We start from the raw sequence: 57671 nt of genomic DNA, 5'->3' as shown, positions 1-57671 counted from the left end.
ATGTGATCAGGTATGAGCTGTCCGACATGTTTTACATGTTTAAGTTTGACGAAATCAGTGCATATACTTTTAAACTCACGCGCGATGCAGAATTGGATATTAACGAAGATGTATCGGAAAGCTACGTAAAAAAGATTTCAAAGGGGCTGGAACGGCGAAAAGAAGCCCATCCGGTGCGTTTTGTATATGACGAAATGATGCCCGAGGATATGTTGAATGTATTGTTGAAAAAACTGCGGTATACAACGGACGACTCGGTGATTAAAGGCGGTAGATACCATAACTTCAAGGACTTTATCGGCTTCCCTAAATTCGGAAACAGAAAAATGGTCTATCCCTCTTTGCCTGCTATACCGCATAAGGATATTAAACCGGAATCCTCGCTTTTTTCGGTAATTTCCAAAAAAGATATTCTGCTTCATTATCCATATCATTCCTTTCATCATTTTATCGATTATTTGCGGGAAGCTTCTATCGACCCCTTGGTGCGGGAAATAAAGATTACCATCTATCGCGTGGGATCTAACTCGGCGGTTATGAAAGCCCTTAAAAACGCTGCCCGTAATGGTAAAAAGGTAACTGCCGTAATGGAATTGCAAGCCCGTTTCGACGAAAAAGCAAACATTAAATGGGCCAATACCTTAAAAGATGCAGGGGTAAAGGTGATATTTGGTGTACCGGGATTAAAGGTACATGCCAAAATATGCCAGGTAGTGCGGAAAGAAAGAAGTCGCATGGCCAGTTATGTGTGTGTGGGGACGGGTAACTTTAATGAGGATTCGGCAGGTATTTTTGCCGATCACCTGTTGTTTACCAAACATATTGGAATTGCTAATGAAGTGGGTTCTGTGTTCGATTTTTTCAATAAAAATTATAACATACCCTTCTTTAACCATTTATTGGTTTCTCCCTTTTACCTGCGGAATTCGCTGGAAAACTTTATTGAACGGGAAATAATAAATGCAAGTCAGGGAAAAAAGTCATTTATTTACATTAAGCTAAACAACCTGGTTGATTTTGAGTTAATTCAAATGCTATACAAGGCACGAAAAGCAGGAGTTAAGATTACCCTGAATGTACGAGGTATGTTTTCTGTTTATTCTGAATTTGACAAGCCGGAGAATGCCATTGAATCCATCGGGATAATCGACAGGTTCCTGGAACATTCGCGTATTTTTGTTTTCTGTAATAATGGGGATGAAAAAATGTACATTTCTTCCGCTGATTTGATGACACGGAACCTTGACCGCCGGATTGAGGTTGCCTGCCCTATCTACGACAAAAAACTGAAGCGGGAAATAATGACCCAATTGGAAATGCAGATGAAAGACAATTGCTCCGCCCGCGTTTTAAATAATGAGATGGATAATAAAATCAGGAAAATAAAAGGAAGTAAGGAAGAATACCGTTCGCAACTTGAATTTTATAAATGGTTGGGTGAGGTGAAGGAGTAAAAGTTTATGGCGGTAGCATATAGGCTTAAGGTAATTGTGTAGTTATCGTATTTTTTCAATACCTGCCACAATTCATCAACGTTAAACGATAGAAAAGTTTTTCCATTGAGATTTGTCATTGAACAGTCTCTATCTTATCCCCACCTTTACTGCTGTAAATTACTATTGACTACAAAAGCAAATATACGATGGCAAAGATGAAGGCGCTTGTTAAGGCAAAACCTGAAAAAGGTATTTGGCTGGAAGAAATTGATGTTCCTGAAATTGGGGTTAACGACGTACTGATTAAGGTTGTGAAATCGGCCATTTGCGGCACGGATTTGCATATTTACCTCTGGGACGAATGGGCGCAAAGAACCATCCATACGCCCATGACCATCGGTCATGAATATGTTGGGTACGTCGCTAAAGTAGGATCAGAAGTAAATGAGTTTAAGGAAGGTGACCGGGTTACGGGAGAGGGTCATATTGCTTGCGGGCATTGTCGGAATTGCAGGAGAGGACGTCAGCATATATGCGAAAACACAATAGGAATTGGGGTTAACACGGATGGGGCATTTGCCGAATTTGTAAAGGTTCCGTCTTATAACGTAATGAAGGTGCACCCAAAAATATCCGATGAAATAGCTTCCATAATGGATCCTTTCGGGAACGCAACGCATACCACACTGAGTTTTCCCATTATTGGCGAGGACGTAATTGTTACAGGTAGTGGATTGATTGGAAGCATGTGCGTGGCTATCGCTAAATTTGCGGGTGCAAGATATGTTGTTGCTACCGAAACTAACGCATACAGGGCGGAACTGGCAAGGAAAATGGGGGCTACCCGTGTGGTAAACCCCATCAACGAAAACCTAAAGGATGTGGTGAAGGAGTTAAATATGAAAGGTTTTGATATCGGTTTGGAGTGTTCGGGTAATCCCACTGCGTTTAACTCCATGTTGGATAATATGTATAATTCAGGTAAAATATCATTACTGGGTATCCAACCTTCACATACACAAATCGATTGGAGCAAGGTTATTTTTAAAGGACTTACGTTGAAGGGTATATATGGAAGGGAAATGTTTGAAACGTGGTACCAAATGGAACAAATGTTACTTTCAGGTATAAATCTGGAACCCATGATTTCCCATCGATATCAGGTTGATGATTTTCAAAAAGGATTTGATATAATGGAAACCGGGAACAGTGGCAAAGTAATCCTTAATTGGGAATAGTTCCGGTTTGAAATCTTCAGTCCGCAGTTCACGGCCGGCGGTTGGAACAGCGCGACATCCCGCCACTATAAACAATTAATTGTAAGCGGGACAACAGTTCCCGGTTGGTCTGATTACCGAAAACTAATAACCAATCCGGCAAAACTGCCATATAACACACTGTTGACAGGGTTAGAGGTGATGGCACACGTACCTGAGTTACATCCTATAAAATAATAATAAGCATATCCTAGGGCTGCACCGATCATCACTCCCAAAATTATTCGGTGCGGTTTTTGTTTTTTTATTTTTTCCCAAATCTTCATATTTTCGAACGGAATTTGTAATTGTGTTTAATTCTAATTTTCTGGATCGGACTAAATGTCGGATCATGTTTGTCTGACAAAAATATTAAAATATATATAAATGTACATATTTAGAGGGGTGTTTTTTTTGTTGTTTCTCTTTTCGTCTAATACTTATGGGCAGAAAAGCTTTCAACCATATAATGAGCGGGCTAAATCTATCTCGGACAAAACAGATATTAACGAAAAAAAATATCAGTTGGCAGAGTTTGCAAAAGAGTTTAAGGATTTTCTGACTTATTATTCTTCATCTATCGATATAAACGACTCATCTTACATCAAGTATACGAAATCCAGCGATTCAAAATATGAGATACTTTATTTCAATACCTATGTGGAAGGGATGATATACCGTATTGATTGGTTTGTGTTGCATGGTGAAACAGGGCATAAAAAAGTGATACATGGTTATCACGATGAGATCGTCCTTAACGCAAAAAAAGGTAATGGGGAACTAAAGTTAAGCCTGTCCAGGTTAGTAGAAAAGGGAATGACTTTTTATCCCTTAACATTCTCGTTTGTAACAAACGGTAAAACATTTATGGAATTCAGGGATGTGGCAACCTTGTGTATATTCGAAGAAATTTTAAAACTCAATACAACCCGGGAGCGTTTGGCCCTGAATGAAGAAATTGTGGATAGGATGAATATACTTTGGAGCAATCCCGAATATTTTGCCAATGACTTCAAGGGCTTAAAACGGATTTCGAGCTTGATCTCGGAAGACGCAAGTGTGAAGGTATGTACCTGGAACCTACCGCTACCCAATGCGTCTAACAACTTTTACGGCGCTGTGATTGTTAAAACCGATAATGGGATCAAAGTATCTTCATTGCAGGATAATACCAATGATATTCGATCACCCGAACGTTCTTCACTTAGCCCTAAAAAATGGTACGGGGCTATTTATTACGAATTGATTAGGGTAAAAGATAATAAAAGGAGAGAGTATTATGTGTTGTTAGGTTACAAGCCAAATAATGAGATGACCAAGAAAAAAGTAATTGAAACAATGCAAGTGGTTGGCAATGGTCAGGTACGATTTGGTCATTCCGTTTTTCAAAAAGACAGGTATGTGCTGAAAAGATTGGTTTTTGAATATAATACGGCAAGCAACATGCTGTTACGATACGACAAAGAGGAGAAAAGGATTGTCATGGACCACCTGGCTCCACCAAGCCCGATTTACGGCGATAACAAAAGATTTTATGGACCCGATTTTTCTTACGATGCCTATGTTTTTGATAAAGGGAAATGGGTGTTTTACAAAGATGTTGACGTACGAAACCCGAAAGCGGAGGAATAACTGATCAGATGGCTTGAAGAACAGAGCACAGTGCAACGCTTTAAGCTTGAGGTAGTTTAGATTGAGTTTTATTGGCGATGTTTAAAAGCCATATCTCCACTATAATTAAGATATAAACATGGAAGTATTTGCAGAAAAGTTTGATGATATAAAAATATTGCGTTTCGAGATTCCTGGTTTCGATAAACTTAGCCTGAACAAGAAATTGCTGATTTACTATTTGTCGGAAGCCACTTTGGCGGGTAGGGATATCTTGTGGGATCAGCATGGGAAGTACAATCTGTTGTTGCGAGATGTGCTGGAAGCTATTTATTTAAAGGGCAAGGGCAACGAAGGCGAGGATTGGGAGCATTTTATAGTATACCTGAAAAAAGTTTGGTTTGCCAGTGGGCCGCATCATCATTACAGTACCGACAAATTTGTCCCTGAATTTTCAAAGGAAGCTTTTGCATCATGGCTTAGTGAATTAAGGCCTGGGATTGGAAAAATAACGGAGCGCCATCTCAAACCCGACATTTTGTCCATGATCGAAAAACTGATTTTCGATAAGGATTTTTTAGCGAAAAGGGTAAATACAAGTTCCGAAGAGGATTTAATAGAAACTTCGGCCAATAACTTTTATGAGGATGTTTCGCAAGCGGAAGCGGAAGATTATTATCGCAGGCAAAAGGAGAACGCAATTAATAAAAAGCTGTCATTTGGTTTAAATACCAAACTGGTGAAAATAAACGGTAAGGTCGGCGAACAGGTGTACCAAATAGGCGGTAAATATAGTGCAGCCCTGGAGCATATTTGTTTAAACCTGAACAAAGCGTTGAACTTTACGGAAAACGATAGGCAAGCATCGGTAATTCAATTGTTGATGGATTATTATAAAAGTGGCGATCTGGAATGGTTTGATAAGTTTTCGATTAAGTGGGTGGAGACTTTGAGTGGGGATGTGGATTTTATCAACGGTTTTATAGAAACTTATGGTGACCCAATGGGAATGAAAGCTACCTGGGAAGGTGTTGTGCAACTGGTGGATGAGGAAGAGACACGCAAGGCGGAAACGATTGCCAAAAATGCGCAATGGTTCGAAAGCAATTCGCCAACCGAAAAACGCTTTAAAAAAGATGGGATCAAAGGTATATCATTAAAAGCAATTAGTGCTGTTATGTTGGGCGGAGACTGTTATCCGGCTAGTCCGTTAGGAATAAACCTGCCCAATGCGGAGTGGATTCGCGAAGAATATGGGTCAAAGTCCGTCACCCTTACCAATATATCAAATGCACATCACAAAGCCTCGTTAACTTCCGGATTTACGGAAGAGTTTGCATTGACCACCCAAGAAGTAGAGCAGGAAAAGAAATATGGGGCAACAGCCGATAATTTGCATACCCATTTGCACGAGTGTATTGGCCATGGGTCGGGAAAAATGTTGCCAGGGGTGACATCCGAGTCGCTTAAAAATTATGGCTCGGTTATTGAAGAGGCAAGAGCCGATTTGTGCGGTTTGTATTTTATATTTGATCCTAAAATGGTAACCTTAGGGTTGTTGCCAAATTTGGATGCTGCCCGATCACATTACAACGCATATATCCGAAACGGTCTTTTAACTCAGGTTACCCGGATAAAATTGGGAGAAGATGTGCAACAGGCGCATATGCGAAATCGCCAGCTCATTGCATCCTGGGTGTTTGAGAAGGGCAAAGGGGAAGTGATTGAAAAGGTGGTGGAGAACGGCAAGACTTACTTTAAAATTAATGACTATAAGAAGCTGAGGATACTGTTTGGGGAGTTGTTGAAGGAAATTCAGCGCATAAAATCGGAAGGGGATTTTGAAGCAGCACAAAACATTGTGGAGACTTACGGTGTTAAAATAAACCAGGAACTCCACCAGGAAGTGCTGGAACGATTTAAAAAGTTAGGTGTTCCTCCTTTTACCGGATTTTTAAACCCTAAATTAACTTTGCTTAAGGTAGAGGATAAGATTGTAGATGTTGAAGTAAGTTATGACACGGCTTATGCAAGTCAAATGATGAAATATTCAGGTAAATATGGATTCTTAAAATCATGGGAGAATTAGATTCCATACTTATTTACTCGGGGTAAAAAATCAGATATGGAGGTCTGTTTTTATGGATGCTTTTTGTATTTTCTAAAAAACTCGCTTTCTTTGCATTATAATTTGAATGGAAAAAATTAAAAGTTTATACATATGGAGATTACTAGAAACAAGTTCGTAACATTGTCTTACGTGCTAAGATTACAAGGTTTTGAAGGAGAGATTGTAGAGGAAACCGCAGAGGATAAGCCATTAGAGTTTATCTACGGAACAGGACGTATGCTGCAGATGTTTGAAGAAAAGTTGGATGGCTTAAAAGCTGGCGACGCCTTTAGCTTTAAACTAACTGCCGATGAAGCTTATGGTCAGGTAAACGAAGAAGCCAAAGTAGATATTCCAAAAAATATTTTCGAGGTGGACGGAAAAATGGACGAGGAGATGATTAAAGTAGGTAACATGGTACCTATGCAAGACGCTCAGGGTAACCGTTTAAACGGCATTGTGCTGGATGTTACAGACGAAACGGTAAAAATGGATTTCAACCACCCATTGGCCGGTGACGATCTTTATTTTTCGGGTGCGGTTAAGGAAGTACGCGAAGCTAGCGATGAAGAAATGATGGCTGCTGTAGGTGGTGGCTGTGGTTCAGGTTGCGGATGTGGAGAAGGAGAACAGGCCGGATGCGATAGCGGATCTTGTGGCTCTGACGGATCAGGTTCAGGTGGTTGCGGATGTTCTTAATGTTAGATGCTTATACATTAGATAAGAGATAAGAGACACCATAGTCTCAGAAAGCCCATTTTCAGCGGAAAATGGGCTTTTCTCTTTTAGAATGGATTCACAGGATGGTCATGTTTTTTCGATCTTGTTATTCCTGCTGAATAAGGAATCTATGTTTTGTATTGGACATGATAAACAAGGTGTACATGCCCCGGTTTTATCCCTTAAACCCGGATTATGTAATGGAGGTTCGTCATGAGCATTGCAAGTACAATAAAACAAGGCATTACCGAAACGAGGCATCACTTGTCCCGATTACTTTCGGGAGCATCGTTCTGTTGAGTTGAAGCGATGCAACGAAGTGTCTTGTTTTAAAGTAATTTCAATGTGTAATAGAATTTCTAATGCATATTGCGGGTTAAATCCAGCCCAAAGAAATTCTTGCAAATCCTGTCGACATAAAACAAACCGGTACGTAATGGATGTTCTTTTGGAAAAACTTGGCGAACTTTGCGTGATTCCTTATCGTTAAGCCAATCAATTTTCTATTTTTGTGACTTAAATCAAATTCTATAGACAGTCAGATATTTTTTTACGGGCTTTAAATAATACATTTTGGTCTGTTATCACTTATCTAAAAATCTATTAATCTATTTAAAATATGGCCGGAAATTCATTTGGTAACTTTTATAAACTGACTTCCTTTGGGGAGTCGCATGGTAAAGCGGTAGGTGGTGTAATCGAAGGTGTTATGCCCGGTATAGATATTGATTTGGATTTTATCCAGAGTGAGCTAAACCGCCGTCGACCGGGACAGAGTGCCATCACAACACCCCGCGACGAGAAAGATAAGGTAGAGATTTTATCCGGTGTTTTGGACGGAAAAGCAACCGGAACCCCGATTGGTTTTTTAATTTGGAATGCCGATCAGCGCTCAAAGGATTACGGAAATATAAAAGATGTGTACCGTCCTTCCCATGCCGATTATACGTACCAACAGAAATATGGCATCCGCGATCATAGGGGAGGAGGGCGTTCATCGGCCCGCGAAACCATTGCCAGAGTGGTGGCAGGAGCCATTGCTAAGCTGATTCTAAAAAAGTATGGTGTTCAGATAAATGCATATACCTCACAGGTCGGCACAATCAAACTGGAAAAGTCCTATGCCGAAATGGATCTGGCAAAAGCCGAGGAAAATATTGTACGTTGTCCGGATGATGAGGTGGCCGGGAAGATGATTGCATATATCGACCAGGTTCGCCAGGATAAGGATTCTGTGGGAGGGGTGATCACCTGTGTGGTGAAGAATGCTCCCGTTGGATTAGGGGAGCCGGTGTTCGATAAGTTCCATGCGGAAATGGGAAAAGCCATGTTGGGAATCAATGCAGTTAAAGGTTTTGAGTATGGTATGGGCTTTAAGGCCAGTGAGATGAAAGGAACGGCCCATAACGATGAATTCTATATGGACGGAGATCGGGTACGTACTAAAACAAACCGTTCCGGGGGTGTGCAGGGAGGAATTACAAATGGTGAAGATGTTTATATGAATGTAGCCTTTAAACCCATTGCAACTATTCTTAAAGAACAAAATACGGTAAATAAACACGGTGAAGAAGTCGCCACAACCGTCAAAGGACGCCACGACCCATGTGTTCTGCCTCGCGCAGTGCCTATTGTGGAAGCGATGGCTGCTATGGTAATGGTGGATATGATTTACCTGAATAAGATGTACCGTTAAGTTAACAAAGTACGTAAAGGCAAAAGTTTATAAAGTTACCGTTCAGGTCTTAACCCTTTTGTCTTTAATCTTTATGCAACAATATGAAAAACTTCCCTCTTTATTTACAAATCATCATAGGCATCGTTTTAGGAGCCATATGGGCCGTTTTGTCAGGTTACCTGGGATGGCAGGATTTTACCGGCGACTGGATTGACCCATTCGGTAAAATCTTTCTCAACCTGCTTAAGCTGATTGCCATTCCCCTGATCCTGTTTTCTATTATCAGTGGTATTGTAAGTTTGGGTGACCCCAAAGATCTGGGAAAATTAGGGGCGAGGACGCTTGGTTTATATTTGGTGACCACGATTACTGCAGTCTCGTTGGGTTTGGTGTTGGTAAATACCTTTACCCCGGGAAAGATATTATCTGACGAGGTAAGATTGGAAAACCGAATAAGTTACGAATTGTGGGCCGATCAGAATAAGATAGATATTAAAGATGGGAAACGTTATTTGGATTTGCCCGAAAACCGGGAGATTGTCAAAGCAAAATCGGCTTTGTTAAGGGTGGCAACCGATAATGAAGTAGTAGCCAAATACAAACCTAAAGGAAAGCAGGGGCCTCTGCAACCACTTGTTGACCTGGTTCCGGAGAATGTTTTTAATGCGATAGCAGGCAATGGTTCCATGTTGCAAATTATCTTTTTCGCCATCTTTTTTGGTATCACGCTACTTTATATCCCATCGGAGAAATCAAAAGTATTGATTCAGTTTTTTGATGGTGCTTCCGAGGTTTTTATCAGGATGGTAGATATCATCATGAAAGGTGCTCCTTTTTTTGTATTTGCCTTAATGGCGGGGGTAGTGAATGATATTGCAGGCGATAACCCAGCTAAAATAATCGAGGTTTTTAAAGGTTTGGGCTGGTATTCGGCAACGGTGCTATTGGGATTGATTTTAATGGCTTTTGCAATATACCCTGGTGTTCTAAAGCTGCTTGTGCCCAAACGAAAGTTCTTTGAGTTTATTCGAGGGATCAGCCCGGCTCAAGCATTGGCATTCTCTACCAGCTCAAGCGCGGCAACCTTGCCTGTTACATTTGAGTGTGTGGAGGAGAATTTGAAGGTAGACAAAAAAACGGCCGGTTTTGTGTTGCCAATAGGTGCAACGGTGAATATGGACGGAACCAGTTTGTACCAGGCTGTGGCGGTATTGTTTCTGGCCCAGATGCATATGATCAACCTTACGTTGGGGCAGCAGATAACGGTTGTTTTAACGGCCACTTTAGCCAGTATCGGCTCTGCAGCTATTCCTAGTGCAGGTATCGTAATGTTAATGGTCGTGTTGCAGTCGGTGGGATTAAATCCGGCATGGATAGCCATTATTTTACCTGTTGATCGTATTCTGGATATGGTAAGGACAACGGTTAATGTAACCGGTGATGCAACGGTTAGCGTAATTATTGATCAGTATGCGAATGTGGAAAAGTAATGATCTATTGTATGGGTCATTGAACTGTCGGTTTTAGCTTCAGCTTTTGACTTTTCCGTTTAAATATTGATATATCTTTAATGTAGGTGCTTAACACATGTATGTTCCAAGCCTACAGATCTCGTATAATAGTTATTTATGCTTTTTATCCGTCTAATCCAAGCTGGGGGGCAATGTCTTGCATGCCCTGGATGGTTTCTGCAATCAGTTCTTCAATGGGCATTTCCAGCATCTCGGCACCTTTTGTAATGATACTTCTGTCTACTTTGGCAGCAAAACGTTTATCTTTCCATCTTTTTTTTACCGATTTTACGGTCAGGGTATGGATGCTTTTATCTGGTCTAACGAGAACTGCTGTTGTTACTAACCCTGTTAGCTCATCACAAGCGAAAAGCACTTTCTCCATTGTTTCCATAGGTTCTATATCGGTACAGATTCCCCAACCATGGCTAAGGATTGCACGGATATAGCCTTCGGGCCAGTTGGCCTCTTTTAAAATGCTTTCCGTTTTTCGGCAGTGTTCGTCGGGATACATTTCGTAATCCAAATCGTGAACCAGACCGATGATTCCCCATTTTACTTCATCTTCCCGATATTTATGGGCAAAATGTTTCATTACGGATTCTACCGCCAATCCATGACGGTAGAGACTGTCGGTTTTGTTGTATTTGCGGAAGAGTTGCAAGGCTTCTTCCCGTGTAGGGATGTTTGACATAGGCTAATAAATATTGATCAGGTCGAATACTAATCGGTATTAAAGGCTTCGTTTAATTGACAACAAGTTTTTGAGTTGCTATATTATTTCCGAAACGTAAAGTGATTAAATATAGTCCGGAAGTTATGTTGTTAATGCTTAATTGGTTTGTGCTAGCGTTTTGCAATTTAAAAATTAGCTCGCCATACAGGTTTCTAATCTGAATGTCCTTGTTCAGTATATTTGAAACTGTGAATTCTCCAGTGCTAGGGTTAGGATATATTATGAAATCTTGGTTTCCTTTGGTTTCTAAAACCGGTGTGCCATTTGTTTCTTCGATACTAAAATCATTAAAATAGACTTTTTCATCCCTGAGGTTTTCAGAATCGTTTAAGCTGCGGTAGATCCCCCATTTGGGGCGGATGAAATCAGCGTCGGTTTTCCAGGTCCTGATATTATTGGAGGAATACTGGAATATAGACTGTCCCGATTGTAGTAACGTGATGTTGATACTATACTCACCTGTTTCGCCATATGTAATCCTTTCGGTTGCTAATACCCAGTATCCTTTAAAAGGAGTTAGGTCCGCCTGGTAAATTGTTTCCTGCGATAAGGCTTCCGCATAGCGAAGTTCAAGTTTATCCGGTGTGCCCTTTCTGGCTGTTAATGTCATTAATGGCATACTTTCCTCGGAACCACCTACAGCTTTTAGTTGGTGCAAGTGTGTAAAGCTGCTGCTGGCTTTAAAATCAATATCCAGCCTAAATTTCCATTTATACACTACAGTTTCACCTTCAGTGCCTATTAAATTATCAGGCGATTTATCATACGTTTTAATTTCGGTGCGCTGTCGGTCGTAATTAATACACCGGTCAGAATCAAATTCGGTATGGATATGAAAACAAAACACATAGGTGTCTAGCTCATCGTCAAATGCCTGGTCTATATGGTCGCCAAACTCTTCATGGCCGCAATCGGGAACTTCAACGACGTTATATCCGGGAGCCAAAACCGAGTTTATTAAATCGTAGGTGTCCGTATTTCCGTCAGCACTCAATATAACCTGAGAAGAAGCGTTAATGGCTAAGCTAAATAGAATTAACGCTATAACTGTTTTGTTAATGCCGCTAAAAAAATAATTTTTAGGAATCATCTGATATTCTTTCTTAAAATTATAAAAAGGAGGGGTTCAAAATATCTAACTCAAAAATGCCATTAACATTTTTGCACTTCGTGTCCTTTCAAGTTGTACTTGCCGGACCGAGACCAAAGTGTCATCAGCTGACGACTGCAAATGCAAGATTATTTCATAACAATAAGTTTTTAATATAAATGAATAAAACAAATATAGGCAAACCAATCAATTGGTCAACCAAAAACATTGACTATTTTTAATTGATGACATCAAAAATGTTATAAAATGTTTTGTACGGGTAAAATACCATGGGCCGCCCTTCTTCCTATGTGTTCCGATGGATTGTTATTTTAGGCTTACGAGAATAGGCAGGATGGGTGGAGGCGCTTCTTTAAATTTTGGCAATACCATAACCTATGCAATTTCGGAGAGCGATACCTATTGCTAACCGACATAAATACTCGTTTTTAAGTAAACTCCATTGGAACATTCGCGTCATCATCTTTTCCTCATTATTTAAGATATACCTACATATGGCATATTCGTAACGGAAAAATTTGGTAAAATTTCCCGGATAGCAACGCAGGTCTAACAACCTTTTAAAACCAATTGCGCTATAAGACCACGGTTTAACATACTCTCAAATCCGTTCCCCTTCAAATTATCTGTTGCTTAATTCAGAAATGATGGATAAGATGGATTTATATAAGTTGCGGACAGGTGTATTATTTATTCCGGATTTTTTATACTGGAAAGAATGGCCGTAATAATTAATCCCAAACCTAATCCTCCAATAATACAGCCAACAAATACGAGCGCGGACGTTTTCAGAAAGAAAAAACCAACCCCTAAGCCGATTAGTAAGCCTCCTCCAATTGCCCAAGTGCTTTTGTCATCAGTTATTTGTTTATCATTCATTTTTCACTCCTCCAATTAAATTTAGTGTGTATGCCATAGATATACAAGTTAAGGATAAACCGGAGGTAATGTATAACAACTATGTTGCAAATAAAAAAACATGGTCGATATGCTAATTTTAAAGGTTAATTTTAATTAATGAAGGGTATTGGTAATCCGTGTTCGTAATTTCAAAAAAAGCCACTTACGAATGAACGTAAGCGGCTTTTATATGATGGGGTGGATAACTCTTAAAGTAAGCTCTTGGTTATTTCCAAAGCTTTTTCATAATCAGGGTCAGTGGTAATTTCCGGAACATGCTCTACATATTTAACAGTTCCATCCTTGTCTATGATCACTGTTCCGCGAGTCAATAACCTCAATTCTTCAATTACAAAACCATATTTTTTACCAAAATCAAGGTCTTTATGGTCGGAAAGTGTAATGATATTATCCAAGCCTTCCGCACCGCAGAAACGAGCTTGTGCAAAAGGTAAATCACAAGAAATTGACAATACAACAACATCTTCAAGGTTGTTAGCTTCAACGTTAAAACGCCTATTTTGTGCAGCACAAACACCCGTATCTATAGAAGGGTAAACAACAATGATTTTAACTTTACCGTCAAAGTCAGAAAGTTTAACCGGCTCTAATTTTCCGTTGAGTGCGGTGAAGTCAGGTGCTTTATCACCTACTTTTATTTGGTCACCAAGTATAGTTACTTTATTTCCTGCGAATGTAATTTCTAAATCTGTTTTGTTCATTTTGTTTTATTTTATCTAGTTGTAATTTTGTTATTGTTATGATGTTCTACATATCAAATAAATACATGGCCTAATATAAATACGTTACCGGATTTCCGGCAAGAGTTAAATTTACATTTAATTTATTCAAATGTTTATTTATTTGTTGAACGGTAAACAACGTGTTTATATAAAAGTTTAAGTATGATGTAAAATAATTTGAATTTAATTATAATTAACATATTTCGTCGTTTTAATCCATGAAGCCTGCTCCCCAGGTCTTCCTTCAAAGATGTTTATATAGAAGGTGCTGCCCGTTTTGCCATCCGATTCGAGATCGATTTTTCCGTTAATTTTTTGCGCCAGTTCGTTACTGATGGATAGCCCCAGACCGACACCTTCCTTTTTGTTTTTTAAATCAAGTCCGCCCTGGTTAAAACGTTGAAAGATTAATTTCTGGTTTTCGGCGGAAATTCCTTTACCGCTATCACTTACGTAAATTCTTATCCTGTCAGGATTTTGAGGATTGGGTAAGGCAAGTCCAAATTTTATAAATCCCTTGTCGGTAAATTTAATGGCGTTAGTAATAAGGTTAGTTAGAATTTGATGCAACAGTAATTCGTCCGTATATATTTCCAGGTCGTCCAGCCCAACAGGGATTTCGTAACTGAATATTAATTTTTTGTGGGCAGGTATTTGTGCTGTGAAAGAAGCATAAATCCTTTCGAAAAGAGGTTTTATTTTAGTTTGCTTCTTGTTCACCTCAATAGCACCGGATTCCAATTTTGATGCATCCATTACATTGTTAATTATACCCAACAATATATTTCCATTGTCCCTGATGATGTTTACATATTCCTCTTTGCTCTCTTTACTTAGATCCGGTTGGTTCAGCAGTTCAGAAAAACCAATGATGGCGTTCATTGGCGTCCTTATTTCGTGACTCATGTTGGCTAAAAAAGCACTTTTTATTTTTTCGGAGTTGATAGCTTTTATACTTTGTGCTATAAATTGCTTTTGAATAAAGTATAACAACGGAATGATGAAGACAAAAAAAGCAATGATTACCACAAGGATATCAATAATCCTGTTTGTGTCGTTTTTATAATTGACAATCAGTTGGGGAAAGAAAAAATCTATTGCCAACAAAACGAGGATGTTAAATCCAAACAAAGAAATAAGCAAAAGTTTCTTTTTAACTTCGCTCATGAAAATAAACATGGGAATAAAGGCCTGAAAGATCAGCAAAGTTGGTCCGTTACTCCCTCCATTTGTCAACCACAAAAAATTAATGACAAAATATTGCAATCCAATAAACAATTTCAGGGTAAAGGAATATTTGTTTCTGAATCGTGACAGGTAGTATATGCCCATCAATAAAAAAGACAGGGCAAACGTAAATTGGCTAAGGATGGGCGCTAGCCCCAATAGGGTATTACAAACTGAAGCAAGGATGCTTAATATGGTTGTGGCCAGTACAACTTGTTCAAATATTTCCTTGGAGTTAAGTTTGTCTAATTTGGTATCCATCCATTTTTCCAATGAAAAATGAAATATACTTGCGCGTTTTACTTGCTTCATTTTGTATGGGGTTAATACTACGAATATAAAAATATTAACGAATACAAATTCCTTTTATGGGATATGGATAATCAGGATTTGCTTTATTGATTTATTTTAGTGATTAATAATCAATATATAAAGGTGAATAGAGATAGATTTTTGATGGATATCGGTTTTATAGATTAATTGTTAATTTTGTGGACTTTTAATCAAAGTTTACATGTTGCTTGGTCACGGAAACCATACCTTGGGTATGGAACATAGAATAAAGGTTGATTTTAGTTCCAATATTTGGTACGGGTCGTTAAATGGAGGATTAATTTCTTATCTGGAAACATGCCTGAACCAAATAAGAGACTATCCTCCTGTAGATGCCGCTAATCTGCAAGCATCCATTGCAAGGCATCATCAGTTGCATCCGGACAATGTGTGCATCACCAGCGGTGCCACGGAAGCATTTTATTTGATCGCGCATTGTTTTCGGCAGTGTTCTTCAACCATAATATCTCCTTCGTTTTCGGAATATGAAGATGCAGCAAAAGTGCACATGCATAAGGTGAGCTACTATGAGAACACGAACCTGTCAAAAGAATCTAAATTCTCAAATCAGCTGGTCTGGTTAGGAAACCCCAATAATCCGGATGCGAAGGTTCTTTCCTTGAAAACGATCGAATACCTTTTGAAGAATAATCCTGAATCAATATTTATTATAGATGAGGCCTACGGTGAACTATGCTCGGATTTTGAATCATCGGTAGGTCTGGTGGATAAGTACGATCGTCTTATCGTTGTTAAGTCTGTTACCAAGTTCTGCTCTATACCCGGGTTACGATTGGGGTACTTGGTTGCATCAAATAAATTGCGCGACAAAATAGCCGCGTTTCGTATGCCATGGAGTGTGTCAACGTTGGCTTTGGAAGCAGGGATGTATATTTATGATCGTTATGTAGATTTTAAAATGGATTTAAAGCGGGTTACACAAGAATGTTCTGCGTTTAAAAATATGATAGAAGAAATTGATGGCATAACGGTTTATCCTTCGCGCACCAATTATTTTCTGGCTAAGCTTGAATCGTCGAACGCTCGAGAATTAAAGGGGTATTTAATCGAAAACTATGGTTTCTTGATTCGGGACTGTAGTAACTTTTATGGTTTGGACGAAAGATACTTTCGGTTGTCAGTTCAAGGAAACAATAACAATATGGCTTGTTCAAAAGCAATTTACCAATATTTAAATAGATGATAGATACCTTATATATACCCGTTTATATATTGACATTTGGATTTATTCTGGATGCTTTGATCGGTGACCCGTATTCGTGGCCACATCCTATCAAGGGTTTTGGTCATTTAATAGCGTTGGGCGAGAGGAAGCTAAATAAAGGCGACCATACAACTGTAAAAGGTGCTTTATTAACCTTGTTATTGATCGGTTCAACTTGGTTTGTTCTCTTAAAAATTGAAAGTATTTTGGCCATAAACCAATGGTTTTGGCTGGTAGGCGGGAGCGTTTTTGTTTTTTACGGATTGGCCAATAGAACTTTAATAAACGAAGGATTAAAGGTTGTTCATGCACTTGAAAAAGAGGGGCTGGAGGCGGGCCGAAGACAACTTAGTTACATTGTTGGTCGCGATACTTCTAATTTGAATGATCAGCAGATTTATACCGCGGTACTGGAAACTCTTTCCGAGAATTTGAGTGATGGTGTGATAGCTCCTTTGTTTTATTATGCACTGGGAGGATTTCCATTGATGTTTACTTATAAGATGATTAATACTTTAGACTCTATGATAGGTTATAAAAGTGATCGATACAAACAGTTTGGGAAGGTGGCCGCAAAAATTGATGATATAGCCAATTTTGTTCCGGCTCGCTTAACAGCGTTGTTAATGGTGTTGGTATCCGGCAGTTACAGGGGGGGTGTTTTTGTGTTTAAATATGGTCGCCGGCATGCCAGTCCTAATGCGGGATATCCAGAATCCGCATTGGCGGGCATTTTAAATTGCAGGTTTGGCGGGCCTAATGTTTATCACGGGATAAGAGTGGATAAGCCATATATGGGTGAAAATCCAAGGGAGATTTCAAAAGGGGATGTGATAAGGGCATGCGAGGTAAATGCTTTGGTTAGTCTGGTTATGGTTATAGGTTGTGCGGTTTTTATTTGGTACTTAAAAGATTATAATTATTTGTTTAACCAGATGGTATTATAATAAACAAAAAGGCCGTTCTGCAAACGAACGGCCCTTTGTAATTTGTATGCAGTTTAAACATTCAGCGCTTCCACCTTTTTACGGTAATCGTTAATGGCTACATGATAGTCCGGATCCTTCAATACATTCACATCACAAATCTTCTCTGCGCGTTTAATTAGTTTTACGCAATCCTGACTTAAATATCTAAGGTGCACATTGGTGCCAATCAACTGATATTTTTCTGCCAGTTTATTGATGGCTTCAATAGCCGACTGGTCCATAATTCTCGACTCTTCGAAACTGATCACTACTTCTTTGGGGTCGTTTTTGACATCAAATTTTGAAATAAATGATGTTGTGGCCGCAAAAAACAGCGGTCCGTGCACGATATAGTGTTTTACACCTTGTTCATCGGTGACATTTGTAACGCGGACTTTAACGGCGTTTTCCCAGGCAAAAACCAGGGCGGCAACTATTACACCGGCAGCCACTGCAATTGCCAAATCAAATAACACGGTTAAAACAGTTACCAAAGCAATTACAAACACGTCGGCCAAAGGAATTTTGTTGATGATTTTAAAAGTACTCCAGGCAAAAGTTCCGATAACCACCATAAACATAACACCTACCAGAGCGGCAATAGGAACCATTTCGATATAGGTAGAACCGAAAAGGATAAATGCCAAAAGCGCCAAAGCAGCCACAATTCCCGACAAACGGCCTCTGCCACCCGACTTGATGTTGATGATGCTTTGACCGATCATGGCACATCCGCCCATACCCCCAAAGAATCCGTTGGTGATATTGGCAATGCCTTGTGCCACACACTCACGGTTACCACTACCCCGGGTTTCTGTAAGCTCATCAATCAAGGTTAAGGTCATTAATGACTCAATTAAACCGATCATAGCAAGTATCAACGCATAAGGGGTTATAAAACCCAGTGTTTCCATATTAAGTGGAATCATAGGTATATTAAAATCGGGTAATCCGGCTTTTATGCCTGTGCCTCCTCTGGATACCACAAAAGAGCGAACAGTTTCTGTTTCAATTCCACCTAAAATTACGATCAGGGAAACAACCAAAATGCCAACCAGAGCAGCCGGGATCTTCTTGCTGAATTTGGGCAAGAAATACATAATGGCCATGGTTGAAATTACCAAGCCAAGCATGATCATCAGAGGAGCACCAGAGAGGAATTCGCCATCTACCTTAAACATTCCAAGTTGTGAGGTGAAAATTACGATGGCCAACCCGTTTACAAATCCCATCATTACGGACTGGGGTACCATACGGATGAACTTTCCTAACTTGAACAGACCGGCAAGCATCTGAAAAATTCCGGCTAAAATAATAGTGGCAAAAAGGTACTGCACACCGGCAGATTCGCCTCCTATGGCATTGCCTTCGATTACTAAACCTACCATTACAACGGCCAGAGCACCTGTTGCTCCCGAAATCATCCCGGGACGGCCACCTAATACGGCGGTTACCAAGCCCATCATAAAGGCACCGTAAAGACCAATAATAGGAGAAATGCCTGCCACAAATGCAAATGCAACCGCTTCGGGCACAAGTGCTAAGGCAACGGTTAATCCCGAAAGAATGTCATCTTTGACTGAGCCCTGTCGCTTGTCGATAAAAGAGAAAGTAAATTTCATATAATAAGTTATTCGTTTACAGTTTGTAAGTGATTTTGTTGAAGGTACTTCTCATCAAAATCAGCCAGCAAAAATAGTAAAAAGGCTCAACTTCGATTGATATGAAATTTATATTTAGCAGTATATCCGCTTAATTTGTGTTAAAAAAGATTAATTGAAAAGAAGTTTACCAACATACTCTTGGGCCCTGTATTGCCTGCCAACATTTGGACTCTCCCTATTCTGCTCTGTGCTCTCCACTAATTAAATATTGCTAACTGGCATATTCTTCTTTTTTATTTACCCTTACTTTTCTACCCTAAAGAGTTCCCTTTACAGCTCCACCCTCGATAGCGTATACTTGACCGTTTACAAATTCGGAAAGCGGCGAAAGCAACCAGGCAGCCAATGAACCCAAATTTTCAGGTTTTCCCATGCTTTTCGAAGGTTGTTTGTCGACAAATGAATTTTTGGCACTCTCGAAGCTAATACCTTGTTGTTCCGCCGATTTTTGTATTAATCTGTCAATAGCAGGGGTGGTGTGTGAACCCGGGGCAATCATATTAAAAGTAACACCGTTCCCGGCCAGTTCCTGCGATAAGGTTTTCATCATACCTACCACCGACAAACGGAGTGAAGTGCTTAATACGAGGTTATCGATAGGTTGCTTTATCGAAGCGCTCTCCAGGTACACTATCCTACCATATTGTTTGGACTTAAAGTGCGGGAGCAAGGCTTGGGTCAGAGCCACCTTCCAACGCAACAATTGATGGTAAGCTTTGTCCCAGTCACTAAGTTCCGACTCTTCAAATTGCATCGCGGGTGGTCCCCCTGCATTCATAAAAACGCCTGAAATATTGCTGGAAACAGCTATCCTGGCAACCTTAACAACAGTATCAATCTCGGTTATGTCTCCACAATAAGGAATGAGTTTTTCTTTGTGAACCTTGCTGAATTCGTTGAGCGTTGATTCGGTGCGCGCTACCCCAATAACTTTTGCTCCTTCCGCAATTAGATGCTCTGCTGTGGCCTTACCAAAACCGCTGCTTACTCCGATAACCAAAAATGTGTTGTTCTTTATGTTCAGGTTCATGATATTGATTTTAAGGTTTGCGAACGATGATGCATGGCTAATATACAAATAGATTGGTTTATATTTCAGTTTTATACGTTTAATAACGGCTTGCTCCCGATGTCAGTTTTTCAATATTATATCCATTTGAACAAAAAATATTTCTGAATGAATAGAAGCTATTGTTTTATATTGGGCATATGCCTATTTTAGCGCAAAATTGTAGAATATGCCACGTACCAAAGGATGCCGTAATATTGGCCAATTCCCGAATGTATACATTTTTAAGCCCGCAGGTATTAGAGCTTGTGAATTGCAGGAAGTTGTTGTTGAGTTAGATGAATATGAAGCCATTCGTTTAGCAGACGAACAGGGTTTGTATCATGCCGAAGCGGCTGATGAAATGGGGGTTTCGCGTCAAACATTTGGTAGAATACTTGAGAAAGCCCGTAAAAAAGTGGCAACTGCACTAATCAATGGATATGTACTGCGGATCGAAAAAGCAGCTGGTAATGAATTTTCGGGCACAAAGAATACAGTTGAAGTTAATATTGAAACGAAATAAATAATACAAATGATTGATTTAAAGTTGAGCACAAAAAAAGTGGCATTGCCTACTAGGGGAGAAATGATTGACAATCACTTTGGGCATTGCGAAAAGTTCACCATTTATACTTTATCGGTTCAAAATAAAGTATTGGATACAGCGTATTACACGGCTCCGGAAAGTTGCGGATGTAAATCGGATTTGGCTGCAGAGCTTGGCAATGAAGGTGTTGATGTTTTATTGGCCGGAGGAATTGGTCAAGGAGCCATCAATAAACTTAAGGCTTCCAATATTGAAGTGTTTATGGGCTACGAAGGCGAAACCAAACAGGTTTTGGAGCAATGGTTAAACGGAAATAAAGGAAATTCCGAAGTTTGTCCTCCGCATGACAATGACGATCATAATTGCGGAAATCATTGATGTTTCAGAAACGGGATAGGAGATGAGGGATAATAGACTAAATGCCTTATACCTGGGGATTGTACTATAAAAAAATACCTCAACACGAATGTTGTGTAATATTTAGGTTGGTGTTTTGATAAGGGTATTGGTCGATGCGAATTGAATAGGCGAACGAAATATCAGGAGAAGCATTTGACGTTATTTATCAGGCGACTCCTTGTTTTATGCAAGTGTCCTCCCAATGTGCAGGAATGTTAACGATATAGTTCTTTCTCAATTAAATATTGAAACGCTTCATGCGGAACCAGAAAACGATAATCTTTACCGTCCCGAATCCCTTTTCGGATGCTGGTAGAATCGATATCGAAAACAGGTGCGTAAAATACCTGGATATTGTCCGAGAGGTCGTGCTGATCAATATTGTAACCGGGACGAGGGTACACCATAAAAGAATAATTGGCCAAAATCTCTTCCGCATTTTTCCACCTTTTTAGGTAGGGTAAATTATCACCTCCAATAATAACGGTAAATTTATTGTGTGGGTGTAGTTTAGATAACTCCCTTAATGTAGCATAAGTGTACGATGGGGTTGGTAGATTTAACTCAATACTGCAGACTTTAAACTTTGTGTAATCTTTAATGGATAACTCCAGCATTCTAACCCTGTGTTTTGCCTCAGCAAGCTCCGAAGCTTCCTTATATGGGTTTTGGGGGCTGACTACAAACCAAATTTCATCCAGTGCGGAATTTTCCACGATAAAATTGGCCAAGGCCAAATGGCCGATATGTACCGGGTTAAACGACCCATAATACAATCCTATGTTGTTGCCGGTGTTAGTCATTTAAAAAATTGTACAGTATTTTCTCGGTTTGCTCAATGGCCAAATCCAGATTGCTGTTTACCACAATGTGATCGAAGTTATTGGCATAACTCAATTCTTCTTCGGCTTTGTTGATTCTTTGTGCAATCACTTCCTCGGAATCCGTACCACGTATCTCCAGCCTTTTTTTTAGTTCCTTTATGGAAGGAGGTTTAACAAATATGGCTATCGCTCTGTTGCCATACATTTTTTTAATGTTCAGTCCTCCAACCACATCTACATCAAACACCACATTGTTGCCTTTGGAAGTAATGCGTTCCACCTCGCTTTTTAAAGTGCCATAGTATTTGTCGTTATAAACTTCTTCCCACTCAAGTAAATCATCATCGTTTATTTTAGAACGGAATTCTTCAGGGGTTAAAAAATAGTAGTCTACTCCATGTTTTTCGTTTACTCGGGGAGCTCTTGTGGTTGCCGAAATAGAGAACTCCATCTTAAAATCTTTTTCGAGCAGATTCTTTACAATGGTAGTCTTGCCCGAACCCGAAGGTGCTGAGAAAATAATCAATTTGCCGTTTTTCGACATGTTATTGGTCATTTGTTTTTTGGTAGTATTAGAGATTGATTAGCGTATTTTGTGACGAGCTGCTTGCTATGTTTTGTTGGCTGCAAGCTATTAATTTAAAGTACGTTCAAATTCTGCTCTTTGATCTTTTCCAGCTCATCTTTCATTTGAATCACCAACTTTTGAATTTCGGAATGGTTAGCCTTAGATCCCATGGTGTTTATTTCACGCCCAATTTCTTGGGTGATGAAACCAAGTTTTTTACCTACCAAATCTTCCTTCTCAATGGTTTCTATAAAGTAATCCAGGTGATTGGTTAGTCTTACTTTTTCCTCGGTAATGTCCAGTTTTTCCAGATAAAAAATCATTTCCTGCTCAAAGCGGTTTTGATCCAGGTTTATTTTTTCCTTAAGCTCGTTTAATTGGTCAAGAATACGCTCTCTCACCTTTTCAATTCGTTCTGCTTCAAAAGGTTCTACGGCAGCCTGGTAATTTCTAATATTGCTAATTCTCTCGGTAATCTCTTTTTGAAGCACCTCACCTTCCTGTGCTCTAAAACTGTTTAAATTATTTAAGGCCGATTTGAACGTGCTAAAAATGGTTGCCCATTCGCTTTCATCTAATTCTGCTTGTTCAATCTTAACTGTATCCGGCAAAGGCATAATGGCTCTTAGAATATCGGTATTTTCGGTTAAGCCTAGTTTATCGGCAAGGGGGGATAATTGATTAAAATACGTTTCAATAACCTGGGGATTGATAGAAGCGTTTTTTTCTGCACCTAAAAAATCAATATAAAAACCAACATCTACTTTTCCTCTTCCCAATTGATTGGCTAATTCGTTTCTAAGCACCAAATCTTTCTCTCTGTACATGTTAGGCAAGCGCATGTTTACATCTAATTGCTTGCTGTTAAGTGATTTAATTTCGATGCTAATTTTTTTGTCTGGAAGTTCACAAGTGGCTTTACCGAAGCCGGTCATTGATTTAATCATATGCTATTTAGCTTTTTTAAAGCCACAAAGTTAATCTTTTAACTTAGAATTCTGATTTTATTTTCACCAAAAAAAACTGGTCAAACACCTCTGAAATCAACGGTAATTGTGATCTGTCTTATATAGTGTTTAATAAAAAGCTAAAAAACAATGAACAAAAACCAGATCTTTAATGTTTAATAAAAAGTTGTAAAGATTAAACAAAAAATAATCAACGCAACTCATTTTTTCAAGTTAATGATAGCGCGCGTTTAATTTGAAAGGTGGTTAAAAGTTTAATCAATGTTAAAACAAAAAATCATGAAAACTCTAAGATTCAATTGGTATTTAATACTGGCAGCGTTTGTACTTTTATCTATTAGTACAACCGCCTGTGATGAAAATGACGACAACAACCTGAACGAGCCCGAGGAAGAAGAAACTAATACCATTGTTGATATAGCAGTTTCTGAGTCTTCTTTTACAATTTTGGTGGAAGCACTTGCCAAAGCTAACTTGGTTTCCACTTTAAACGGGTCTACTGAGTACACGGTGTTTGCACCAACAAACACTGCTTTTCAAGCATTGTTGAACAATTTGGGCGCCACTTCGTTAAATGATATCTCTACGGATGATTTGACTGAGATTTTGCTTTACCATGTGGTTAGTGGAAGCAACGCATCTTCAAGTTTATCCTCTGGTTACTATGCGTCCATGAGCGAAAAGGAAGATGGGTATTATTATTCTATTTATTTTAACAAGGAGGATTTGATGGTTAATGGCTCTGCAAAAGTTACGCAAGCGGATGTAATGGCCGACAATGGTGTTATTCACATCATCGACAAGGTAATTTTGCCACCATCTATTACAGATCATGCCATAGCCAATCCTGCGTTGAGCAACCTGACGGCGGCTGTGGTGAAAGCAGAACTAGCTGGAACCCTGGACGATGATGATAATAACTTTACCGTATTTGCTCCAACAGATGATGCATTTGCCATGTTGTTCCAGGATTTAAGTGCAACATTGGATGATTTAGACAAGGAGGCACTTACACCCATATTATTATACCACGTGATAGATGACTTTGTTCCTGCTGCCCAGGTAACATCTGGATATGTTAATGCGTTGGCCATGGGACAAGAAAATTACTTAAGTATGAACATTGAAGTCAGTAACTCGGCTGTAATGGTCAATGGAGCAACAGTGGTTTTAACAGATGTTGTGGCTACAAACGGAATTGTTCACGTGATCGATAAAGTTATTCTGCCCAATACCGTGGTTGACCTGGCCATCAACAACAGTGCGTTTTCAATATTAGTTGAGGCAGTGGTGAAGGCCGAATTGGACGAAACACTTTCGGGAGAAGGGCCATATACCGTTTTCGCACCCACTAACACAGCGTTTAAGGCGTTGTTTACCGCACTAGGAGTAAGTGGTGTGGCAGATTTAAGCAAGGAAACATTAACACCAATTTTGCTAGCGCATGTTGTGAGTGGCAATGTGAGGTCTACCGATTTGAGCAATGGTACCGTACCTACCCTGAACACGGAAAAAACCATTTCTATCGATATTAGCAACGGGGTGACCATAGATTCGGAAATCAATGTAATTATTGCCAATGTACAGGGTACCAACGGTGTTGTGCATGCAATTGATAAAGTGATTGTTCCTTAATCGGTTCATACCGATTGTTAAACCCGGATTATCTATTGGAGGGACGTAATGAGCATTTAAAATTACGATAAAACAAGGAGTTGCTGAAACGAGGCATAGTACCGCTCTGGTGAGTTGAAGCAACTCCGTGAAATAGCTTGTTTTGAAGTAGTTTAATGGCATAACGGAATTTCTAATGCATATTGCGGGTTTAATGCTGCGGGATTTATTTATTCCGTTAATAACGCTCAGTGTTTATACATATCGGCATTATATCATATCGTATCTTTAGGTATATGGTTTCAGTTGTTGACAGAGAGGTTGGCCTGTGTTTCAGGTCAACCTTTCCCATTAGTAGCAAGGTTCTTTTTGCTAAATAATTTTGTAGTTTTGATGAACAAAACTAAAACATCATTCGTTAAGGAGAAAGTACTTATAACGATTCAATTTCTGTATTTAAATTGAATTCATAACAGTATTGATAAGTACATTTGAATTCGACTAACAAAAAGACAGGACTGTAGACAATGGCAGTATATTCAATCAAAGATCTAGAAAAGATATCCGGAATAAAAGCGCATACCATTCGTATTTGGGAAAGAAGGTACGGGGTTATTGAACCCATGCGAAGCGACACCAATATAAGAAAGTACTCCGATGATGATTTAAAACGTATCTTAAACATTGCCATATTAAATCAAAACGGCTTTAAAATTTCCAAAATAGCCAATCTGAATAACCAGCAGTTGAAGGAAAAAGTTATTGACTTGTGCTTGGATCATGGAAACACGAACGTTCAAATAGAAAGTTTGGTGGTATCCATGTTGGAGCTAAACGAATATAAGTTCAACAATGTATTGACCACATCAATAATTAAACGAGGCTTTGAGAATACGGTGGAAGAAATATTGTTTCCCTTTTTAGATAGGATTGGAGTTTTGTGGCAGGCAGGTACTGTTAGTCCGGCACAGGAGCATTTTATCAGCAACTTGATACGCCAAAAGATAATTGTGGCCATTGATAACGAAATGAGCGATAAGAAAAAAGACAAGCAAATAATCTTCTTTTTACCTGAGAACGAACTGCACGAAATAGGTTTGTTGTTTTACAGCTTGTTGGCTCGTAAAGAAGGTTTCGGAGTTATTTATCTAGGGATATCGGTGCCTTTTGATGACTTAAAAGCGGTGAACCAAATACAAAAGGCGGATGCTTTTTTTACTTCATTCATCAGTCCGCCTTCAAAAGTTGAATTGGATGAGCTGCTAAAAAAATACAAAGATGAATTTCCGGATGTGCCATTTTTGATTACCGGCCTTCAAGTTAAAAAACATGCACACGAAATTCCCGAGGATTTTCATTTAATAAGGAATGCCGGTGAGTTAAAAAAGGTACTTCACGAATTATAGTCGCCGATAGGAAAAAATCACGCACGGAAAAAAGTATTTGCGTCTGAAGTGTGTTAACTAATAAGGCCAATAATTACTTATTGTGAATTTTGTGTAAAATTTCCGTTGAGATATAGGTTTAATTAATTATTGCCTTATATTGCGCATATCAAAAAATAAAAGATGCCATGAATTAACCCGGTGATGTACATCGTTCTTCATGGTTTAGCATTTAAACATATGAATGAGCACCATAATGATTTCTTCCCTGTGGAGTAGATTATTTGGCGAGTTCTTCCGCAATATTGCGGAACATGCAATGTGACAATATAAAAAAAATAAACGCATGAAAGACATTTTAATTGGTAAGGGGTTCGACGAGATTCGTTTCGGGATGACTCGTCAACAGGTAAAAGAGATTCTCGGTGAACCTGATGAAATTGATGCCTATTCGAGCAGTGAAGAAGCTGACGATAATACGGAGGCGTATCACTATGATGAGTTGGAGCTTTCTGTTTCTTTTGACGAGATGGACGATTGGCGGCTGGGTTCTATTGCCGTTAGCAGTCCCGACGCCGTTCTGGAAGGACTTAAACTAGTGGGTATTACAGACGATGACTTACTGGCTAAACTTTCGGCTATAGATCTTGGCGATTACGATAGAGAGGATGTTTCTTCTCCCGAAAGTCCCGATCATGAGGTGGTGACCTTTTACGAAGCAAGCATTAATTTCTGGATTGAAAACGGTGCAGTTACCGAAATTCAGTTTGGCCCGCTTTGGGACGATGATAACGAAGCGTATATCTGGCCGGAAGACTAATACCTTAACTGTATATAAAAATATAAAACCCCGTTTTGTCATGACAAAAACGGGGTTTCTGGTATTTCAGCTTTTGTTTTTAAACGGCCACTTTAACCACTACTTTTTTTACTGGTTTTGACTCACCGATTTTCATTCCCGGTGCGTGGATGTCGTTAGGGTAAAATAAGGCGAACATCCCTTCGCTGACTTTTATGGGGCTAACATCAGCCTGATAAAAAACAACGTCCTTTTCTACATTATACGGCTGCATTATATCTTGATCCTCTAAAGGAGAATACCCCATATATTCTTCGCCTTTAACAATATACTGGATGTCCAGATAGCGTTCATGTGCCTCGGGGCGGGCATCCTTATGCTCTTTGGTGTTATATTCGCTAACAATGGCAAATATCTCATCTCCTTCTACATTGTATTTTCCTGGCTCAATGTTTTCAAAGTCCAACTCTTCAAGAAACTCGAAGGCTTTTTTTATCCTTTCGTTTAAGTTTCTGTAGTGTTTTACATGATCTAAGCTGTCAACAATCATTTTTGAATTATTTTAACGGGTTTACATTTGATAACAAATATACATTATTTGATAGGGTTTAACCATTTAATTAGGGGGATTTGAAAAATTTCTAATCGCTTATTTTATGATACAAGTGGTATAGCTTCAAAAAACACGTTATATTTATATATTCATACAAGACATAACAGTTATGATTAGACGTGATTATATTTTACGGATGATAGAAGAAATTGGCAAAATGATTGCTGCCATCCTTGGATTATTAAAGGAGGGAAAAATTGAACAGGCTCAAAAACTATACAGCGAGGGAATTAAAAGATCATTGGATTTGGATGAAGAAGCTATCCTGATTAAGGATACCGACCAACTAAGGAATATTTTTGAGGATAAGTTTGGCGAAAGCTTTGAAGGATTGGAGGTAATGGCCGGGTTGCTGGTGCAAGGAGGAGATATTCATGTCAGAAATAATGATGATGAGCGCGCTAAAAGTTGCTATATAAAAGCACTTCAGTTATATAACCTGGTTGAAATTGAGTCTGGTGCATTCTCATTGGAACGACAAGCCAATATGGGCAAAGTAAATCAACTGATAAATCAGCTTAAATCATAGGCTCTAACATCAGCTTTTGTTTCATTGTAAAAGTGGTTTTGTACATTAATGATTGATGTTTCACAGTAATGAATTGCGCAACTTAACTTATCGATTTTTGAAATTCTTCCGATTCTTTTAGCAGTTTATTACTTACAGCCGCAATATTATAAATCAATCGTAAATGTTGCCTTTCTGTTCCTTGGGAATAATCGTTGATCCTATCTTTTAGTTCAAACAATACCGGCTTTAATGAACCAATGTTCATATGGTCATCTTCAATCAACCTGGTGGCAGTTCCGTTCAAAGTGCTGGTGATGGCCGTATAAATATCTTTGGCAAGAATTAGGTCGCTATGATCCTGGTATAAGGCCCCAAGCGCCGATAAGTGCGAGAGTAAGGCATGGTTGAGATACGTAAGTTTAAATGCTTGATCCATCAGATGTCTTCTCTTTTTAGGTTCCACTTGCATACTTTGCCAGGCCAGTGTGAGGGCATTGTCGGATTTATGTGCTAACCTTCGGGCCAACCGATAATCGTAGTCATCCTTTTGCCGGTTGGTTCTATTGACTATCGCTTTAAAATACAAGATATTGTTCTGAAGAGCTTTGCCTAATAAATTTGGTATTTGTTTATGCTGCCAGTTAGGCCATAAAAAACGAATGGCTAAAAAGGATAAAAGCGATCCGGCCAAGGTGTCCATTATTCGAGGGATAAGCACATAGTCAACCGATTCGGATGTAAGTTGATTGCTCGCCAAAACATAAATACTAATGAAGATTACCGCATAGGAATAGTTGGAAAATCGCCAATAAAAAAAACTGAATCCGCTTGCCAGTAAAAGCAAAAGTTGACCACTCTGGGTAGGGAGAAGTTGTAGCATTAATATACCAATCCCAACTCCGGTTATTGTACCTATAATTCTTTCCAATAACTTTCTTCTTGTTTCGCTGTAGGTGGGCTGGCTCACGAATAAGGAGGTGAGCAAAATCCATTCTCCATTTTCAAGGTTAAAGTGTTGAATCAATAAATAACCAATTAAAAAACAAGAACTTAATCTGATGGCATATCTCAATCTCGGATGACTCCAGTTTAATTGTTCCTTAAGCCGCTGTATGGTGGTTCTTTCGTCTTGTCCCAACCTTGGCGCGGAAGTGCTTTTATCCGGAAGGTTAAAGTTTTTTAAGGATTGGTGTGAACGAATTAAGTTATGTAAAAGTAGTTCCAGCAACTGACGGTCGTGTTCCGGTATTTTCTCAATCTCAAATTCCAAAGCGTTCACAATCCAACCTATTGAAACAGGATGAATATAAGGTTCTCCGGTTAACATGTTTTCCGCTACCAATCTGGAGGCATGCGAAAGCTGATGGAGTAGTTCGGCAAATCCTTCCAATATTTCCGAATATTCTTCTTTGTCTGCTAGTTTCTCATAATTTTCATGACCTGAGGCAGCTCGCTCGTGCAAGCTCTGCAATAACATAAAGCGTTGCAGGTAAGGTGTTAATTGCTCTTTTGATTTTACTTCCTGACCATAGATGTTGATCACTTCCTTGCACTTTTCCAAAGCGCTTACCACCTGGATGTTTAAAATGGCCTGTCGGTTGGACTGCTCTGATTTTTCGTTCGGGAAGTTTCTTGCTTTTTCTTCCAAATAATCGGATAAAGCCTTAAACCCGGTAGCCAGTTGCTCTTCCAGTAAACGCCATGGTTTCCGAAATAACAAGATTAAGGAAAGAAGACCGTAAATGCTCGCGCCGGCACATAAATACAAGGCTTGTTCGTACCAAAGGTATTCTTCACGATACCCAATCATGGCATAAATGCCAATTAAAACGGCGCCATAAGAAATACCTCGATATCTTTCACTTATGCCCCCAATAAGAACAAAAACGATGGTTGAAGCTATAAAACCTGCACCAAAAATGATCGGGTAGGGCTTTAAAAGTGAAACGGACAATGTAGTAATCGCAAAGCTAATAATAGTAATGGCCAGTGCTTTTGTTCTACCCTTAGGATGGTCATCGGTTTCCGATAATGCGGCAGCAACAGTTCCCAATGAGAGCGTGACCACCAAAAATGGATTCCCCAGGATAATAAATGGAATGGCTTGAAAAGCCATGGTAATCATTACTTTAGTTGCGGTTAGTCTGTTCGGGTGTCGCCAAAATTCCTTAACCAATAATCGAAACCAGGCTTTATGATTTGTGTGTTTGAGCGATTTTGTCATTCAAATATAACTTTTACGCAAAGAAATTGTTTTTTTGTGAGAAACTGAACGTATCCTAACAGTTTGTGATTTTAAACAGAAGATATCCAAGAATCAATTTGAACTAATGATTAAATGAACTATTTAAAAATTAACCAAGACCTTTGGGACAGGAAAACCGATATACATTTCGATTCTGATTTTTATAACGTTAAAGCATTCAAACAAGGAAAAGACTCTTTAAACCAGGTGGAATTGGAATTGCTGGGGGATGTTAGGGGAAAAAGAATGTTGCATTTGCAATGTCACTTTGGAATGGATACCATATCGCTGGCTCGTCACGGTGCTATGGTCACGGGGATTGATCTTTCGGGAAAAGCCATTTCCAGGGCAAAACAATTAAATGGGGAATTGGGAATGTCGGCACGTTTTATACAAAGCGATGTTTATCAATTACCGGAGATGCTGGACCAGGAGTTCGATATTGTTTTTACATCGTATGGCACCATTGGCTGGCTCCCGGATATGGAAAAGTGGGCTCAGGTTATTTCAAGGTTTTTAAAGCCGCGGGGTCGGTTTGTCATGGTAGAGTTTCATCCGGTTGTTTGGATGTTCAGTTACGATTTTAAAAAGGTAGAGTTCGATTATTTAAATACTGGTCCTATTGTAGAGGTGCAGGAAGGTACATATGCCGATACTAACGCAGACATAAAGGGAAAATCGGTATGCTGGAATCATGGTTTGGGCGAAGTGCAGAATGCATTGATCAAATCGGGTCTTGAAATAACAGATGTGCAGGAATACGATTATTCCCCGTACGATTGCTTTCAAAATACTGTAGAAATAGAAACGGGTAAATTTCAAATAGAGGGCTTGCAGGGAAAACTTCCTATGTTATTCTCTCTTGTAGCCCAAAAGAAATAGTACTTAACATAACAATCAGTCCGAATATGTCATTTGAAATCATAAAATCAGTGCCGTGTAATATGTAAACATGTATATATTTGCATATGTGAATAAAAATTTATTTTTTTGCATATATAAATGTAACATCATCGTTTGCGTATGGAAAAGGATATACTGGTACAAAACATAGTTGAAGAGAAACTATTCGTTGAAAACATAGGTGGAAATGAACTTCCAAAGAAAAAAAAAGAGAACAATGAAAGGGGCCAATTACGGGAGTTATACGCCACCAAAAAAGAACCTAAAAAATCATTAACAAATTTTCAGAGGAATCAATTCCGAACCTTGTTTAGTTCAATGGCGCTGTCTGACCGAAAGTCTATGATATTGGTCCGGATTAGCACCACGTTGCTTTCGGCATTGATCGTATTCCACAGCTATATTGAACAAAATGTACCTTTGGGATCTGTCGTGCTGATTACGGCTATTGTTGGCGTTGGTATTTCGCTTGTATTCGGATTGTTATCCTCAAAACCCAGTGGGATAGAGCAGGTACTGGATAAACAAATTATACCCAAGTATCCAAATTTGAAAAACAATGTGCTTTTGTTCTTTACGCAACCTACTCTGGACGAATATGAGGAAGCGATGGATGAGGTTGTGCGCAGTCAGGAATTACAAATAGGTAACCAGGTGCGCACCAGTTATTTGATTAACTCGATGTTGTTGCGCCAATATCGATTGTTAACGTTGTCATATCTATCATTTATTATCACTTTTGTGGCTGTAATCGGAATATTTCTGATTGGAATGTTGCTTTAACCCGGATTGTGTATTGGAGGTTCGTCATGAGCATGGCAAGTACAATAAAACAAGGCATTACTGAAACGAGGCATCACTTTTCCCGATTACTTTCGGGAGCATCGTTCTGGTGAGTTGAAGTGATGCAACGAAGTGTCTTGTTTTAAAGTAATTTCAATGTGTAATAGAATTTCTAATGCATATTGCGGGTTTAATAGGTACCGGATTTTTGTTTATGCGTTTTTAGGAAATCTTTTTTCAGAATAAATCATTAACAGAATAGCGAGAACTAAAAAGCCTATTCCCACCATATAGGTTATACTAAAACCAAAATATTCGTACAATTGAATCCCGATAATGGGAGCAAACAATGCTCTTGCCCCGGTTAAAAATAGGTGGACCGATTGGTAATCGGCAGCTTCATGAGGTTCGCAATAATAACTGCTGCCAATTCCCCACAGAATGGGCATGCTCCCCATGAAGAACCCGTTAAAGACTACTGCGATTAGCAGCATGTGGTAAAGTTTTAGCCCCCATATTTCATTAAAGCCGGTAAAATATTCTGTTAATCCGGTGAATATGATGAACATCATCAAGGCACCAAAGGTGATAATCCCAAAACGACGCGGGTCGTTTTTTCCAATCAGTTTTCCAAATAAGGGCAGTACCGCAATGGCTACCAAATTATAGGCGTTGTTATAAAAGGAAACCGAAGAATAATTAAGATCGAGTGCTTCTTTGTAAAAAATGGTAATTACCGCATGTGTGCTCATCCACGCAAAACCATAAAGGATAAACCCTATTTCTAAATGGCGAAATGGGGTATTGTTTTTTAAGATGGAGAAAATACGTTTAAAGGAATCGCCCAGGGCTTTGCTAATTGGTGTGGTGGCTGGTACGACTTTCTGTTTGAAATCAATTCGGGTGAGTTGAAAAATAGAAACAACACCCAGTATTCCGACCATCGGATAAAATATGCGATATGAATTTGGGTTGTAATCGAGCAGTAAGCCAACGGTAAAAATGGAAACCATCATTAAAACTTTGTTTACCGTAGTGGAATAGCTAAAAAGTTTCCCAAAATTTTCGTGCCTGTAGTTTCCTTTTAAATATTGATTAATGGAGGGAATAACGGCTATTTGTGAAGTATAAAACAGTAGGAATACCCCCAAAAACAGGAAATGAAAATTTGGGGATAAACCAGTATTTGCGTTTACCGCCGGAAAAATTGAGAATATAACCAGCGGAAGTCTGGTAAAGATACCAACCGTCCTTAATAGTTTTTTTCGGTTAGGGTAACGTCGCATCACCTCGTTGGCCAACATGGCAAACAGAAACACAACCATGCTAAACTGGAATAAAAAAGCCAATTGTACATTCGATCCTTTTAACGACTTTATAAAGATAAACTCGTTTAATATCAATGCTCCACGCGCAACTCCGTCAATACTGCTGTAAAACAAGTGTAGCTTAAAAGTGGTTCGTTCCGTACTGTTTAATTTTTGAAGTATTTGCATAGCGATAAAGTGGGGGGTAAAATTATTAAAATTGAACACAGCGACACAAAGACGGAGAGTTTTTATATTTTAGTAACATATTAATATGACTTTGGATAATTAGTTGTTCAATACTTTTTGTTTGTTATCTCTCATCTAAAAATCTATTATCTAATAAATTGAAAGGTCTTGGATCACATATACCCATCGAAAAGAGGCGATTTTTGCATAGCCTTATATTTCCAACATTCTTTTTGTTGGTGATATTTACCGTTAAGCTCATTGAAATATTGGAGGATGTGTCCTTTTCGCATTATGGCGTTCGCCCTTTAACAAAAGAAGGTTTGTGGGGTATCGTATTGTCTCCGCTTATCCATGGCGATTGGGATCATTTATATTCCAATTCAGTTTCCATGTTTGTGCTTGGGGTGACTTTGTTTTACTTTTACAATAAAATTGCCTATAAGGTGTTTTTCTTAATATACCTGCTTAGTGGAATAGGGGTGTGGTTGGCAGCACGCGATTCGTGGCATATAGGCGCAAGTGGGGTTATTTACGGCCTGGCGGGTTTTTTGGCGGTTAGCGGTATTCTCCGAAAACACGTTCGACTGATTGCCATCTCGTTTCTGGTTATATTCTTTTATGGTAGTATGGTATGGGGTGCGTTTCCTTTAAAGGTAAATTTACCTTATTCGTGGGAAGGGCATTTTTGGGGTGGATTGGCAGGAATATTGTTGGCCGTTTTATTTAAAAACGAAGGCCCCCAGCGTCCAAGGTCACCTCTTGAAGATGAGGACGATGACAACGATATTAGTGACGAAGGTGCCTACTGGTTGGAAACAGATATTAAACCTTAATGTGGATTGTTGGTTATTGATTTTGTCATAAATCTTATATTTTTGCGATGAGTAATTCTAGATACTAATCTAAAACAAACTGAAAAAATGATGAAGAACTTTTGTAAACAGATATTAGCGGTTGCATTTATAGCAGTATTTGCAGTGGCGTGCTCTACAGTGCCCATTACAGGACGTTCCCAACTGAACTTATTTCCGGAGTCGCAAATGGCAGAAATGGGATTGACCAACTATAGCGAATTTTTAAAGGAAGCCAAATTGTCGACGAATCAACAACAGACTGCATTGGTTAAAAAAGTGGGAAAAAAGATTGCTGCCGCGGTGGAAGAATATTTGAATAACAATGGATTAAGCAGTCATATCGACAATTTTAATTGGGAGTTTAATTTGGTTGAGGACGATACGCCTAATGCGTGGTGTATGCCTGGAGGTAAGGTAGTGTTTTATACAGGAATACTTCCGTATACCAAAGATGAAGCAGGAATAGCCGTAGTTATGGGACATGAGATTGCCCACGCCGTAGCCCGTCACGGTAACGAGCGCATGAGCCAGCAAATGGGGGTTCAGGCAGTCGCAACCGGTTTGCAAGTAGCGTTAAAGGAAAAACCGGAACAAACACAACAAATTTATATGGGTGCCTTTGGTCTGGGAGCGCAGTATGGAATGACCTTGCCTTTCTCCAGAACACATGAGACCGAGGCGGATAAAATGGGGCTGGTATTTATGGCCATGGCCGGATATGATCCTGCGGTAGCAGCTGAATTTTGGACCCGCATGTCGCAAAGTGGTGGGCAGAAACCTCCTGAATTTATGAGCACGCACCCGGCTGACGATACACGTATTAAAGATATTAAAGCATATTTGCCAAAGGCGTATAAGTATATGAAGAAGTAAATTTCTTCATCCGCTGTCAGGTGTCAGTCTAAAAATTAGAACTTAAAACTGGTGCCTGATGACTGGATACTAATTTCTTTTCTATACATTTGTCCTCGTTAGAAATTAGGTATAACAATGAAGAAGGATTTTTCAAGGTTTAAGGTTTTAGGGATCACGTTATTGGTGACTATGTCGTCATGTGTGGGTGGTTCATTGGAACTGAATGCCGAAACCCTTCGTAGCTATGGATTTGAGTTTGATATTTCTTCAACCGACAAAACATTTAGTGTCGGCAAGCATAAAAAGACAAGATATTCATCGAACTCAAAATTAAGAATCAACCATATTATTGAATCGGGAAGAACGCATATTGCAGTTTCCGGTATAACCGTTGATTATTGTCCCATAGTATTTCATGTGAGGTTTCAACACTATTTGACTCCTCTGATCAATAAAAGCATTATTGCCGGAAAATTATCTTATTCCACTTCTTTCCATGGAATTAACTTTCAAAATAGGGCGGGACCCCTTTCTGGTCCGTTTTATAATTAATCGTTAACGATTAATTTTTTCTGATATCACTAATCAAAGTATATAATTTTGAATGGAATACAATGTGTTCTGATTCATCCTATTTAAAATAAACATGGCATTTATAAATAACATGGTTACCAAATTGTTTGGTAGCAAATACGAAAGAGATTTAAAGGAGCTAAATCCAATTGTAGAATTAGTTAAAAAGGTTTCTCCTGAAATTGAGCAATTGAGCAACGATGAGCTTCGTCAAAGAAGTAGTGATTTAAAGGTTAAGATCAGCGCATATGTAAAGGCTGATCAAGACAAAGTGGCCGAACTGAAGGCAAAAACAGAAGATGATGCTGTGGGCATTGCTGAGAGGGAAAAGATTTACGCCGAAATCGATAAAATCGAGAAAGACATCGACGGGAAATTAGAAGAAGTATTGGAAGAGTTACTTCCGGAGGCTTTTGCTATATTAAAAGACACCGCTCGCCGTTTGACAGAAAACACAACGATAGAAGTTACAGCTACAGAAATCGACAGAGATTTAGCAGCCGTGCACGATTTTGTAGAAATTGAAGGGGATAAAGCGATCTGGTTTAACTCGTGGGAAGCGGGTGGAACAAAAATCACCTGGGAAATGGTTCATTACGATGTGCAGTTGTTCGGTGGGGTGGCACTTCACCAGGGTAAGATTGCTGAGATGGCAACGGGTGAAGGTAAAACCCTGGTGGCTACCTTGCCTGTGTTTTTGAATGCGCTTACCGGTCGCGGAGTTCATGTGGTAACCGTGAACGATTACCTGGCAAAACGTGACTCCGAATGGATGGGGCCTCTATATCAGTTTCATGGCCTTTCGGTAGATTGTATCGACAAGCACCGCCCAAATTCAAATGAGCGTCGTAAAGCATATAACAGCGATATCGCTTTTGGTACCAACAATGAGTTTGGTTTTGATTACCTGCGCGATAACATGGCCATTTCTCCGGAGGATTTGGTGCAGCGCAAACACAATTATGCTATTGTGGATGAGGTCGACTCCGTATTGATTGATGATGCCCGTACGCCATTGATTATTTCCGGTCCCGTGCCTAAGGGCGATGACCAGCTTTTTGAAGAACTAAAGCCAAAGGTGGAGCGATTGGCAGAAACACAACGTCATTTGGTTTCGGGTATATTGGTGGAAGCCAAAAAGAAATTGAAGTCAGAGGACAAAAAAGAGGCCGAAGAAGGTGCTTTGTTGTTGCTTCGGGCGTTTAAGGGATTGCCGCGCAATAAACCGTTGATTAAGTTCCTGAGTGAGCCGGGTATTAAAGCTCAGATGTTAAAGACTGAGAACTTTTACATGCAGGAGAACAACAAGAATATGCATATCGTTACCGATCCATTATTTTTTGTGATCGACGAAAAGCATAATTCAATTGAGTTGACCGAGAAAGGTATTGATTTGATTACCGGAGCTTCTGATGACCCAAACTTTTTTATATTACCGGATATCGGATCTGAGATCGCCGAATTGGAAAAATCTGGATTGGAAGAGAAAGAAAAACTGGCCAAAAAAGATGAACTGCTACAAAGCTACGGTGTAAAATCGGAACGTGTACATACCATCAACCAGTTACTCAAAGCTTATACTTTATTCGAGAAGGATACCGAGTACGTGGTGATGGATAACAAGGTGAAGATTGTGGATGAACAGACAGGTCGTATTATGGAAGGCCGTCGGTATTCGGATGGATTGCACCAGGCAATTGAAGCCAAGGAGCGTGTGAAGGTAGAGGCTGCCACGCAAACGTATGCTACCATTACATTGCAGAATTACTTTAGGATGTACAACAAACTGGCCGGTATGACGGGTACTGCCCAAACAGAAGCTGGAGAATTGTGGGACATCTACAAACTGGATGTGGTGGTCATTCCGACCAACAAACCCATTGCCCGAGATGATAGAGACGATAAGGTATATAAAACCAACCGCGAAAAATATAATGCTGCCATCGAAGAGATTGTTGGTCTTGTAAAAGAAGGCCGTCCGGTATTGGTGGGTACAACATCGGTAGAAATTTCGGAATTATTAAGCCGAATGTTGAAAATACGTGGTATCAAGCATAACGTACTGAATGCGAAGTTACACCAACGAGAGGCGGATATTGTTGCTGAAGCAGGAGGTAGCGGGGTAGTAACTATTGCAACCAACATGGCAGGTCGTGGTACCGATATTAAATTGTCCGATGAGGTAAAAGCAGCGGGCGGTTTGGCCATTGTAGGTACCGAGCGTCACGAATCGCGTCGTGTCGACCGTCAGTTGCGTGGTCGTGCAGGTCGTCAGGGAGATGTGGGTAGTTCGCAATTCTTCGTGTCGTTGGAAGATAACCTGATGCGTTTGTTCGGTTCTGACAGAATCGTAAAATATATGGACAGATTGGGGGTTGAGGATGGTGAGGTGATTCAGCATTCTATGATTACCAAATCTATTGAACGTGCGCAGAAGAAGGTAGAAGAAAACAACTTCGGTATTCGTAAGCGTTTGTTGGAATATGATGACGTAATGAACTCGCAACGTGAGGTGATCTATACCAAACGTCGCCATGCCCTTTTTGGTGAGCGTATACAGGTGGATTTGTCCAACATGATCTATGATACTTGCGAAAGCATGATCAGCGAGTACCATGCCAATGCCGATTACGAAGGTTTTGAAATGGATCTGATCCGTGTGTTTTCGGTGTCATCTCCGTTCGGAAGTCAGGAATTCTTAAAAGGTAATCCGGAAGAAATGGCCGAAAAACTTTATAACGATGTTTGGAGTGCCTATCAACGCAAGATTGAAGCTGTCGCAGCTCAGGCCATGCCGGTAATCAAGGATGTGTACGAGACAAAATCGCATCAATACCAAAACATAGTGGTTCCGTTTACCGATGGACAAAAGATAATGCAGATTACAACGAATCTGAAAAAAGCGTACGAGTCGAATGGTGCCGAGTTGGTTAAGTCCTTCGAGAAATCGATCATCCTGATGACGATTGATAATGCCTGGAAGGAACACTTGCGCGAATTGGATGATTTACGGACCGCTGTTCAGAACGCCTCGTACGAGCAGAAAGATCCATTGTTGATTTATAAGTTTGAGTCGTTTGAGCTGTTTAAAACGATGCTCGATCAGGCTAATAAAGATGTAGTTTCTACATTGGTGAAAGCAAGTATTCCGGTTCAGGACCCTGAAGAGATCAGACAAGAAGAAGTTCGCAAGCGTCAGGATATGAGCAGGCTGACTGCCAGCAGGCAAGCGTTGGGCGGAAACGGAAGCGAGAAACGGGAGAAACAAAAAGCAGAACCGGTTCGCGTAGAGAAAAAAGTGGGCAGAAACGAACCGTGTCCTTGCGGAAGCGGTAAGAAGTATAAGCAATGTCATGGTAAAGGACAACATGCATAAATCCATGGATGCAAGAATACTCAGATAACTGCTATCCGCTAAATTAGCAAGCCCAGTTCTCGAAGTTTTCTAATTGCCATGTTATTCATATAATTACATTAAATAGTTATACTTAGCGATTAAGTAACTTTTTTGTTTAATATTTCAACTTCTTTTGGGTTGATAAAATAGGAAATAAATAAGGGCCATTACGTATAATGTCTTTTATCTTGTTGTCTAATAATCTAATTTGTATGGTACTTGACTTTGTTACCTGGACGGTAAAACCAGAAATATTCTCCTTAGGGCCAATATCTGTAAGGTATTACGGATTGTTTTTTGCCATTTCGTTTATGCTGGGTTACCAGCTGATGGAAAAAATGTTTAAATGGGAAAAAATTCCATTGCCCTGGTTGGAGAAATTATTCATGTATGTGGTGATAGCGACCATTCTGGGAGCCAGATTAGGTCATGTGTTTTTTTACGGTTGGGATTATTATTCGCAACATTTGGGAGAGATACTCATGGTGTGGAAAGGTGGTTTGGCCAGTCATGGTGGTGCCCTGGGAATTGTTATTGCTATCATCATCTATTCCAGAAAGATCACCAAAAAATCGCCTATTTGGACACTGGATCGTTTAGTTATACCCACAGCGCTGGCTGCGTTTTTTATTCGCATGGGTAATCTGATGAACTCCGAAATATATGGGCATCCAACGGATGTGCCCTGGGCTTTCAGGTTTGTGGAAAACTTTCATCAATGGCTGGCAGGAGCAGAGCCTGTATTTACACAACCCTCGCATCCCACACAAATTTATGAGGCCTTAACTTATCTAACATTGTTTGGCATAATTATGTGGATGTATTGGAAAACAGATGCCAAGGACCGTACCGGGTTGATTTTTGGTGTATTTCTGATCGGAACGTTTTTGTCACGTTTCTTTGTGGAGTTTGTGAAAAACGATCAGGAAAATTTTGAAGCCGATATGGCGTTAAATATGGGGCAGTGGTTAAGTATTCCGTTTGTATTGGCGGGCATCTACTTTATTGTTAAAGCAAAAAAAGTAGAAGTGCCTGTAAAGAAATAGAAGAAGATTCATATAGATATTGAAAGCCCCGTTGAACAATTGCTCAACGGGGCTTTCTGTGGTATGGTTGTAACATTATTAACCAAGATCGCTTATTGGAAATTTGAAATATTCCTTAGTGTCAGCAGACATCGGCCGTAAGGTAATCCCGGTGCGAAAAATCTTACATTGCTGTGTTAAGATTTTGTTAATCCAAATGGCCCTTAGATGAAGTCTAATGACAGTTTCGGGATTACTAAGGTGGTATGTGTAAAATCCTGTAAGCCTTATTTATGGAGCTCCGGACTTTTATCTATACTACAGGTTCGTCAGTTAGATATGCTGCATTTGTATTTTTTAACTCATACACCTATATCTCACCGCTCACCGTTCTTTGCTCTTGGCTATTTTTAACGTATGATCTAGTGATTGCTTTCCTCACCAGGAAGCTTTTTCATTTTTAATTTATCACCTGTTTCTTCCACAATCTTTTCATAGAATTCTTTACTGTAACCCGGGAATTCGGCATCATATGGATTGCCATGTTCGTTACGCAAGAAAACCCCGTTTTCCTCCTTATGCAGGTTTCCGTCCAGGTATTTCACCATCAGGAATTCATCCAGCTGTTTCCAGGCATCAAAGGTAATCTTACTCTGTACCAACGAATATTCGGTAATAAAGGCTTTGGCTTTTTGTGGATCGAGTTTGTTCAGATTAACTGCAGCCTGATCTATGACTGGGCCATAATCCTCAAACTTATCCTCCAATTTTTTTTGCACCTTTTTAATATCCCGGATCATATGGCTATATCGGCCATACGCCTGGTTCGAAACCCGGTTGAATATCCAAAACGCCGATGTTGAAGAATATTCGAGTAAATTCCCGTTGCCAACTGCAAAATTTTCCGGAATAGCGTTGATGCCGCAATAAATGGGCACATAAACCGAAGAGGCAGCATCGTCCACACCAAACCAAAGAATACCTCCGATGGCGTCAGGAAGCCAGTCGCGGAGTTGTGCAACAAATGAAAAACCTGTTTGCTGTGTAGCAATGGCTCTCTCGTTAAAGTATTCTTCGTCACCTACTTTCCATGTTAAAGGACGAAACCGGTATGGGCGTGCAAATGCACCGGCACCGGCATCTTTGGTCATATCCAATGAGGTGCCTTCGAAGTGGTCACGCATAATATTCTGAACATCGCGGTAGGAAATCTTTTTAGAAGGTTTGATCCACAATGGTAATCTTTCACCTTTACCTTCAGCTACGTAGCTTTCGTATTTTTCCATCTCGGGATTCATGATGCGGAAACCAGACCAAACACGGGCCTCACAAAAGCGAAGTGCACCAAAGTCAAGTGGGGCATAGGCATCGGCAAAACTGAAATCCTTCTTCTTTCCATCAAAATAACCTTGTTCTTTGGCAAACTCGATGACATCCTCTGAATACAAACAATTCTCTTCGTCGTTCAATGGGAATGTAGTGATACGGGCCTGGTTGGCATGACCGGAAACCATTCCGTCCGGAATGCGGCGGGCTACCCAAACAGCGCCTTTGTTACCAACTCCTTTACCAATCATCTCCATAATCCAAACCTCATTCTTGTCGGCTATCGAGAATGATTCGCCAGAACTGTAGTAGCCATATTCTGCTACAAGATCGGTCATGATTTTAATGGCCTCGCGTGCAGTTCTCGACCTTTGTAAGGCGATGTATATTAAACTGCCATAATCCATAATTCCTGTTGTGTCCTGTAATTCTTTCCTCCCACCGTAAGTGGTTTCGGCAATAGCTACCTGATTTTCGTTGATGTTACCAATAACCGTATAAGTTTTTTTGGCTTGCTTAATCTTACCTAAATATTTCCTGGTATCCCACTCGTACACATCTAACATAGCATCGTCAGGCCATGTTTGCCCCGGCCAATAATATAATTCTCCGTATAAAACATGAGAATCGGCCGCATATGTTATCATGGTTGAGTTGTCTGCGGAAGCGTTTTTGGTAATTAAAAAGTTGGTGCAGGCTGTGCTTAACTTTGGAAACAGCATGCCAACAGCCATCATTAACGAAAGTAAAACCTTTGTTTTGTACATAAATAATATTTTAAGTTGATTGAATTTACTGTGTTCAACGCAAAAATAGTTTTTTTTAGTGGATAGCCATATGACATTTGATGTGTAAAACACCCAGTCAGAAATTGTATTGGGTTGTTTTTTGAACCTTTAAAACTGAATTTTTAATAATTATTCTATTTCTAATAGGTAGTAAAATAATTGTGGTATGCGAAGGTGGTGCCAACCATGCTTTTACAAGGTTGAACCTAGCAATCGTCATCTGACCATGAGCCGGTTAATTGGGTCAGGTTATAAACCTGTTTGGTTTATGCTTGTTGTGGTTTGGTAGTAAAGGATATGGGATTGATGAATTTTACGCTCTTTTTACTTTTTTTTATCTTTAAACTTTGCTTTACTTAACCTACTTTTATATTTCTTCAGTTAGCTTAATTAACACGATCTATGGAAATATTGGAACGAAGAACTTATTTCTTACAATTGTTATCGGAACACATCCTAATCTCTTTCGGTGCTCTTGCTATGACTGCAGTTGTGGGGATCTCAATTGGCATATGGGTTTTCTATTCGGCTAAATCCCGGTCTTTTGTAATGCCCGTGGTCAATTTTCTATACACCATACCATCCATAGCTATGTTCGGGTTGTTGATACCATTGGTAGGTATCGGACTTAAAAATGCCGTGATCGTTTTGGTGTTATATGGATTGCTCCCTATGGTCAGGAATACCTTTACAGGACTGAACGAAGTCCGTTCCGATATCGTGGAGGCTGCCGAAGGAATGGGCGCTACCAGGTATCAGGTATTTAAAGATGTGTATTTCCCGTTGGCATTGCCGTCTATTCTTTCAGGATTGCGAATTACAACAGTTATGCTGGTAGCGCTAACAGGGTTGGCTGCTTTGATTGGAGCCGGCGGTCTTGGTCAGGCCATATTCAGAGGGCTGAACACCATGAACACACCAATGATTGTGGCTGGTTCGCTGCTGATATCGTTGTTTGCCATTTTAGGCGATAGGTTTGTTGGGGTTTTTGAAGGTACGGTGGTAAGAATGGTAAGTAAAAATGCTTCGAATAAGTTGAGGTTGAAAGTATATGTAAACCTGGGGCTTCTATTTATCGTGCTGGCAGCTGCGGTTACCAATACAAATTTTTTTTCGTCCCATAAAAACGGGACTATTACCGTTGCTTCGAAACCTACCGGCGAGCAATTCATTTTGGGTGAGATAATGGCGCAATTGATAGAAGAAAAAACGGACCTTCAGGTGATCCGAAAATTCGGAATAGGAGGCGGAACCACCAATATTCATCCAGCCATGTTAAACGGGGAAGTGGACATGTACGTGGAATATACGGGTACGGGTTGGATGAACGTATTGAAACAAAAACTACCACACAGCAATCAGGTGGACTTCGATTTAATACAAAAGATGTACAAAGAAAACTTTCGTTTAAAGTGGCTGGGTTTGCTGGGTTTTAATAACACTTATGCCCTGGCTATTCCCGATAGTTTAGCACAAAAGTTCAACATCAACAGCAATTCCGATTTGGCACGAAACAGCCGGCACTTCAAGTTTGGGGCCGAGTTCGATTTTTTCGAACGTCCGGATGGATACGAAGGCTTGGTAAATGTCTACGGTTTTCAATTTGCCTCTATCCACGAGATGGATATTAATTTGCGTTATAATGCCATTGTTGAGGGTAAGGTAAATGCCATTGATGCTTTTACCACCGACGCAAAAATCGAGGCTCAAAACCTGAGGGTATTGGATGATGATTTAAACTATTTTCCAAGCTACGAGGCAGGGATTATTGTTCGAAACGAATTATTGGAACAACATCCGGAACTGGAACCGTTATTAATGAAACTGAACGGACAGATAACCACGGAAGCCATGATGGAGATGAACTACAAGGTTGAAGTAGAAAAAGAGGATATCCAAAAAGTAGCCTCATATTTTATCCAACAGTTAAAAACAAATTAATGAGCCAGTCAAATATGATCCATTTCGATAAGGTTAATTTTTCATACGGTCAGGAAAAGGTACTGCACGAATTATCCTTTACGGTTGATCAAGGGGAGTTTATTTGTCTCACGGGAAAAAGCGGATGTGGTAAATCTACCCTGTTGCGATTGATCAATGGATTACTTCCCCGGCAAGATGGAGACATCAGCATATTGGGAATGCACATTAATCAGTGGGAAATACATGAACTTCGCAGAAAAATGGGTTATGTGCTGCAGGAAGGGGCGCTTTTTCCTCACTTAACGGCATATCAGAACATGTGTTATGTGATGAAAATAAACCAGTTTAGTGAAGAAGAGTGCGAAGAACGCATTAATGAACTTCTTCCGCTTGTTAACCTGGAACGTGATGTGTTGAATAAGTTTCCGGATACCCTAAGTGGCGGGCAGCGTCAAAGGGTTGGAATTGTTAGAGCAATTGCACACAATCCTGAGATAGTTCTGATGGACGAGCCTTTTTCTGCTTTGGATGCGGATACAAGGAAGAACTTGCAGGATCTGGTTAAAAATATTCATCAAAAATTAAACACTACTTTTGTTATGGTTACCCACGATGTCGATGAAGCGAAAAGACTGGCAACAAGAGCAATTCATATGTCGGAGGGTAAAATACAAACCCTGAGCTAGTGTCCTGTCAAGTGTAAGATGACGGTTAATTTTAAGCGAGTTTGTTTTTACTGGCATGGCAAAAAAAACATCGAATTGCAGCTTGGTGGACACAATATTTGAACGAAGTCAAAAAAGTAAAATAACAAATGCTTAGTTTTGCCAGATAAATTAAAACTATCGATTATGCTTTTCAAATTAGAAACCGAGAACTACAAATTCAACCAACATAAAAAGTGCGAGTTTTTCCCTTGCCATAAAACCAGCAACGAAGCTGAGTTTAATTGTCTGTTCTGTTACTGTCCCTTGTATATGCTAAAGGATCAGTGTGGGGGGAATTTTAAGTACACCAATAATGTGAAAGACTGCAGTGATTGTTTGGTGCCGCATTCGAAAAAAGCTTACGACCATGTAATGAGTAAAATGAGCCTGGTGACCAAGATAGGGAGCGAAAGAGAATAAAAACGAGTAATGCCGTTTGCTACTCAAAATGCGCCTTCAGGACTTTCAGCCCCAAAGTCGCTTTGTATATATAACTTAATTAATGGTTTAATTAACGGAGATGTGCCATATTACATCTCCGAAATGCCCTTTTGTTAAGGTAAAGGTTCATTCGAGGTAGGTATATCCATAAAGTCCGGATCGGTAATTAGAAAGAAATTCTTTTCCTTCAGTTAAGGATATTTTCCCGTTTTTCACCGATGATGTAACCCAGGTTTCTACCGCTCTCACCAATTTTTTAGGACTGTATTGCACATACTCTAAAACTTCGGCAACTGTTTCCCCATCAATGGTTTTGTTGATTTTGTAGCCATTTTTGTCTACTATAATATGAACCGCATTGGTATCTCCAAACAAATTATGTAGGTCGCCTAATATTTCCTGGTAGGCTCCCACTAAAAATACACCTATGTAATAAGACTCACCTTTTTTCACTGTATGAACGGGAAGGTGATGCGCTAAATTCCTTGTAGAGATAAAACTGTCAATCTTACCGTCGCTATCGCAAGTGATGTCTTGTAAGGTGGCATGCCGTGTTGGTTTTTCATTATGGCGATGAATGGGAATAATGGGGAATATTTGATCAATGGCCCACGAATCAGGTAATGACTGAAAAAGTGAAAAGTTACAAAAATACTTATCAGACAACAACTTGGGCAGACTGTTGAATTCATCCGGGATATGCTTTAAGTTCTGCGACATCTTATAAATACCGGAAGCAATGGACCAGAATAGTCTTTCCACCTGTGCTCTGGTTTTTAGGTCTAATAAACCCAGGCTAAAACGATCTAAAGCTTCCTCGCGAACAGATTGTGCATCGTGCCAAACTTCTAACATTTTGGTTTGATTTAAAATCTGCCAGGAGTGGTATAATTCTTTCACAAGCTCGTGATCATTCTCGTCAATTTCATTTTCTTCGGGCCAATGAGGCACAGAGGTTGACTCTAACACTTCAAATACCAACAATGAATGATGAGCCGTTAAAGAACGACCCGATTCGGTAATGATATTCGGGTGAGGAATTTTATTTTTGTTACTGGCATCCACCATGCACGAAATAGCGTCATCGACATATTCTTGAATTGAATAATTTACACTGCTTTCACTATTGGCAGATTTAGTACCATCGTAATCTACACCGAGCCCCCCACCAATATCTACAAAATCAACCTTAAACCCAAGGCTATGAATCTGCACATAAAATTGGGCTGCTTCGCGCAAGGCGATTTTTATGCGCCGTATTTTTGTTACCTGGCTACCTATATGAAAATGAACCAATCGCAGGCAGTCTTGCAGCCCGTTTGCGTTCATGAAGTCAAGGGCTTCAAGTAATTCGCTGGCTGTTAATCCAAATTTGCTCACATCGCCTCCCGAGCTTTCCCATTTGCCCGAACCCGAGCTTGACAGTTTAATGCGAATACCAATGTTAGGACGGATTTTTAAACGTTTTGCAATATCTGCAATGATTCGCAATTCATTCAGTTTTTCAACTACCAAAAATATATTCCGCCCCATCTTCTGCGCTAACAGTGCCAGTTCCACATAATCCTCATCCTTGTAGCCATTGCAAATAATTATGGAATCGCTATTTACGCTGGTGGCAATAACGGCATGTAATTCTGGTTTTGAGCCTGCTTCGAGCCCCACATTAAATTTGCGGCCGTGACTCACAATTTCTTCAACCACAGGTTGTGTTTGATTTACCTTGATGGGGTACACCACGAAATTATCGCCAGTGAAATCGAACGCTTTTCTCGCATTCTCAAAACAGTTGGTCATTTTTAAAATACGATTGTCCAAAATATCCGGAAAACGAAGTAACACCGGAGCATTTACATCTCGCAGTTGTAACTCGTCAATCACCTCTTTTAAATCCACCTTAACACCATCCTTATTTGGGCAAACAGTTACGTTTCCTTTATCATTGATAGAAAAATAATTAATTCCCCATCCTTCTATATTGTATAACTCTTTCGAGTCTTCAACGGTCCACTTTCTCATCCTAAAATACAGTCAAACAACAAAAATACTATTTATAAATCAAGCTTAATATCTGATATATGAGTTTGGCAGCCAAAAAATCGGGTGCTTTGTTTTTCTCATTAGGACATAGTTCTACTATGTCGAACCCTACAATATTAAACCCTTCGGCTACTGTTTTTACCATCGATAGCACATCGTAATATAATAATCCATCTGGCTCAGGGGTACCTGTAGATGGCATTATTGAAGGGTCGAAAACATCTAAGTCGATGGTAATATACACATTTTTAGACATTTGCTTTAAAACGTCTTTTTGCCAATTCTTATTCTTTCGCAATTGATGTCGAAAAAACATTTTTTCTGCATCAACATAAATGCTTTCATCTTCGCACATGCTTCTAATGCCTACCTGAACTATCGGAGCTACTTCTTTTGCTTTGTACATGGCGCAGGCATGGTTGTATGCCGAACCTTCGTAGGATTTTCGTAAATCGGCGTGGGCGTCGAACTGTAAAATAGTAACATCCTTATAGTGGTTGGCGATAGCATTAAATGCTCCAATACTTACAGAGTGTTCTCCACCAACCAAAACAGGAAATTTGCCATCGTTTAAGATTTTGGTTATGGCGTGCTCAACAGACAAACTCATATCTTCCGGAGTACCATTATTGGTAACGGCAGGCATGGTGAAAATACCTTTCTTTGAAACGTCGGTCATGGTTTCTATATCCAGCATTTCAAGGGTTCCTGAAGCTTCAATTATGGCTTCAGGCCCTTTGTCGGCACCTTTTATCCAGGTGCTTGTACCATCGTAAGGGACAGGCAATAGCGCAATTGCTGCTTTTTTGTAATCTAAACAATAACCATCTTCGCCACAAAAATATTTGGTGTAATCCATGATAAAAATTTAACTCAAACGGTTTTTATAATCCTCGTACGAAAAATGTTTTACCGCTCGGCATTTCTCAGTTTCTTCATTGTAAATATAAATTGATGGTAAACGAACACCATTAAAAGTGTTGTTTTTTACCATAGTATAATGGGCCATATCTCCAAATATTAAACGGTCACCCAAGGTTAGCGGACGGTCAAAGCTATAATCCCCTATCACATCTCCGGCCAGGCATGTGACTCCTCCCAATCGGTAGGTATGTTCTTTTATATGAGCTTCTTCTGCATTTAATACGTAAGGACGATAAGGCATCTCCAGTACGTCTGGCATATGGGCCGTTGCCGAGGTGTCCAGAATAGCAATATTCGTCTCGTTATATATAACGTCTTCAACTGTGGAAACCAATACCCCGGTATTTAAAGCAATGGCTTCTCCTGGTTCTAGGTAAACTTCAAGCTTATGTTTCGATTTGAATGCTTTGATGATTCTTATTAATCTTTCCAGGTCATAATCCGACCTGGTAATATGATGACCTCCGCCAAAATTAATCCATGACAAACGCTTGAATAAAAAACCAAATTTTTCTACTACTACGGCTAATGTTCTTTCCAGTGCATCGGCATTTAATTCGCATAGATTATGAAAATGCAAGCCTGTTATCCCATCAATATCGTCGATATGGTTCAATAGGTTTTTCAGGGTGGTGCCCAGACGACTATATTTACCGCTAGGGTCGTAAATAGGTGTATCTGTTTCTGAATGCTCCGGATTAACACGAATGGCGGTTTGGATATTCGGATATGCAGTCAATAGGGGTTTGAAGCGTTTGAATTGACCTGGACTGTTAAATACTATGTGGTTGGCAAGTTTAACATGTTCTTCCATATCCTTATCGGAAAAGGCAGGCGCATACACATGCAATTCGCCACCGTACATCTCATGTCCCAGTTTCGCCTCACTCACTGAACTGGCAGAAGTTCCGGGCAAATATTTTCGAACCAAGGGAGCCAGGCTCCACATGGCAAACCCTTTAAAGGCTAACAGAATTTTACATTCAGCTTTTTCCTGTACGTATTTTAACAACTGGAGATTACGCTCCAGTTGTGTTTCGTTTACTACGTAACAGGGTGTTTGTAAATCTGCTAACTCATTTTTAGCGAAATTTATTCCACCGAATTGCTCCATTCCTCAACATGCCAGGGTAAACCATATTTATTTAAATCCTCCATAAAAAGATCAGGATCAAGTTGCTCCATATTAAACACACCTTGTTTTTTCCAATGACCTTCTAGTATCATTTTGGCACCAATCATGGCAGGCACACCAGTAGTGTATGATACAGCTTGCGAACCAACTTCTTTGTAGGTTTGGGCATGGTCGCAAATATTGTAAATAAATTTGCGAACATTCTTGCCATCTTTGATGCCTTCGATAACACAACCTATGGATGTTTTTCCGGTATAGTTAGCTGCTAAACTGCCAGGGTCGGGCAACAGTGTTTTTAAGAATTCCAAAGGAACTACTTTCTGTCCTTTGTAATCGACCTCGTCAATACGATCAAACCCAAGGTTCTGTATAACACGTAAATGCGTCAAGTACTCCTCGCCAAAGGTCATCCAAAAACGAATGCGTTTTAATCCCTTTATATTCTGACATAACGACTCCATTTCTTCGTGGTACATCAAGTACATTTTGCGTGTACCTACACCCGGGAACTCAAAATCCTGATTAACAGAAAGTGGATCTGTGCTTTTCCATTCTCCCTCCTGCCAATAACGGCCCCGTGCAGTTATCTCTCGAATATTTATTTCAGGATTAAAGTTGGTTGCGAATGCCTTGCCGTGATCACCTCCGTTACAGTCTACAATATCTATGTGGTGAATTTCATCGAATAAGTGTTTTTGAGCATAAGCACAAAACATGTTGGTAACACCTGGATCAAAACCGCTTCCTAGTAAAGCCATTAAGCCGGCTTCTTTAAATTTATCCTGATAGGCCCATTGCCATTTGTATTCAAACTTGGCTTCATCCTTAGGTTCATAGTTAGCTGTATCAAGATAGTGCACGCCGGTTTCTAAACAAGCATCCATAATAACTAGGTCTTGATAAGGTAATGCTACATTTATAACCAACTGCGGGTTGTGTTTTCGAATCAACGCAATCGTATCTTCTGTTCGATCTGCATCTAGGGCTTCAGTGATAATTTCCTTTCCCAATTTGTCTTTTACAGATTTTGCGATAACATCGCATTTGCTTTTGGTACGGGAAGCCAAAATTATTTCTCCAAATACCTCAGGAAGAGCGGCACATTTGTGTACCACAACATTACTAACTCCTCCAGCTCCAATAATGAGAACCTTGTTCATTTTTTTTTAGTTATAAAAAGTAAAAGATAGAGCAGATTACGCTTTAGTCCTACTCACGAAAAACACTTGTAATTAGCATGTTTTCAGAAATGTATGTGTTGTTTTAGATTCTGAAAAAAATGCTGACAAATGTACTAAATTTTGTGATTGAAAAAACAATAAGGAAAAAAACTTTTGCCGACAGTACGCAGGACTACATTAATTTTAAAAAAGAGAAAGCTAAGTATTGGTTATAAATTGCCGATTTGCCGGTTAGCAAGATAGCCTTTGAAACCAGGGTTATCGCTCCGTTGATTACAAATAATATGGGAGCTTCTCATCTATCTTTGGATGGAGAGCCTTGCATACCAATATTTCATAATTACGACCTTTCATCTATTATAATTAGTGATTTGTTAGTAGTGTGTTCAATAAATTTCGTTGAGAAATTCAAAGCCTAATAATTGATGGGATTTAATGAAATCGATACATTCCGGCATTTGTGGTTTTTTTCAACAGCACGGTATAGCAGTAAAAGGCCTGGCGTAGTAGGAAAAAAACTTACTTGTAAGATAGAAATAGTGCATCCAATCATGTCTGTTTTATACGAGTGAATAATACTCATGAATCTTTATGGATTGTAGTAGCAGGAGATTCTTGGAATGTGAAACAAAACCAATGTTCTAATTAAGCTTTATTATCTCTTGGTATATAACTGTGCCTCATTAACAATTAAGGGCACACTTCAAATAAGTCTTACATCAGCCGCTTACATCATCCGTTTTTAAGGGTTTTTAGCCATGCGGATTATCCTACTAAAATCTCACATTGGGAAATAAGTTCAATAATGGCGCATTTGTGCAATTGAATGATACAGGTTTATTATTCAGACTTCTTTCCATCGCATAATTTTAACATTATTCAACAAACCTTAACAAGGTTAAGAAACTGGTTGAATAGGTCTGGCAATATCCTTCAGTTAAGGTTGGATTCTGATCTTGTGTATTATGTTATTGTAAATAAATCTTAATTAATGACTTACTAAATTTTAATTACATGAAAAAAAACCGAAAGAATGTAAAAATTCTGAACCTTTTAAATACCCAGTATTTAAAAATAGCAAGTTTAACTTGCCTTGGGCTCTTTATGGGTTTAGGAACGCTAGTGGCAAAGAATGGGTTGCATAATATAGGAGCTGCAACTGAAATGCAGCAAACTAAAGACCATACTGTTACGGGAGTGGTAACAGATGAAACAGGAAGCCCACTTCCCGGTGTAACTATTATAGTGAAAGGAACAACCATGGGTATCATAACAGATATGGATGGTAAATATTCTTTAACAAACCTAAATGGTACAGAAACCTTAGTGTTTTCGTTTGTAGGTATGCTTTCCGAAGAAGTAGCCATCGAGAACAAAACAATCATTAATATCCAATTGATTCCTGATGCGATTGGTATCGAAGAGGTAGTTGCTATTGGATATGGTGTGCAAAAAAAGCGAGATGTTTCTTCCGCAATTGCTTCTGTTGATGCAGAGGTATTTAAGGATAGACCTGTAGCTAACTTTGCGCAAGGGATAAGTGGTAGTGTAGCGGGAGTTTCTGTATCACAAACCAATGGTGCTCCCGGTGGAGGTAGTAATATTGTTATTCGTGGTCTTTCTTCTGTAAATGCATCCAATGCCCCTTTGTATGTGCTAGATGGACAACCTTTGCCTGCTGGATTTAGTGCTTCGGAATCGCCAATTAACTTTATTAACCCGGATGATATTCAATCGATAGAGATTTTAAAGGATGCGGCCTCAAGTGCTATTTATGGTACGCGTGCAGCTAATGGTGTTGTTTTAATTACTACCAAATCGGGGAAAAAAGGTAAAACTAAAGTCAGTGTTTCTTTAAAACGAGGCGTTCAAGAAGTACTACGCAAGTATGATGCATTAAATCGTGATGACTTTTTACAGTATTACGAAGATTCCAGAGCAAATGCCTATCTGGTGGAAGATCCAAATTTAGGTTCTGATGATCCAAACGCACCATTATGGTCACGTTTAGACTCTGATGAAACACGAATTGCCAATTGGATGGAGTATTCTCGTCATGCATCAGCTATGCAAAGCCCTACAAGTAAGCACTACAGATGGATTACAGTATCAGACGAGTTAAAAGATATGCCCTATGATACCGATTGGCAAGATGAGTTCTTTGGAACAGGTAGCGTAACGGATGCGCAAATTTCTTTTTCCGGCGGTACTGATAATTTAACATATTACGTTTCGGGAGGTATATACTTAAATGATGGTATGATAAAAAGTACCGGGTATGATCGGTATGGATTCCGTTCTAAGATCGAACAGAAAGTAAACAACTGGTTGACGATTGGACTGAACCTTGCTCCAACTATTGAAAAAACCGATGTGCTTCACAATTCAACATCAACCAGTGGATCGAACAACCCTCTTCTTGTAGCTGCACAACTTGCTCCCATTTTTCCTACGCATAACGAAGATGGTACTTTCTACCGCACAGGCATGGAGCTAAACAGCCCATGGGACTGGAACGTCGCGTTTTTGGCCAACCCATTAACCTTTGCGGATGTAACGGATCAACGTAAGACGGCACGATTAAATTCTAAGTTTTATACCGATATTACCTTGATGAAAGATTTGGTTTGGAAATCATCTTTCAATCATAATCTTAACTATAGAGAACGTAATTTCTACTTGCCAAGCTTTGTGCCAACAAGTAGTAAAAAAACGCAGCCTAACGAGGGAAGATTCGAGTATAGTAGTAGCCAATACTGGGATGTGCAGTCTTTTTTAACTTATAAAAAAAACATTGGAAACCACTCCATTTCAGCTATGGCCGGTTTCTCTATGGAAGAGTCGAGTTACAACTCGGCTTACATCAGAAAGTATGAGTTTGCACAAGATATCATTAATACCCTTAACCAGGGTACATTAGTGAAGGATATGCAAAATGATGCAAGAACAAATAAAAACAGTCAGAGTATGATTGGTTCGTTTGCTCGTGCAAGTTATAACTATGCAAGTAAATATTACTTAACCGCCTCTGTTCGTAGAGATGGTTCTTCTAAATTTGGGCTTGAAAAAAAATGGGCGGTATTTCCATCTTTTTCAGTAGCATGGCGTATTTCTGACGAAAGCTTCTTTAGCCCTCTTAACGCTTTTGTGGGTGATATGAAACTTCGTGCAGGTTGGGGTAAAATTGGTAACTCCGGTATTACTAACTATTTAGCAATAGCAGACCTGGGAAGTGCTACATATCCCTTTGGAGCAGGATCTGATGCTACAACAGGATATTATAATAGTAAAATTCCTAACCCAACATTAGGTTGGGAAACAACTAAAGATTTAAGTTTTGGAGTAGATTTATCCTTATTTGATAGCCGCATTAGTGTCTCTGCGGATTATTTTGAAAGAGATACTGAAGATATGTTGTTCAACCGACCTTTACCTTTAATAACAGGACATAGCAGCGTTATGCAGAATTTAGGTAGCATGACAAATAAAGGATTTGAGTATCTGCTAACCACCCGTAATTTTGAAGGTGAATTTACTTGGACTACTACAGCCACACTTTCTTATTATAGAAATATGGTTACAAATATCGGTTCCGATAAACGTCCTATTGTTAATAATTCAGGTTATACAACAGAAGGTCGTCCACTAGCCGGCCTTTGGGGGGTTCATTCTTTAGGCGCTTACAGCGATTGGGAAGACGTGAAGACAAATCCTATTTATGGCTCAACAAAAACTAATTGGGCTAACCGTTCACAACCGGGTTCACCAAAGAGTGCAGATGTTAACGGTGATGGAATATTGGATGATTCTGATAAAACCGTATTAGGTAATGCAACACCCGATTTTATTTGGGGTTTATCTAATATCTTTTCATATAAAGGTTTTGATATGTCATTTAAGCTTACAGGTCGCCAGGGTGGAGAAAAAATGATGACACAAGATTACAACTTTTTCTTATTCCGCGGGCAAGGACGATCGAACACTACCTATGATTATTTTAACAATTATTGGACAGAAGATAACCCTAACGCTAAATATCCTGCACCAAACCGTAAGTCATATGATTCAAATACCAGGAATCTTACAGGAGGCTTATTGTTTGATGCAAGTTATATACTTTGTGAAAATATTGCCTTAGGTTACACCCTTCCGGGTAAAATAACAAAAAAGGCTTCAATTTCACGTGCCCGCATTTATGTAAACCTGGATAATGCGTTTTTAGTTTCCGATTACCCTGGATATAACCCAATGGGTAACTATAAAGGTGACTCTGCCCTTTCGCAAGGTGTAGATAGAACAGGTGATTATCCTTTGCCAAGAACCTTAACTTTTGGTATTAATCTTGACTTTTAAATCGAAATACTATGTATAAAAATAAAATAAATATATTGATATTATTGTTCACAGTGTTGCTTTTTGGATGCGATGACTTTTTGGACAAGCAACCGGAAGACAAATTGTCGCCTGATGTATACTATAATAATGTGGATGAGTTAAAGACCGGATTAGCTGGTTGTTATAAAGTGCTTCAGGAGGTTTATGATTATGATGGTGGTATGTATGAAAATATAGAAATGGCATCAGACGATGGAAAAGACCGTTATATGGTTGATGCAATTCATACCTTTAAGAAAACCAACGCGAATTCAGCTTCCAGAGTATGGCAGGATAACTATTTAATGATTTACCGTTGTAACGTTTTGCTCGGTATCTTGGATAGTTATATTAGCGAAGATAATGCCGAAATATTAGAAGTTGATGCCATGAAAGGGGAGTGTTACTTTTTACGTGGACTTGCCTATATGAATTTGGTTCGAACCTATGGAGATGTTCCAAAGGTAGTTAGTGTTTTTGGAGACCCTTCCGATGCATTTGGTATTGGTCGAACCCAGGTTTCAGAGATTTACAGTGATGTAATTATCCCGGATTTCACAAAGGCTGTAGCAATGTGTTTTGAAAAAGGTGCCAGTCAGCTTAGTGGTGAAGAAGCGCGTGCCCATAAAGGAAGTGCGTTGATGGGGTTGGCCAAAGCACAAATGGAAATTCGGGACTATTCTGCAGCGGAAGCTACCTTAAAAAGAATGATTGTGGATAAGGAGGTTGGGGAGTATGGTTTAATGGATAACTTAACCGAAGTATTTGACCCAGCTAATAAGTTCGGTAAAGAATCACTTTTTGAGGTGAACTTTAATGTCGCGGCAGGCCAACCTTCATGGTATTTTAGAAACATGACCAATGATATATCTTACGTAATAGGTACAACATATACCAATGTTTTTATGGTAACACACGACTATCTTCAAGAACTTCATGATGCGGGAGATTTTGAACGTTTAGACTTATCTGTTGATTCCGGTTATGTTGAAGGAGCTACTCCTGAATATCAGGCGTTTCCTAAAAAGATGGCTCCGGATAGAGCTGGAAGGGTTGCTGTAAAAGATTTAGGCACAGATTACAACTTTATTGTTTTCCGCTATGCTGATGCGTTGTTAATGTATGCAGAATGTTTAATGAACAACGGTAAAACAAGTGATGCTATTCCTTATGTAAATATGGTAAGGGAAAGATCAAATGCCACACCTCTGGCCGCTGATTTTAATCTGGATATTTATAGGATTTTACATGAAAGAAGGGCAGAGCTTGCTTTTGAGTGCCATCGATTCTGGGACTTAAAACGTACGGGGAAAGCTGTTGAAATTATTTCGGAAGCACTAATGACTGTTACAGGTGAAGATTATGGACAAGAAGATCAACCCATCGAACCTTACCAGTTGCTATTTCCAATTCCTACAGCAGAAATTCAAAAGGACCAAACGCTTCCGCAAAACGCAGGCTATTAATAAGGTAATAATATAATATTATGAAAATGAAACAATTTAGAATTATATCTATGATACTACTTCTGTTTTCGGTGGTATTTGTATCATGTTTAAAGGAGGATATACCTACACCTAAAGTGAATGGCGTAAAGTTTTATATCCTTAATGAAAAGAGTAAATACGAAGAGGTAACTAACCCGGTAAGTGGTGTAAGATATACGGTTGCCGTTGATAGTGATGCTGACATTATTGTGTTTTGGCCCGGATCAGAACGAGAGGTAATGAAAATGGTTGATAATGTGACCGACTCTATAGATATTAATGGCAATCAGGTATTGACGAAAAGTAATTACTACAGTGACTATGGTTTGCTACGAGCAAAAGGCATAAAAACTAGTTTAAATGAAGAAATTGGTTGGAATGCATTGTATACCTATCCGGAATCCGGTACGTTTACAATGACAGTGGTTGCCACCAATCATGGTTATGATTCTTACGAATTTGATCAGAGAACATTCCCATTTGACATTACCATTGAGTAATCAAAGGGAGATTTGAATGATAAAAGGGCTGTCTTAAAAAGTACTAGTGAGACAGCCCTTATTTTTTATCAAAAAAAATAGGGGACAAACCAAAGAATTGGATGGTTTAGTAAGTTAAATCCGGATTATGCATTAGAAAATCTATTACACATTGAAATTGTTTCAAAACAAGACACTCCGCTGCTTCACTTCAACTCACCATA

47 protein-coding genes (1 of these 47 running past the window's edge) are annotated in these 57671 nt (G+C 39.4%); 28 read left to right on the top strand and 19 right to left on the bottom strand.

Annotation, left to right across the window (positions count from 1 at the left end):
• Both ppk1 and tdh read left to right on the top strand, forming a co-directional pair.
• Positions 1 to 1454, top strand: partial view of a polyphosphate kinase 1 gene (gene ppk1 / locus ACRD64_RS20085; RefSeq protein ID WP_430935390.1) — the 3' portion only. It extends 595 nt beyond the left edge of the window; 1454 of the gene's 2049 nt are visible here — the last part of the coding sequence; its start codon lies off the left edge, out of view; the stop codon is at positions 1452 to 1454.
• A gap of 188 nt (positions 1455 to 1642) precedes the next feature.
• The gene (gene tdh / locus ACRD64_RS20080; protein ID WP_430935388.1) at positions 1643 to 2674 is read left to right on the top strand and encodes an L-threonine 3-dehydrogenase; all 1032 of its coding nucleotides are present in this window, start codon (positions 1643 to 1645) and stop codon (positions 2672 to 2674) included.
• A gap of 113 nt (positions 2675 to 2787) precedes the next feature.
• Here the strand turns inward: tdh and ACRD64_RS20075 are convergent, their stop codons facing one another.
• Positions 2788 to 2979: a DUF6132 family protein gene (locus ACRD64_RS20075; RefSeq protein ID WP_430935386.1), complete on the bottom strand. Its 192-nt coding sequence runs from the start codon at positions 2977 to 2979 to the stop codon at positions 2788 to 2790.
• A 100-nt stretch (positions 2980 to 3079) separates the two neighbouring features.
• Here ACRD64_RS20075 and ACRD64_RS20070 point away from each other — a divergent pair, with 100 nt between their 5' ends.
• The 5 genes from ACRD64_RS20070 (at position 3080) to ACRD64_RS20050 (ending at position 10301) form a co-directional block, all read left to right on the top strand.
• Entirely contained in the window at positions 3080 to 4324 is a 1245-nt protein-coding gene (locus ACRD64_RS20070) for a hypothetical protein (RefSeq protein ID WP_430935384.1), read from the top strand.
• A gap of 118 nt (positions 4325 to 4442) precedes the next feature.
• Positions 4443 to 6392, top strand: coding sequence for a dipeptidyl-peptidase 3 family protein (locus ACRD64_RS20065; protein WP_430935382.1), 1950 nt, complete (start codon positions 4443 to 4445; stop codon positions 6390 to 6392).
• 132 nt (positions 6393 to 6524) lie between these two features.
• A complete protein-coding gene (locus ACRD64_RS20060; protein WP_430935380.1) occupies positions 6525 to 7112 on the top strand; it encodes an FKBP-type peptidyl-prolyl cis-trans isomerase in 588 nt (195 codons plus the stop codon).
• A gap of 640 nt (positions 7113 to 7752) precedes the next feature.
• Positions 7753 to 8829: a chorismate synthase gene (aroC, locus tag ACRD64_RS20055; protein ID WP_430935378.1), complete on the top strand. Its 1077-nt coding sequence runs from the start codon at positions 7753 to 7755 to the stop codon at positions 8827 to 8829.
• An 83-nt stretch (positions 8830 to 8912) separates the two neighbouring features.
• Positions 8913 to 10301, top strand: coding sequence for a dicarboxylate/amino acid:cation symporter (locus ACRD64_RS20050; RefSeq protein WP_430935376.1), 1389 nt, complete (start codon positions 8913 to 8915; stop codon positions 10299 to 10301).
• Between the two features lie 145 nt (positions 10302 to 10446).
• Here the strand turns inward: ACRD64_RS20050 and ACRD64_RS20045 are convergent, their stop codons facing one another.
• The 5 genes from ACRD64_RS20045 to ACRD64_RS20025 all read right to left on the bottom strand — a co-directional run bounded on the left by ACRD64_RS20045 (position 10447) and on the right by ACRD64_RS20025 (position 15351).
• Complete coding sequence (locus tag ACRD64_RS20045) at positions 10447 to 11016, bottom strand: hydrolase (protein WP_430935374.1); 570 nt, start codon at positions 11014 to 11016, stop codon at positions 10447 to 10449.
• Positions 11017 to 11068: 52 nt separating this feature from the next.
• On the bottom strand, positions 11069 to 12148 hold the full coding sequence (locus ACRD64_RS20040) for a T9SS type A sorting domain-containing protein (RefSeq protein WP_430935372.1): 1080 nt from the start codon (positions 12146 to 12148) through the stop codon (positions 11069 to 11071).
• A gap of 711 nt (positions 12149 to 12859) precedes the next feature.
• On the bottom strand, positions 12860 to 13048 hold the full coding sequence (locus tag ACRD64_RS20035; protein ID WP_430935370.1) for a hypothetical protein: 189 nt from the start codon (positions 13046 to 13048) through the stop codon (positions 12860 to 12862).
• Between the two features lie 230 nt (positions 13049 to 13278).
• Entirely contained in the window at positions 13279 to 13791 is a 513-nt protein-coding gene (tpx, locus tag ACRD64_RS20030; protein WP_430935368.1) for a thiol peroxidase, read from the bottom strand.
• 204 nt (positions 13792 to 13995) lie between these two features.
• Positions 13996 to 15351, bottom strand: a complete 1356-nt coding sequence (locus ACRD64_RS20025) for a sensor histidine kinase (RefSeq protein WP_430935366.1) — start codon at positions 15349 to 15351, stop codon at positions 13996 to 13998.
• A 202-nt stretch (positions 15352 to 15553) separates the two neighbouring features.
• On the opposite strand from ACRD64_RS20025, the gene ACRD64_RS20020 reads away from it, so the two are divergent.
• Entirely contained in the window at positions 15554 to 16576 is a 1023-nt protein-coding gene (locus ACRD64_RS20020; protein ID WP_430935364.1) for a pyridoxal phosphate-dependent aminotransferase, read from the top strand.
• Entirely contained in the window at positions 16573 to 17544 is a 972-nt protein-coding gene (gene cbiB / locus ACRD64_RS20015) for an adenosylcobinamide-phosphate synthase CbiB (protein ID WP_430935362.1), read from the top strand. Before ACRD64_RS20020 ends, cbiB begins: the two co-directional genes overlap by 4 nt.
• Before the next feature lie 53 nt (positions 17545 to 17597).
• On the opposite strand, the gene ACRD64_RS20010 is transcribed toward cbiB, so the two are convergent.
• Entirely contained in the window at positions 17598 to 19187 is a 1590-nt protein-coding gene (locus ACRD64_RS20010) for a SulP family inorganic anion transporter (RefSeq protein ID WP_430935360.1), read from the bottom strand.
• Positions 19188 to 19485: 298 nt separating this feature from the next.
• Positions 19486 to 20259 carry an SDR family oxidoreductase gene (locus ACRD64_RS20005; protein ID WP_430935358.1) on the bottom strand — a complete coding sequence of 258 codons (774 nt, stop codon included), beginning with the start codon at positions 20257 to 20259 and terminating at the stop codon, positions 19486 to 19488.
• Positions 20260 to 20467: 208 nt separating this feature from the next.
• Between ACRD64_RS20005 and ACRD64_RS20000 the strand changes: the two genes are divergently transcribed.
• A complete protein-coding gene (locus ACRD64_RS20000) occupies positions 20468 to 20803 on the top strand; it encodes a DUF134 domain-containing protein (RefSeq protein WP_430935356.1) in 336 nt (111 codons plus the stop codon).
• A gap of 9 nt (positions 20804 to 20812) precedes the next feature.
• Positions 20813 to 21205, top strand: coding sequence for a NifB/NifX family molybdenum-iron cluster-binding protein (locus ACRD64_RS19995; protein WP_430935354.1), 393 nt, complete (start codon positions 20813 to 20815; stop codon positions 21203 to 21205).
• 236 nt (positions 21206 to 21441) lie between these two features.
• On the opposite strand, the gene nadD is transcribed toward ACRD64_RS19995, so the two are convergent.
• The 3 genes from nadD to ACRD64_RS19980 form a co-directional block, all read right to left on the bottom strand.
• Positions 21442 to 22029 carry a nicotinate (nicotinamide) nucleotide adenylyltransferase gene (nadD, locus tag ACRD64_RS19990; protein ID WP_430935352.1) on the bottom strand — a complete coding sequence of 196 codons (588 nt, stop codon included), beginning with the start codon at positions 22027 to 22029 and terminating at the stop codon, positions 21442 to 21444.
• Positions 22022 to 22594: a guanylate kinase gene (gene gmk / locus ACRD64_RS19985; protein WP_430935350.1), complete on the bottom strand. Its 573-nt coding sequence runs from the start codon at positions 22592 to 22594 to the stop codon at positions 22022 to 22024. The genes nadD and gmk overlap by 8 nt, the downstream gene beginning before the upstream one ends.
• A 95-nt stretch (positions 22595 to 22689) precedes the next feature.
• A complete protein-coding gene (locus ACRD64_RS19980; RefSeq protein WP_430935348.1) occupies positions 22690 to 23565 on the bottom strand; it encodes a YicC/YloC family endoribonuclease in 876 nt (291 codons plus the stop codon).
• A 300-nt stretch (positions 23566 to 23865) separates the two neighbouring features.
• On the opposite strand from ACRD64_RS19980, the gene ACRD64_RS19975 reads away from it, so the two are divergent.
• From ACRD64_RS19975 to bamE, 3 genes are all read left to right on the top strand, one after another.
• Entirely contained in the window at positions 23866 to 25221 is a 1356-nt protein-coding gene (locus tag ACRD64_RS19975; RefSeq protein ID WP_430935346.1) for a fasciclin domain-containing protein, read from the top strand.
• A 506-nt stretch (positions 25222 to 25727) separates the two neighbouring features.
• Positions 25728 to 26606: a MerR family transcriptional regulator gene (locus ACRD64_RS19970; protein ID WP_430935344.1), complete on the top strand. Its 879-nt coding sequence runs from the start codon at positions 25728 to 25730 to the stop codon at positions 26604 to 26606.
• A gap of 325 nt (positions 26607 to 26931) precedes the next feature.
• Positions 26932 to 27405 (top strand): outer membrane protein assembly factor BamE domain-containing protein, encoded by a 474-nt coding sequence (bamE, locus tag ACRD64_RS19965; RefSeq protein WP_430935342.1) that lies wholly within the window; start codon positions 26932 to 26934, stop codon positions 27403 to 27405.
• Positions 27406 to 27484: 79 nt separating this feature from the next.
• On the opposite strand, the gene ACRD64_RS19960 is transcribed toward bamE, so the two are convergent.
• Complete coding sequence (locus ACRD64_RS19960) at positions 27485 to 27934, bottom strand: YhcH/YjgK/YiaL family protein (protein ID WP_430935340.1); 450 nt, start codon at positions 27932 to 27934, stop codon at positions 27485 to 27487.
• 199 nt (positions 27935 to 28133) lie between these two features.
• On the opposite strand from ACRD64_RS19960, the gene ACRD64_RS19955 reads away from it, so the two are divergent.
• Positions 28134 to 28526 (top strand): hypothetical protein, encoded by a 393-nt coding sequence (locus tag ACRD64_RS19955; RefSeq protein ID WP_430935338.1) that lies wholly within the window; start codon positions 28134 to 28136, stop codon positions 28524 to 28526.
• Between the two features lie 82 nt (positions 28527 to 28608).
• Here ACRD64_RS19955 and ACRD64_RS19950 read toward each other — a convergent pair whose 3' ends face one another.
• Positions 28609 to 30732 (bottom strand): FUSC family membrane protein, encoded by a 2124-nt coding sequence (locus tag ACRD64_RS19950; RefSeq protein ID WP_430935336.1) that lies wholly within the window; start codon positions 30730 to 30732, stop codon positions 28609 to 28611.
• 114 nt (positions 30733 to 30846) lie between these two features.
• Between ACRD64_RS19950 and ACRD64_RS19945 the strand changes: the two genes are divergently transcribed.
• Both ACRD64_RS19945 and ACRD64_RS19940 read left to right on the top strand, forming a co-directional pair.
• A complete protein-coding gene (locus tag ACRD64_RS19945) occupies positions 30847 to 31635 on the top strand; it encodes a class I SAM-dependent methyltransferase (RefSeq protein ID WP_430935334.1) in 789 nt (262 codons plus the stop codon).
• Between the two features lie 141 nt (positions 31636 to 31776).
• On the top strand, positions 31777 to 32439 hold the full coding sequence (locus tag ACRD64_RS19940; RefSeq protein ID WP_430935332.1) for a Pycsar system effector family protein: 663 nt from the start codon (positions 31777 to 31779) through the stop codon (positions 32437 to 32439).
• Between the two features lie 212 nt (positions 32440 to 32651).
• On the opposite strand, the gene ACRD64_RS19935 is transcribed toward ACRD64_RS19940, so the two are convergent.
• Positions 32652 to 33935 carry an MFS transporter gene (locus ACRD64_RS19935; RefSeq protein WP_430935330.1) on the bottom strand — a complete coding sequence of 428 codons (1284 nt, stop codon included), beginning with the start codon at positions 33933 to 33935 and terminating at the stop codon, positions 32652 to 32654.
• Between the two features lie 203 nt (positions 33936 to 34138).
• Between ACRD64_RS19935 and ACRD64_RS19930 the strand changes: the two genes are divergently transcribed.
• The 5 genes from ACRD64_RS19930 to lgt all read left to right on the top strand — a co-directional run bounded on the left by ACRD64_RS19930 (position 34139) and on the right by lgt (position 40663).
• Entirely contained in the window at positions 34139 to 34771 is a 633-nt protein-coding gene (locus tag ACRD64_RS19930) for a rhomboid family intramembrane serine protease (RefSeq protein ID WP_430935328.1), read from the top strand.
• Positions 34772 to 34858: 87 nt separating this feature from the next.
• A complete protein-coding gene (locus ACRD64_RS19925; RefSeq protein WP_430935326.1) occupies positions 34859 to 35665 on the top strand; it encodes a M48 family metallopeptidase in 807 nt (268 codons plus the stop codon).
• 117 nt (positions 35666 to 35782) lie between these two features.
• Positions 35783 to 36199: a hypothetical protein gene (locus ACRD64_RS19920; RefSeq protein ID WP_430935324.1), complete on the top strand. Its 417-nt coding sequence runs from the start codon at positions 35783 to 35785 to the stop codon at positions 36197 to 36199.
• 94 nt (positions 36200 to 36293) lie between these two features.
• Entirely contained in the window at positions 36294 to 39596 is a 3303-nt protein-coding gene (gene secA, locus ACRD64_RS19915; protein WP_430935322.1) for a preprotein translocase subunit SecA, read from the top strand.
• A gap of 233 nt (positions 39597 to 39829) precedes the next feature.
• Entirely contained in the window at positions 39830 to 40663 is an 834-nt protein-coding gene (gene lgt / locus ACRD64_RS19910; RefSeq protein ID WP_430935320.1) for a prolipoprotein diacylglyceryl transferase, read from the top strand.
• 401 nt (positions 40664 to 41064) lie between these two features.
• Here the strand turns inward: lgt and ACRD64_RS19905 are convergent, their stop codons facing one another.
• Positions 41065 to 42735: a dipeptidase gene (locus ACRD64_RS19905; RefSeq protein ID WP_430935318.1), complete on the bottom strand. Its 1671-nt coding sequence runs from the start codon at positions 42733 to 42735 to the stop codon at positions 41065 to 41067.
• A gap of 423 nt (positions 42736 to 43158) precedes the next feature.
• On the opposite strand from ACRD64_RS19905, the gene ACRD64_RS19900 reads away from it, so the two are divergent.
• From ACRD64_RS19900 to ACRD64_RS19890, 3 genes are all read left to right on the top strand, one after another.
• Positions 43159 to 44697, top strand: coding sequence for an ABC transporter permease/substrate-binding protein (locus ACRD64_RS19900; protein ID WP_430935316.1), 1539 nt, complete (start codon positions 43159 to 43161; stop codon positions 44695 to 44697).
• Positions 44697 to 45365 carry an ATP-binding cassette domain-containing protein gene (locus ACRD64_RS19895; protein ID WP_430935314.1) on the top strand — a complete coding sequence of 223 codons (669 nt, stop codon included), beginning with the start codon at positions 44697 to 44699 and terminating at the stop codon, positions 45363 to 45365. The genes ACRD64_RS19900 and ACRD64_RS19895 overlap by 1 nt, the downstream gene beginning before the upstream one ends.
• 165 nt (positions 45366 to 45530) lie before the next feature.
• Positions 45531 to 45806 carry a cysteine-rich small domain-containing protein gene (locus ACRD64_RS19890; RefSeq protein ID WP_430935312.1) on the top strand — a complete coding sequence of 92 codons (276 nt, stop codon included), beginning with the start codon at positions 45531 to 45533 and terminating at the stop codon, positions 45804 to 45806.
• Between the two features lie 147 nt (positions 45807 to 45953).
• Here ACRD64_RS19890 and speA read toward each other — a convergent pair whose 3' ends face one another.
• Genes speA through ACRD64_RS19870 form a run of 4 tightly spaced genes read right to left on the bottom strand, consistent with a single transcriptional unit; the run spans position 45954 to position 51086 of the window.
• Complete coding sequence (gene speA, locus ACRD64_RS19885) at positions 45954 to 47846, bottom strand: biosynthetic arginine decarboxylase (protein ID WP_430935310.1); 1893 nt, start codon at positions 47844 to 47846, stop codon at positions 45954 to 45956.
• Between the two features lie 28 nt (positions 47847 to 47874).
• Positions 47875 to 48726, bottom strand: coding sequence for an agmatinase (gene speB, locus ACRD64_RS19880; RefSeq protein ID WP_430935308.1), 852 nt, complete (start codon positions 48724 to 48726; stop codon positions 47875 to 47877).
• A gap of 9 nt (positions 48727 to 48735) precedes the next feature.
• On the bottom strand, positions 48736 to 49905 hold the full coding sequence (nspC, locus tag ACRD64_RS19875; protein WP_430935306.1) for a carboxynorspermidine decarboxylase: 1170 nt from the start codon (positions 49903 to 49905) through the stop codon (positions 48736 to 48738).
• On the bottom strand, positions 49884 to 51086 hold the full coding sequence (locus tag ACRD64_RS19870) for a saccharopine dehydrogenase family protein (RefSeq protein ID WP_430935304.1): 1203 nt from the start codon (positions 51084 to 51086) through the stop codon (positions 49884 to 49886). Before ACRD64_RS19870 ends, nspC begins: the two co-directional genes overlap by 22 nt.
• A gap of 1035 nt (positions 51087 to 52121) precedes the next feature.
• On the opposite strand from ACRD64_RS19870, the gene ACRD64_RS19865 reads away from it, so the two are divergent.
• From ACRD64_RS19865 to ACRD64_RS19855, 3 genes are read left to right on the top strand one after another with little or no spacing between them, the layout of a single operon-like run.
• Positions 52122 to 55460: a SusC/RagA family TonB-linked outer membrane protein gene (locus ACRD64_RS19865; protein ID WP_430935302.1), complete on the top strand. Its 3339-nt coding sequence runs from the start codon at positions 52122 to 52124 to the stop codon at positions 55458 to 55460.
• Positions 55461 to 55471: 11 nt separating this feature from the next.
• Complete coding sequence (locus ACRD64_RS19860) at positions 55472 to 56947, top strand: RagB/SusD family nutrient uptake outer membrane protein (protein ID WP_430935300.1); 1476 nt, start codon at positions 55472 to 55474, stop codon at positions 56945 to 56947.
• A 26-nt stretch (positions 56948 to 56973) separates the two neighbouring features.
• Entirely contained in the window at positions 56974 to 57468 is a 495-nt protein-coding gene (locus tag ACRD64_RS19855) for a hypothetical protein (RefSeq protein WP_430935298.1), read from the top strand.
• The last annotated feature ends 203 nt before the right edge of the window (positions 57469 to 57671 follow it).

It is taken from the genome of Saccharicrinis sp. 156, assembly GCF_050589685.1.
In the GTDB taxonomy this organism is placed as follows: Bacteria; Bacteroidota; Bacteroidia; order Bacteroidales; family Marinilabiliaceae; genus Saccharicrinis.
This window is presented reverse-complemented; position numbering and strand designations above follow the sequence as displayed.

Excerpts from the sequence above, each read along its gene's own strand:
- ACRD64_RS20010 (WP_430935360.1), bottom strand. The coding sequence starts at position 19,187 with ATGAAATTTACTTTCTCTTTTATCGACAAGCGACAGGGCTCAGTCAAA.
- ACRD64_RS19865 (WP_430935302.1), top strand. The coding sequence starts at position 52,122 with ATGAAAAAAAACCGAAAGAATGTAAAAATTCTGAACCTTTTAAATACC.
- nspC (WP_430935306.1), bottom strand. The coding sequence starts at position 49,905 with ATGGAGCAATTCGGTGGAATAAATTTCGCTAAAAATGAGTTAGCAGAT.
- gmk (WP_430935350.1), bottom strand. The coding sequence starts at position 22,594 with ATGTCGAAAAACGGCAAATTGATTATTTTCTCAGCACCTTCGGGTTCG.
- ACRD64_RS20005 (WP_430935358.1), bottom strand. The coding sequence starts at position 20,259 with ATGAACCTGAACATAAAGAACAACACATTTTTGGTTATCGGAGTAAGC.
- ACRD64_RS19970 (WP_430935344.1), top strand. The coding sequence starts at position 25,728 with ATGGCAGTATATTCAATCAAAGATCTAGAAAAGATATCCGGAATAAAA.
- ACRD64_RS19945 (WP_430935334.1), top strand. The coding sequence starts at position 30,847 with ATGAACTATTTAAAAATTAACCAAGACCTTTGGGACAGGAAAACCGAT.
- ACRD64_RS20000 (WP_430935356.1), top strand. The coding sequence starts at position 20,468 with ATGCCACGTACCAAAGGATGCCGTAATATTGGCCAATTCCCGAATGTA.
- ACRD64_RS19980 (WP_430935348.1), bottom strand. The coding sequence starts at position 23,565 with ATGATTAAATCAATGACCGGCTTCGGTAAAGCCACTTGTGAACTTCCA.
- ACRD64_RS19855 (WP_430935298.1), top strand. The coding sequence starts at position 56,974 with ATGAAACAATTTAGAATTATATCTATGATACTACTTCTGTTTTCGGTG.
- ACRD64_RS19950 (WP_430935336.1), bottom strand. The coding sequence starts at position 30,732 with ATGACAAAATCGCTCAAACACACAAATCATAAAGCCTGGTTTCGATTA.
- ACRD64_RS19955 (WP_430935338.1), top strand. The coding sequence starts at position 28,134 with ATGATAGAAGAAATTGGCAAAATGATTGCTGCCATCCTTGGATTATTA.
- ACRD64_RS20050 (WP_430935376.1), top strand. The coding sequence starts at position 8,913 with ATGAAAAACTTCCCTCTTTATTTACAAATCATCATAGGCATCGTTTTA.
- ACRD64_RS20045 (WP_430935374.1), bottom strand. The coding sequence starts at position 11,016 with ATGTCAAACATCCCTACACGGGAAGAAGCCTTGCAACTCTTCCGCAAA.
- ACRD64_RS19920 (WP_430935324.1), top strand. The coding sequence starts at position 35,783 with ATGAAGAAGGATTTTTCAAGGTTTAAGGTTTTAGGGATCACGTTATTG.
- speA (WP_430935310.1), bottom strand. The coding sequence starts at position 47,846 with ATGAGAAAGTGGACCGTTGAAGACTCGAAAGAGTTATACAATATAGAA.
- cbiB (WP_430935362.1), top strand. The coding sequence starts at position 16,573 with ATGATAGATACCTTATATATACCCGTTTATATATTGACATTTGGATTT.
- ACRD64_RS20060 (WP_430935380.1), top strand. The coding sequence starts at position 6,525 with ATGGAGATTACTAGAAACAAGTTCGTAACATTGTCTTACGTGCTAAGA.
- ACRD64_RS19975 (WP_430935346.1), top strand. The coding sequence starts at position 23,866 with ATGAAAACTCTAAGATTCAATTGGTATTTAATACTGGCAGCGTTTGTA.
- ACRD64_RS19900 (WP_430935316.1), top strand. The coding sequence starts at position 43,159 with ATGGAAATATTGGAACGAAGAACTTATTTCTTACAATTGTTATCGGAA.
- bamE (WP_430935342.1), top strand. The coding sequence starts at position 26,932 with ATGAAAGACATTTTAATTGGTAAGGGGTTCGACGAGATTCGTTTCGGG.
- ACRD64_RS20065 (WP_430935382.1), top strand. The coding sequence starts at position 4,443 with ATGGAAGTATTTGCAGAAAAGTTTGATGATATAAAAATATTGCGTTTC.
- ACRD64_RS19960 (WP_430935340.1), bottom strand. The coding sequence starts at position 27,934 with ATGATTGTTGACAGCTTAGATCATGTAAAACACTACAGAAACTTAAAC.
- ACRD64_RS20020 (WP_430935364.1), top strand. The coding sequence starts at position 15,554 with ATGTTGCTTGGTCACGGAAACCATACCTTGGGTATGGAACATAGAATA.
- secA (WP_430935322.1), top strand. The coding sequence starts at position 36,294 with ATGGCATTTATAAATAACATGGTTACCAAATTGTTTGGTAGCAAATAC.
- ACRD64_RS20075 (WP_430935386.1), bottom strand. The coding sequence starts at position 2,979 with ATGAAGATTTGGGAAAAAATAAAAAAACAAAAACCGCACCGAATAATT.
- ACRD64_RS19860 (WP_430935300.1), top strand. The coding sequence starts at position 55,472 with ATGTATAAAAATAAAATAAATATATTGATATTATTGTTCACAGTGTTG.
- lgt (WP_430935320.1), top strand. The coding sequence starts at position 39,830 with ATGGTACTTGACTTTGTTACCTGGACGGTAAAACCAGAAATATTCTCC.
- ACRD64_RS20070 (WP_430935384.1), top strand. The coding sequence starts at position 3,080 with ATGTACATATTTAGAGGGGTGTTTTTTTTGTTGTTTCTCTTTTCGTCT.
- speB (WP_430935308.1), bottom strand. The coding sequence starts at position 48,726 with ATGGATTACACCAAATATTTTTGTGGCGAAGATGGTTATTGTTTAGAT.
- ACRD64_RS19905 (WP_430935318.1), bottom strand. The coding sequence starts at position 42,735 with ATGTACAAAACAAAGGTTTTACTTTCGTTAATGATGGCTGTTGGCATG.
- tpx (WP_430935368.1), bottom strand. The coding sequence starts at position 13,791 with ATGAACAAAACAGATTTAGAAATTACATTCGCAGGAAATAAAGTAACT.
- ACRD64_RS20040 (WP_430935372.1), bottom strand. The coding sequence starts at position 12,148 with ATGATTCCTAAAAATTATTTTTTTAGCGGCATTAACAAAACAGTTATA.
- ACRD64_RS19895 (WP_430935314.1), top strand. The coding sequence starts at position 44,697 with ATGAGCCAGTCAAATATGATCCATTTCGATAAGGTTAATTTTTCATAC.
- ACRD64_RS19940 (WP_430935332.1), top strand. The coding sequence starts at position 31,777 with ATGGAAAAGGATATACTGGTACAAAACATAGTTGAAGAGAAACTATTC.
- ACRD64_RS19925 (WP_430935326.1), top strand. The coding sequence starts at position 34,859 with ATGATGAAGAACTTTTGTAAACAGATATTAGCGGTTGCATTTATAGCA.
- tdh (WP_430935388.1), top strand. The coding sequence starts at position 1,643 with ATGGCAAAGATGAAGGCGCTTGTTAAGGCAAAACCTGAAAAAGGTATT.
- ACRD64_RS19935 (WP_430935330.1), bottom strand. The coding sequence starts at position 33,935 with ATGCAAATACTTCAAAAATTAAACAGTACGGAACGAACCACTTTTAAG.
- ACRD64_RS19995 (WP_430935354.1), top strand. The coding sequence starts at position 20,813 with ATGATTGATTTAAAGTTGAGCACAAAAAAAGTGGCATTGCCTACTAGG.
- ACRD64_RS19890 (WP_430935312.1), top strand. The coding sequence starts at position 45,531 with ATGCTTTTCAAATTAGAAACCGAGAACTACAAATTCAACCAACATAAA.
- nadD (WP_430935352.1), bottom strand. The coding sequence starts at position 22,029 with ATGACTAACACCGGCAACAACATAGGATTGTATTATGGGTCGTTTAAC.
- aroC (WP_430935378.1), top strand. The coding sequence starts at position 7,753 with ATGGCCGGAAATTCATTTGGTAACTTTTATAAACTGACTTCCTTTGGG.
- ACRD64_RS20025 (WP_430935366.1), bottom strand. The coding sequence starts at position 15,351 with ATGAAGCAAGTAAAACGCGCAAGTATATTTCATTTTTCATTGGAAAAA.
- ACRD64_RS20035 (WP_430935370.1), bottom strand. The coding sequence starts at position 13,048 with ATGAATGATAAACAAATAACTGATGACAAAAGCACTTGGGCAATTGGA.
- ACRD64_RS19870 (WP_430935304.1), bottom strand. The coding sequence starts at position 51,086 with ATGAACAAGGTTCTCATTATTGGAGCTGGAGGAGTTAGTAATGTTGTG.